The organism is Magnetococcales bacterium (assembly GCA_015228935.1).
GTDB lineage: Bacteria > Pseudomonadota > Magnetococcia > Magnetococcales > DC0425bin3 > HA3dbin3.
Map to the genome: position 1 here is coordinate 57,672 of JADGCO010000004.1, position 45,175 is coordinate 102,846.

40 protein-coding genes and 1 tRNA gene (1 of these 41 running past the window's edge) are annotated in these 45,175 nt (G+C 55.0%); 10 read left to right on the forward strand and 31 right to left on the reverse strand.

From position 1 onward, the window contains the following. The 5 genes in view from HQL65_02465 to HQL65_02485 are tightly spaced (at most 12 nt apart) and all read right to left on the reverse strand, a layout consistent with a single transcriptional unit that may run on beyond the window. Nucleotides 1–408 carry the beginning of an acetylxylan esterase gene (locus HQL65_02465; protein MBF0135076.1) on the reverse strand. It extends 1,092 nt beyond the left edge of the window, so 408 of the gene's 1,500 nt are visible here — the first part of the coding sequence; it begins with the start codon at nt 406–408; its stop codon lies beyond the left edge, outside the window. Further along, complete coding sequence (locus HQL65_02470; GenBank protein ID MBF0135077.1) at nt 405–1,121, reverse strand: acylneuraminate cytidylyltransferase family protein; 717 nt, start codon at nt 1,119–1,121, stop codon at nt 405–407. Before HQL65_02470 ends, HQL65_02465 begins: the two co-directional genes overlap by 4 nt. Before the next feature lies 1 nt (nt 1,122). After that, nucleotides 1,123–1,824 carry a WbqC family protein gene (locus HQL65_02475; GenBank protein ID MBF0135078.1) on the reverse strand — a complete coding sequence of 234 codons (702 nt, stop codon included), beginning with the start codon at nt 1,822–1,824 and terminating at the stop codon, nt 1,123–1,125. Continuing rightward, nucleotides 1,821–2,738: a hypothetical protein gene (locus HQL65_02480; GenBank protein MBF0135079.1), complete on the reverse strand. Its 918-nt coding sequence runs from the start codon at nt 2,736–2,738 to the stop codon at nt 1,821–1,823. The genes HQL65_02475 and HQL65_02480 overlap by 4 nt, the downstream gene beginning before the upstream one ends. Before the next feature lie 12 nt (nt 2,739–2,750). After that, nucleotides 2,751–3,440 (reverse strand): acetyltransferase, encoded by a 690-nt coding sequence (locus HQL65_02485; protein MBF0135080.1) that lies wholly within the window; start codon nt 3,438–3,440, stop codon nt 2,751–2,753. Between the two features lie 324 nt (nt 3,441–3,764). On the opposite strand from HQL65_02485, the gene HQL65_02490 reads away from it, so the two are divergent. The 3 genes from HQL65_02490 (at nt 3,765) to HQL65_02500 (ending at nt 7,961) form a co-directional block, all read left to right on the forward strand. Further along, complete coding sequence (locus HQL65_02490; protein ID MBF0135081.1) at nt 3,765–4,289, forward strand: DUF3124 domain-containing protein; 525 nt, start codon at nt 3,765–3,767, stop codon at nt 4,287–4,289. 233 nt (nt 4,290–4,522) lie between these two features. Beyond that, complete coding sequence (locus HQL65_02495; GenBank protein MBF0135082.1) at nt 4,523–5,590, forward strand: ABC transporter substrate-binding protein; 1,068 nt, start codon at nt 4,523–4,525, stop codon at nt 5,588–5,590. A 49-nt stretch (nt 5,591–5,639) separates the two neighbouring features. Beyond that, nucleotides 5,640–7,961: a diguanylate cyclase gene (locus HQL65_02500; GenBank protein ID MBF0135083.1), complete on the forward strand. Its 2,322-nt coding sequence runs from the start codon at nt 5,640–5,642 to the stop codon at nt 7,959–7,961. A 190-nt stretch (nt 7,962–8,151) separates the two neighbouring features. On the opposite strand, the gene tcmP is transcribed toward HQL65_02500, so the two are convergent. The 4 genes from tcmP to HQL65_02520 all read right to left on the reverse strand — a co-directional run bounded on the left by tcmP (nt 8,152) and on the right by HQL65_02520 (nt 13,073). Continuing rightward, nucleotides 8,152–9,408: a three-Cys-motif partner protein TcmP gene (gene tcmP / locus HQL65_02505; protein ID MBF0135084.1), complete on the reverse strand. Its 1,257-nt coding sequence runs from the start codon at nt 9,406–9,408 to the stop codon at nt 8,152–8,154. 9 nt (nt 9,409–9,417) lie between these two features. Further along, complete coding sequence (locus tag HQL65_02510; protein ID MBF0135085.1) at nt 9,418–10,215, reverse strand: phage Gp37/Gp68 family protein; 798 nt, start codon at nt 10,213–10,215, stop codon at nt 9,418–9,420. Between the two features lie 184 nt (nt 10,216–10,399). Further along, nucleotides 10,400–12,079 carry an energy-dependent translational throttle protein EttA gene (gene ettA / locus HQL65_02515; protein MBF0135086.1) on the reverse strand — a complete coding sequence of 560 codons (1,680 nt, stop codon included), beginning with the start codon at nt 12,077–12,079 and terminating at the stop codon, nt 10,400–10,402. Between the two features lie 70 nt (nt 12,080–12,149). After that, on the reverse strand, nt 12,150–13,073 hold the full coding sequence (locus tag HQL65_02520; protein MBF0135087.1) for a branched-chain amino acid transaminase: 924 nt from the start codon (nt 13,071–13,073) through the stop codon (nt 12,150–12,152). Nucleotides 13,074–13,187: 114 nt separating this feature from the next. Here HQL65_02520 and HQL65_02525 point away from each other — a divergent pair, with 114 nt between their 5' ends. Next, complete coding sequence (locus tag HQL65_02525) at nt 13,188–13,526, forward strand: UPF0175 family protein (GenBank protein MBF0135088.1); 339 nt, start codon at nt 13,188–13,190, stop codon at nt 13,524–13,526. Here HQL65_02525 and HQL65_02530 read toward each other — a convergent pair. The 7 genes from HQL65_02530 to HQL65_02560 all read right to left on the reverse strand — a co-directional run bounded on the left by HQL65_02530 (nt 13,483) and on the right by HQL65_02560 (nt 17,575). After that, nucleotides 13,483–13,860 carry a hypothetical protein gene (locus HQL65_02530; protein MBF0135089.1) on the reverse strand — a complete coding sequence of 126 codons (378 nt, stop codon included), beginning with the start codon at nt 13,858–13,860 and terminating at the stop codon, nt 13,483–13,485. The genes HQL65_02525 and HQL65_02530 overlap by 44 nt on opposite strands. Continuing rightward, entirely contained in the window at nt 13,860–14,153 is a 294-nt protein-coding gene (locus HQL65_02535) for a hypothetical protein (protein MBF0135090.1), read from the reverse strand. Before HQL65_02535 ends, HQL65_02530 begins: the two co-directional genes overlap by 1 nt. 125 nt (nt 14,154–14,278) lie before the next feature. Further along, on the reverse strand, nt 14,279–14,713 hold the full coding sequence (locus HQL65_02540) for a DUF86 domain-containing protein (GenBank protein ID MBF0135091.1): 435 nt from the start codon (nt 14,711–14,713) through the stop codon (nt 14,279–14,281). Further along, on the reverse strand, nt 14,703–15,098 hold the full coding sequence (locus tag HQL65_02545; GenBank protein MBF0135092.1) for a nucleotidyltransferase domain-containing protein: 396 nt from the start codon (nt 15,096–15,098) through the stop codon (nt 14,703–14,705). Before HQL65_02545 ends, HQL65_02540 begins: the two co-directional genes overlap by 11 nt. A gap of 67 nt (nt 15,099–15,165) precedes the next feature. Next, entirely contained in the window at nt 15,166–15,471 is a 306-nt protein-coding gene (locus tag HQL65_02550; protein ID MBF0135093.1) for a CDGSH iron-sulfur domain-containing protein, read from the reverse strand. 40 nt (nt 15,472–15,511) lie between these two features. Next, complete coding sequence (pgi, locus tag HQL65_02555) at nt 15,512–17,149, reverse strand: glucose-6-phosphate isomerase (protein MBF0135094.1); 1,638 nt, start codon at nt 17,147–17,149, stop codon at nt 15,512–15,514. 114 nt (nt 17,150–17,263) lie between these two features. Continuing rightward, complete coding sequence (locus tag HQL65_02560) at nt 17,264–17,575, reverse strand: MTH1187 family thiamine-binding protein (GenBank protein ID MBF0135095.1); 312 nt, start codon at nt 17,573–17,575, stop codon at nt 17,264–17,266. A gap of 206 nt (nt 17,576–17,781) precedes the next feature. On the opposite strand from HQL65_02560, the gene HQL65_02565 reads away from it, so the two are divergent. Beyond that, nucleotides 17,782–17,857 (forward strand) — tRNA-Glu (locus HQL65_02565). 497 nt (nt 17,858–18,354) lie between these two features. Here HQL65_02565 and HQL65_02570 read toward each other — a convergent pair. From HQL65_02570 to HQL65_02610, 9 genes are all read right to left on the reverse strand, one after another. Continuing rightward, nucleotides 18,355–19,236, reverse strand: a complete 882-nt coding sequence (locus HQL65_02570) for a complex I NDUFA9 subunit family protein (protein MBF0135096.1) — start codon at nt 19,234–19,236, stop codon at nt 18,355–18,357. A 117-nt stretch (nt 19,237–19,353) separates the two neighbouring features. Further along, nucleotides 19,354–19,911, reverse strand: a complete 558-nt coding sequence (locus HQL65_02575) for a hypothetical protein (GenBank protein ID MBF0135097.1) — start codon at nt 19,909–19,911, stop codon at nt 19,354–19,356. Nucleotides 19,912–20,252: 341 nt separating this feature from the next. Next, entirely contained in the window at nt 20,253–20,771 is a 519-nt protein-coding gene (locus tag HQL65_02580) for a hypothetical protein (protein MBF0135098.1), read from the reverse strand. Nucleotides 20,772–20,813: 42 nt separating this feature from the next. Further along, a complete protein-coding gene (locus HQL65_02585) occupies nt 20,814–22,652 on the reverse strand; it encodes a glycosyltransferase family 39 protein (GenBank protein MBF0135099.1) in 1,839 nt (612 codons plus the stop codon). Between the two features lie 119 nt (nt 22,653–22,771). Further along, complete coding sequence (locus HQL65_02590; GenBank protein MBF0135100.1) at nt 22,772–24,196, reverse strand: DUF4340 domain-containing protein; 1,425 nt, start codon at nt 24,194–24,196, stop codon at nt 22,772–22,774. A 39-nt stretch (nt 24,197–24,235) separates the two neighbouring features. Next, nucleotides 24,236–25,582, reverse strand: a complete 1,347-nt coding sequence (locus HQL65_02595) for a GldG family protein (GenBank protein ID MBF0135101.1) — start codon at nt 25,580–25,582, stop codon at nt 24,236–24,238. A gap of 22 nt (nt 25,583–25,604) precedes the next feature. After that, a complete protein-coding gene (locus HQL65_02600) occupies nt 25,605–26,384 on the reverse strand; it encodes an ABC transporter permease subunit (GenBank protein MBF0135102.1) in 780 nt (259 codons plus the stop codon). After that, complete coding sequence (locus HQL65_02605; GenBank protein ID MBF0135103.1) at nt 26,381–27,337, reverse strand: ABC transporter ATP-binding protein; 957 nt, start codon at nt 27,335–27,337, stop codon at nt 26,381–26,383. The genes HQL65_02600 and HQL65_02605 overlap by 4 nt, the downstream gene beginning before the upstream one ends. Nucleotides 27,338–27,555: 218 nt before the next feature. Next, a complete protein-coding gene (locus HQL65_02610; protein ID MBF0135104.1) occupies nt 27,556–27,864 on the reverse strand; it encodes a hypothetical protein in 309 nt (102 codons plus the stop codon). Between the two features lie 67 nt (nt 27,865–27,931). Here HQL65_02610 and glnA point away from each other — a divergent pair, with 67 nt between their 5' ends. From glnA to HQL65_02625, 3 genes are all read left to right on the forward strand, one after another. Next, the gene (gene glnA, locus HQL65_02615) at nt 27,932–29,353 is read left to right on the forward strand and encodes a type I glutamate--ammonia ligase (GenBank protein MBF0135105.1); all 1,422 of its coding nucleotides are present in this window, start codon (nt 27,932–27,934) and stop codon (nt 29,351–29,353) included. Nucleotides 29,354–29,579: 226 nt separating this feature from the next. Then, nucleotides 29,580–29,804 (forward strand): AbrB/MazE/SpoVT family DNA-binding domain-containing protein, encoded by a 225-nt coding sequence (locus HQL65_02620; protein ID MBF0135106.1) that lies wholly within the window; start codon nt 29,580–29,582, stop codon nt 29,802–29,804. Nucleotides 29,805–29,807: 3 nt separating this feature from the next. After that, a complete protein-coding gene (locus HQL65_02625; protein ID MBF0135107.1) occupies nt 29,808–30,200 on the forward strand; it encodes a type II toxin-antitoxin system death-on-curing family toxin in 393 nt (130 codons plus the stop codon). Between the two features lie 185 nt (nt 30,201–30,385). Here the strand turns inward: HQL65_02625 and HQL65_02630 are convergent, their stop codons facing one another. The 5 genes from HQL65_02630 to HQL65_02650 all read right to left on the reverse strand — a co-directional run bounded on the left by HQL65_02630 (nt 30,386) and on the right by HQL65_02650 (nt 40,204). After that, on the reverse strand, nt 30,386–32,212 hold the full coding sequence (locus HQL65_02630) for a tetratricopeptide repeat protein (protein MBF0135108.1): 1,827 nt from the start codon (nt 32,210–32,212) through the stop codon (nt 30,386–30,388). 406 nt (nt 32,213–32,618) lie between these two features. Next, the gene (locus HQL65_02635; protein ID MBF0135109.1) at nt 32,619–32,897 is read right to left on the reverse strand and encodes a hypothetical protein; all 279 of its coding nucleotides are present in this window, start codon (nt 32,895–32,897) and stop codon (nt 32,619–32,621) included. A gap of 74 nt (nt 32,898–32,971) precedes the next feature. Beyond that, nucleotides 32,972–33,391 carry a PilZ domain-containing protein gene (locus HQL65_02640; GenBank protein ID MBF0135110.1) on the reverse strand — a complete coding sequence of 140 codons (420 nt, stop codon included), beginning with the start codon at nt 33,389–33,391 and terminating at the stop codon, nt 32,972–32,974. A gap of 102 nt (nt 33,392–33,493) precedes the next feature. Next, nucleotides 33,494–36,202: an aminopeptidase N gene (gene pepN, locus HQL65_02645; GenBank protein MBF0135111.1), complete on the reverse strand. Its 2,709-nt coding sequence runs from the start codon at nt 36,200–36,202 to the stop codon at nt 33,494–33,496. A gap of 42 nt (nt 36,203–36,244) precedes the next feature. Then, the gene (locus tag HQL65_02650) at nt 36,245–40,204 is read right to left on the reverse strand and encodes a DUF3683 domain-containing protein (GenBank protein MBF0135112.1); all 3,960 of its coding nucleotides are present in this window, start codon (nt 40,202–40,204) and stop codon (nt 36,245–36,247) included. Between the two features lie 140 nt (nt 40,205–40,344). Here HQL65_02650 and HQL65_02655 point away from each other — a divergent pair, with 140 nt between their 5' ends. Continuing rightward, a complete protein-coding gene (locus tag HQL65_02655; protein MBF0135113.1) occupies nt 40,345–41,364 on the forward strand; it encodes an Rpn family recombination-promoting nuclease/putative transposase in 1,020 nt (339 codons plus the stop codon). Nucleotides 41,365–41,392: 28 nt separating this feature from the next. On the opposite strand, the gene HQL65_02660 is transcribed toward HQL65_02655, so the two are convergent. After that, complete coding sequence (locus tag HQL65_02660; GenBank protein ID MBF0135114.1) at nt 41,393–43,456, reverse strand: thioredoxin domain-containing protein; 2,064 nt, start codon at nt 43,454–43,456, stop codon at nt 41,393–41,395. A gap of 182 nt (nt 43,457–43,638) precedes the next feature. Here HQL65_02660 and HQL65_02665 point away from each other — a divergent pair. Beyond that, on the forward strand, nt 43,639–45,175 hold a 1,537-nt coding region (locus HQL65_02665), incomplete at its 3' end, for a toll/interleukin-1 receptor domain-containing protein (GenBank protein MBF0135115.1).

Genomic DNA, 45,175 nt, shown 5'->3' on the forward strand with positions numbered 1-45,175 from the left:
CGGGGTATGGGTCGAGGCCTCGGCTTGATCATCGGTTTTATCCGATGCGCAGAACCGGGACCAGGAGAGACGCAAGGCTGCCTGGGCATAGGCTGCAAAATGGTCGGCGCTGGGACTGAGCGTTCCGACGGGTGGCGTGGCACCGGGTCGTTGCGGAGAGGGCCAGGGTCCCAGAATGGGGGTCAATTTTTGCCGCAGACGCAACAGCCGCGCCGCGACCAGGGGACGCTGCCGCAGGATGTACAAAATTTTGCGTAACGAAAAAAACCCCTCGCGCCAGATGGGAGCGGAATCTTGAAGCGCGACCGGGGATAGAGACACAGAAACCTGCTGGCTGGAAAGAGGTGCAGAAGAGGGTGTCACGGCGGGGGTTTGCCGGTCACGAGGAGGGGCAGGGGAGGGTATCACGGCGGCTTGCCGCCCTCAAGAATTTGCCGCCCGAGATAAATGGCCTCGGCCATGGCCCAGTCGTCGGCATCGTCGATATCGACCGACTGAACCCGGGGCATGGGATAGCCCAAAAAATCATCATCCCGCCCGGCTCCCTGGATATCAAGAATGCGGCGGGCCGGAAAAAAGGTGAATGACCCGGCCTCGTGATATTTTTTGCCCAAATCCTGGGAACGAACCTTGAACATGCCGGGTTGGTTTGGGGTCAGGCGATTCCCTTCACCGAGAATATAGGCCCACTCGACAGGGACGGCATAGGGGGTGATGCCCAGCACCGACAGGGTGGGGTTGGCCTCCTGCAAGGCCGATGCCCCCCGCAAATCCGCCGCCGCCACCAAAGGCGAGCAGGGGTTCAACAGACATACCTGGGTAAAATGCCGCCCCCGTTCCTGCCATGTCTCCAGGACATGTTTGAGTACCGGCATCAGGGGGGTATGATCATCGGCCAGTTCCACGGGCCGGGGAAAAGCCACGGCATGTCCCAGAGAGGCCACGACCTCCATGATCCGGGTGCTTTCCGTGGAGACGTGAATGACGTCGAAGATGCCCGACTCCCGGGCCGCCCGCAGGGCATGACCGATCATGGGTAGGCCACAGAAGGGGCGAATGTTCTTGTCCGGCAACCGTTTGCTGCCGCCCCGGGCCGGAATGATGGCGATGCGTGCAGTCATGTCAGGAAATTTTGCATCCTTTCCGAATGAGTTCCAGACTTTCCGGTCCACAATTGCAGAGCAGATCCACAACCGACATGTAGGGAATGAACTCCCCAAAGGGTTGCGCATACTGTGGATGCTCGAAGGCAAAGTAACCGACCGGAATTCCCCGGTCAGCAAAGGCCGTGGAATTGTCGAGATACTCTTTGGAGCCAGGCGGCGACACATAGCGGGTCGCTCCCAGATGGGTGCAGATTCCGGCCAGGAGTTCCGCCTTGCTCCCTGTGGTTTCCAGGGTACTTGCATACAGCAACGGTGTCGTGATGCCCAATCGGTCGCGCAGCCATTGAATCAGTTCCATGGTCAGGGCGGCCAAGCGGGCATGGCCTTTTTCAAGAATATCGATCAATCCGGGAACATAATCCTGGAAGTAGGGGGTTTTGCCATAAGCAGTACGCAGGGAGCGGGCATGCGTCACGATAAAATCCCGCCCGGTGTCGATGGCGACATCCTGGATGCGTTGCTCGCGCAGTCCCTTGCTCAGGACAGGTACCGTCAACCATTGGGCACCATCCGCCGTCTTGATGCGGTTGCGTTGTTGCCAGGAGCGCCGGTCGTATTGTACGGAGTCCAGCAGGACAAACTGATCCACCTGATCCATCAGCCCGAAATATCCGGCCCATGGCAGGTAGGTGGGTTGCATGATGGCGAGGGTGGTCACGCTTCGACTGCCAGTCCGGCACCCCAGGTGCCATAGGCGTTGCCATTGTAGATCATGAACTTGCGTCCCTTGTGTTGGGCGATGACCGCATATTCGATCATTTCGGAATCCCAGCCATCCGGGGAGACGGTGATGCCGACAAAATCGTCATTGCGGATCCAGTTGATGCCGTCCTCGGACTCCGCATAAGCCAGACGGTAGGCTTTTCCTTTGGCCGCAAACCACATTTTGTAGACACCATCTTCCAGCAACACGAAGGGGCGGGCCAGGGCGTTTTCGTTTTCATCACGAAAATCGATGCACACCGTTCCATCCCGTTGCCAGTCGATACCGTCATGCGACGTGGCATGCTGGAGATTGTAGCGGGGCAGATCCCGATGTCGCCAGGCTGTGCCTGCCACATACCACATTCGCCACAGGCCATGGTCGTAGATCACAAACGGGGCCGTGTTGATATAGGGATTGATGTGATTGCGATCCAGGACCGGAGCTTCGGAATATTTCTTGAATGTCGCGCCGTTGTCTTCGCTGAGAGCCAGTCCGGCATAGAGATCCATGCGCGTGGTGCCACCCGGCTTGAAGCCGACATAGTACATGTATTTGCGTTTGCCGTGATTGACCAGGCAGTTGGGTACCACGCCATTGTCATCGAAGGTGCCCAAATGCCCTGGAAAGATCACCGGTTCCCTGGCCCAATCGACCACCTTGCCATCCTGTTCCAGATCGATGATGGCCCAGGCGACATGGGTTTGATTCTTGTCGTTGCGGCCCCCGAAATAGACCTTGAAACATCCCCCTTCGACGGGAATGGGATCGATGGTGGGAGCCATGATATGGGTACGATTCCACCAGAGTTCGGTCCGGGGTTCGAGGATCAGCCCTTTTTTTTCCCATTTAATTTTTTTCGTGAACATCGGCATCCTCCCTCAACCCTTGACGGTATCCGCATCGGTCAGACCGAACAGTTGGTAGGTATCGGTTTTTTCCGCCTTGGTGCGTTCCGGTGCAAACAGTTGCCGTGGTTTGGTATTGCGCATGATCAAGGATCCGGCTCCGACCATATTTTCCGGGGCGACCACGATCCGGTCCCGAACTGTCGCATTGACACCGAGATAGGTGTAGGCCCCCACCCGGGAATAACCGGAAACCACCGCCTGTCCGGCGACAAAACAGTGATCCTCGATGACGGCATTATGGCCGATATCGCACCCGCACCAGAGGATGACATCGTTGCCGATGCTCGTGAAGGGTTGCACCGTGCAATGGTCAAAGATGAACACATTGTCCCCGATGGTGGAGTTGGACCAGATTTGCACGCTCGGGTGGACATAGGAAACCAGCGTATACCCCTTGGCCTTGGCTTCGTGATACACCCTGGCCCGGGTTTTGTTGAGTTTTGACTGGCCCACGGCGACATACATTTTATACTGATCCGGCGGGTGGGTCGTCGTCAAACTTTCAAACTCCACGACCGGGCGGTCAAAAAGGGTATGTTCCTGCCGATGCGCCGCATGCACCGCAAAGGCCACGACCTCGTAGGAGCTGGCTTCATTGAAGTAGGTAAAGGCGATTTTGGCAAAATCCGCCGTTCCGAATAGAATGATTTTCTCTTTCATGACATTCCTGCCCGGAAAAACTCTGAAATGGTGGCACCGGCACCGCCGACCAACCCGGCTTGAGCACGGCTCGATTGACCCCAGAGGATGGCGTCTATCCAGTCAAGGTGTCAACGGATCATGGCAGGCTTGTCATTTCGAGCCTGGATTGCGCAATCTGAAATCCTGCCTGCTTCAGATGGCAATGTGATCTGTGAACGGCCTTGGCCATGCGCATGTTTTTTCTCAATTGATCATATCCCCATAATTGGTATAAGTTACCCTTGCTTGTTCTTGTTTGTTTTTGTTATTTCCAACCGTGATCGCCGGCAGGGGGAGGATTTCATGAAATATGCTCGTTTCATCTGGATTGCCGTTTTCCATGTTGTCCTCCTGATCTCTTTTCCGGTGGCAGCCAGTGAGAATATCACGCCGCCCCTGTTAAAAAATCAAGCGGTTTACGCTCCTGTCTATTCGCATGTGTTGCACGGCAATCTGGGACGCGACGGCAAACCCGAAGAGATGCTGCTTTCTTCCATGTTGAGTGTCAGAAATACCGACCCATCTTATGGCATGACTATTATCAAGGTTGATTATTATGACACCCATGGTCAGATTATTCGTCGGTACATCACCAAGCCTGTCACGATTCCAGCCATGGGTTCCACCGATTTTTTTGTGGAAAACAGGGACCGTTCCGGTGGAACCGGAGCCAATTTTGTTGTCGAATGGGAAGCTGCCCAACCCATAAACCAGCCTATCGTGGAATCCGTTCAGGTATATTTCTGGGGAACCCAGGCCCAGGCCTTTGTCAGTCGTGGACAACCCATCCACCTGCATGTCAAACCCGAGGTTCAACCTGCAAAATAAAATACATATATGGGTCGAAGGAGTTTTTTTATTGCCACATCTGTTGTTGGCAAGTCACCAGATTGCCTGTTTCTGTAATGGTATCGGTTTTTGTTTACACCCTTGACGAATAGGAATGGTGCATGAATCTGGGTCGTTGGCGGCTGCCATGGATATCTGCCAGAGTGTTGTTGGCGGTGTGTGGTGTGGTGATGGGTATTTGTCCTGTCCTGGCGGGAGAGATCAAGGTTGGTATGTCCTCGGCTTTCAGCGGCCTGGCAGCAGCCATGGGCGAGGGGATGAGACAAGGGGTGGAAAGCCATTTCAGGAAAATCAGCTCGGACGGTGGTGTCCATGGCCAGACCGTGCGGTTGATTGCCCTGGATGATGGCTACGAACCCGAACGCACGGCTCCCAATGTGCGACGCCTGATCGAAGAAGAAAAGGTCATTGCTCTCATCGGCAATGGGGGAACACCAACTGCCGTGGTGACCGTTCCCATCGTGCAGCAGATGAGGACACTGTTATTCGGGGCCTACACCGGCGCAAGCCTGTTGCGCAAAAAACCCCCGGAACGTTACGTCGTCAATTATCGCGCCAGCTACCGGGAAGAGACGGCGGCCATGGTCACCGGCCTGCTCAATCGCGGCATCAAACCGGAAGAGATTGCCTTTTTCACCCAAAATGACAGTTTCGGGGATGACGGTTATCGAGGGGGGATCGAAACCCTCCAGGCCATGGGCTTTTCTGCTGCCGAAAAATTGCCGCATGGACGTTATACCCGCAACACGATCAACGTGGAAGAAGGGTTGAGTACCATCCTTGCCGGCAAGGTGGACCCCAAAGCCATTATCCTGGTAGGTTCCTACAAACCCTGTGCCGCCTTTATTCGCCTCGCCCGCCGTGATCTGCCCAACACCCTGTTTCTCAATGTCTCGTTTGTGGGCAGCGAACCCTTGGCACGGGAGCTGGGTGCCGAAGCCGAGGGCGTGATCGTGACGCAGGTGGTTCCGCCTCTCGACAGCGATCTGCCCCTTTTGCACGAATTTCGGCAGGTCATGAAGGATATGGGCATGAATTCCAGTCTGATCGCCCTGGAAGGATACCTGGTTGCGCGTCTCTTTACCCTGGGGTTAACCAAAGCCGGGCCTGATCCAACCCACGAAAGTCTGGTCGATGCCCTGGAAAACCTTGGCACGGTCGATCTGGGCCTGGATACTCCCCTGCATCTGAGTCGTGAAGAACATCAGGCAAGCCATCGCATCTGGCCCACTGTTTATCGCCAGGGGCGCTTTGTGACCCTGGATTGGAAAAACTTGTGAACACAAATGCGACAAAGGCATCCATGATGCTTTTCAGGGGAACGTGAATATGGCATTCGGTTTGAAATTAAGCATTCGCAACATGGTGTTGGGCTTGGCCATGGCCTCTGTGCTTTTCATCCTGTTGCTCTCCACTGTCGCCTTGCTCTCCAACCATCGGCTGGTGAAATATCACGAAGAATTGGTGGAAAGTGCCTTTCCGGTCAGCGAAGCTGTGCGAAGCGTGTTGGAAATCGTCATGCGGCTCAAGGATCGGCAACACGAAATGATGAATGTCATCTCGGTCGCCGAGTTGATGGCCATCACCTCGCGCACCCCCCTGGAACAACGCTATGACCAGGAGCGCCAGCGCCTGGAGGGCATTCTGGTGCGCTTTCCCGCAACCAGGGAAAATCTGACCGAACTGGATCGCAACTTTGTTGACCTGCTCAAGGCGGACAGCCGCTTGACAGAACAACGTCGGCAGTGGCTGCTTCTCTCTGCACGCTTGAAGGATGGTTTTCATAAGTTGGAGCGGGAAGCAGATAAAATTGTCCTCATGGCAGATGCATTGGCAGGCAAGACGCGGCTCGAAGAGTATCGTCGCATCAGACGCATCCGATCCCTGCTGGAACAAGAGGCAACGGAAACAACCTGGCTTCCTTTGGTTCGCGAGCAGTTCAAGACAACTTCGGCACATGTCCAGAATGCCACGGCCAATGTGCGTCAGGGAAGTCTTGCCCTGGTTCTGCTCAGCCGCCAGTTGACGATGGAAAGGCGTCGGGATCTGCTGATCAGCATTCGCGCCAATGGCATTGAACAAGCCATGGGAACCATTCGTGACGCCCTTTCCCGGTTGAAAGATCAGATCGATGCGGGATCGGAACTGCATCCTCTGACCCTGGAGCTGGAGTCTTCTGTTCTGAAAATTCCATCACTTCTGACCGAGGGGGAAAACTCCCTTTATCAGTTGTTACAGGCCTCGTTTGTCGCTGATGATCTGTTGCGCGACTTGCGTGTCCAATTGAATCAGGCTGCGGTCCAGGTCATGCTGAATGTGGAACAACTCTCTTCTCCTGCCGGGTTGCTGCGGGGTGAAATTGCCGCCGATACCCAAGCCGTGGTTACCGCCAACCGCTGGATGATGCTCTCAATCAGTGTCCTGGCACCGCTGACCATGACTGCGGCGATTTTTCTCTTCCTGCGCTGGCTGATGCAACGTACCCGCCGGATTGTGCATTCACTGCAAGTTTGTTCCGAAGGAAATTATTCAAGTCGTGTTCCCCTGGAGGGAACCCGCGACGAACTGGACAATATTGCAGTGATGGTCAATTCCCTTGCGCAAACCTTGCAGCGTTTGGAGTCTTCCGATCAGCATGCTCTCATGTCCCGTCTCGCTCTCAATGCCTTGCTTGAAACTTCCCTGACGCCTTTGACGCTACAAGACTACCTTAAAACAGCCCTGCAAATCATTCTGAACATTCCCTGGATCAAGGCCTGGAACAACAAGGCAGCCATCTTTCTTGTGGATCAAGAAACAGGCGTCATGCAATTGACCGTATCTGTTGGACTTTCATCAGAAGAGGTGCAGATTTGTTCCCAGGTGAAAGCGGACCATTGCCTGTGTGGCATCGTCCTGGCCAAGGGCACGATGGAATTTGGCAACAACAAGGATGCCCGCTGCCTGATTCGTCATCCCGGAGTGGACGACCACAGCCAGTATTGCATGCCCATTCTCTCCCGGGGAAAGGTGTTGGGAGTTTTGACCCTTCAGGTGGATAAGGCCCCGTCCCAGGATGCGGAAATCGAGGCCTTGCTGACCAGTATCGTCCACTCCCTGGCAGAGGTGATCGAACGCAAACGGGTGGAAGAACGCCTTGAACATATGGCGCATCACGATCTTTTAACCGGCTTGCCCAACCGCTCCCTGTATCATGAACACCTGGATCGGGTCTTGTCCAGGGCAGCCCGCACCCGGACCATTGCGGCGGTCATGCTTCTGGATCTGGATCGTTTCAAACAGGTCAATGACTCCCTGGGGCATGCCGCCGGAGATGCCTTGCTGGTGGAAGTAACCAATCGGATTCAGGGAACCTTGCGGGCATCGGATCTCCTGGCCCGTTTTGGCGGGGACGAGTTTGCCGTGGTTCTTGAAGATGTTGCCACAATCCAAAACGTCACCCTCGTGGCAGAAAAAATTCTGCTTTGTCTTGGCAAACCGTTTGATATCCAAAATACGGAATGCTCGATTGGGGTGAGTATCGGCATCAGCCTGTATCCCGAACACGGTGAAAAGGCAGAAACCCTCATGTCCCATGCCGACAAGGCCATGTACGCCGTCAAGACGAGTGGACGCAATAATTTTCAGTTTGCTCACGCTTCTCACAATTGATGAACACTGACGCCACCCTCGAAAGTCTCAGTTTAGATTCCACATCAGCAATGGCTGCCGTGTCACTCAATCTGCCTCCCGCTCCCAATTCGCCAAAACCGGAATCGTTGATGTCAGGGTTTATGCAACTAGACAATTATGGATGTTTGTAAATTAATATCATCAGAAATCGAGATTTTTACAGAAAATTTTAATCGTAAGTTAGCGGCAAACGTAGCTGTGGATTACGAATGATCGTATCTTCAGGTTTCATGGCACTGGTTTTTTTACGTATTTCTCCATTTGGACCAATGATCAGAATATCTTTTTCTCGTAAGGAAGGCTGGAATGCTTCCTTGAGCATAGTCACTGTTGCCGGAGTTCCGTTAAAATTGTTTTCCAAAAACTTACTGAATAAGATACCTTCTTTTCCGACGCAATCGTAGATGTGTTTGGGTAGATCATCGGAAAGCTGTTTGACACTTATAGTCCTATCATCCTCATCGAATTGAAAAACACGTTGTCCTGTCAAGGCAACATCATATTTTGAGTCATAGACAAACATCTTCAACCCAGGTCCTCCATAATGCAAAAAACGACCAGATTTTTCCCAATGCAAACCCATCATGACATCTTTGGCACGATAATGCTTTGAGAGATGGATCCAACAATAGGCACGAGTAGAGTCAGCAGATCGTATGAGAAATGGGGTATAAAATGATGCTCCAGACTCCTGGAAAATGCCTGGAATCAATCTTTCCTGAATCTTGTGACGCCATTGACTATCTGATTTCAATCTCTTTAGCTCATCTTCAGTTGGAAGATAACGTTCAATACCGATATTTCGAATCGTTTTCTCCAGATTCGGACTATAATAATCAATCATGGCATCCACGGCAAACGTCATGATCACTTCAGAGGATATAAATATACTAAAAATATTTCTTAGCATTTGCATGGTAACATTTTTATAACCATACTGATCCAGAATAAATATTACTTTACTAAATTTCTCTTTGTTTATTTTAGAAATCAACTCAATAAATATATCCTCAAAATTTTTATTGTGAAGATGTATATTCTCAGAATAAGGAACATTGCCCTCGCACAACATGCGAGATAGGCATTTAAATCCATTTAAGTCTTTTTCGATAAAATGAAAAGTTGGCAAAACTGTGAGCGGAATTTGTCTGGTTGCGTTAATTTCGTTTTCGGCTTGGCGAATCGCTCGCAGAATAATCAGAGGCGACCCTTCATGTCTTTCCTTGCTGACCGGATTTTTATATACCCCACCACCAGCAAAACCATCGACCACGGCGATTCGCAGTTTATCGATACGTGGATTCCTAGCTACGACATGAACATATTGGACAAGGTAATCCCGCAGGATTTCATGTTTGATCAGGGAATGTGTTTCAATATCTGGAGGGTTATCAAAATCCCAGTCATATCCACCTTTGGCGGGCATGGTCTTTCTCTAAATGGCATCAGATGATATGGAAGTTGTTCTATGTGCATCCGGGTATTCATGCACCAGATTGCCTTGAAACAGATTTCCGTTATCTTTTTTGGAACGATGCATGCCGTCCTGACCAAAGGTACCCCATTGTTTGAAAAAGAACGACACTCCGGCTTTTTTGCACTGTTGGTAGATTTTTTCTACCCATTTTGGTTGCATGGGTCTGGCTCGTGCCCCACTTTCACCTCCGGCGATGACCCAATCCAGTCCGTTCGGTCCAATCCATGGACCGAGATCCACGGCTCCTACCAGAGGTTCGCATGACACAAAACGAACTTTTGCCGGTGTATCAAGTAGATAAGGCAAACGGTGCATGGCACACTCCTGGTTTTCGGCTGTTGTCCCAAGCCAAACATGAGCCGGCCAGTCATTATTCCATGGCACCATTTTTGGAACACACTCCGGCCTTTTGGTTACCAAAAGCCAATCAAGCCATGGTGTATTGGCAATCAGACTCCATAGTCGCTCGCGCAATGGATCCAGATCTTTTCGCTCTTCAAATACGTCTGCCATTGAGGAACAAAAAACTTTCTGTCTCTCTTGTTGACGTTCTGCACTCTGATTCCACCGCAAAGGCTCTCGCCAATGTTGGTCTCCAAAGAAACGCCTCTCAGCATCATGTCCCCAAATACGCATTCCCATCCTGGCGGCCCAAATCTGGGCATAGCAATGGTCGCAGCCCGTGGAAACTTTTTCGCAACCCCACCAGGGATTGAAAGTGTGGTGCGTCCAGTCGATTTTTGAGTTTTTTCCCATGAGCCGAACATTTATTTCCGTATCTGTTTGACAAGCCACCAGATGGCCAGCCCGGTCAACAGGACGTTGACCACAATGCCCACCACCCAGAAAGCCGGACTGGCTGTCATCTTTCGATTCCTTGGCTGTTCATAACGCTGAAATCAAGCCGGGAAGCCGGACTGGCCGGCTTCCTGACAATGGCTCAGCGGGTCAATTTTTTGTAGCGGACCCGATGGGGTTGATCGGCGGCCTGTCCCAGGCGTTTGTGACGATCCGCTTCATAATCCTGATAGTTGCCCTGGAAAAAGACCACGCTGGAGTCCCCTTCGAAGGCCAGGATATGGGTGGCGACCCGGTCCAGGAACCAGCGGTCATGGGAAACGATGACTGCGCTGCCGGGAAACTCCAGCAGGGCCTCTTCCAGGGCGCGCAGGGTTTCCACATCCAGGTCATTGGTTGGTTCGTCCAGGAGCAGCAGGTTGCCGCCACCCTTGATCAGGCGAGCCAGATGGACCCGGTTGCGTTCGCCGCCGGAGAGGACTTTGACTTTTTTCTGTTGATCGGCACCTTTGAAGTTGAACCAGGAGACATAGGCACGTGAGTTGACCTCCCGGTCTCCCAAGGGCACCATGTCCGCGCCGTCGGAAATGACATCCCAGACATTTTTTTCTGGATCGAGGGCTGCGCGACTTTGATCGACATAGGTCAGTTTGACGGTTTCGCCCAGGGTCAGGGATCCGGTATCGGGTTGTTCTTCGCCGGTGAGCATGCGCAGGAAGGTGGTCTTGCCCACACCGTTGCCGCCGACGACCCCCAACAGACCACCCCGTGGCAGAATGAAGGAAAGATTGTCGATCAAAGCGCGATCGCCAAAGCCTTTGCCCACCCCTTTGGCCTCGATGACCACATCGCCCAGACGGGGACCGGCGGGAATGAAAAGCGAGGTTGTCTCACGGCGTATTTCCCGATGCTGGGCAGCAAGCTCTTCATAGGCGGACATGCGGGCCTTGCTTTTGGCCTGGCGGGCCTTGGGGGAGGAGCGTACCCACTCCAGTTCGTGTTGCAGCCGTTTGGTCAGGGCTTCGTCTTCGCGCTTTTCCAGGGCGAGGCGTTGCTCTTTTTGTTCGAGCCAGGAGGAGTAGTTGCCTTCCCAGGGGATGCCACGACCCCGATCCAGTTCCAGGATCCAGCCGGCGACATTGTCGAGAAAATACCGGTCGTGGGTCACGGCCACCACCGTGCCGGGATATTGTTCCAGGAAACGTTCCATCCAGGAGACCGATTCGGCATCCAGATGGTTGGTCGGTTCGTCCAGGAGCAAAAGATCCGGGGCGCTGAGGAGCAGCCGACAGAGGGCGATGCGGCGCTTTTCCCCGCCCGAAAGATGTTTGACTTCGGCATCCCAGGGGGGGAGTCGCAGGGCATCGGCGGCAATTTCGAGCTTGCGGTCGAGGTCCCACCCTTCCACCCGGTCGATGGCTTCTTGCAGCTCGGCCTGTTCGGTGACCAGGGCATTCATCTCGTCGTCGGTGGTCACGTCACCGAATTTCATGGAGACTTCGTTGAAGCGGTCGAGGAGTTTTTTGACATCAGCCACCCCCTCCTCGACGTTACCTCTTACGCCTTTGGCGGGATCGAGTTCCGGTTCCTGGGAGAGAAACCCGACCCGGATTCCCGGGGCTGGTTTGGCTTCGCCGTTGAATTCATGATCGATTCCGGCCATTACCCGCAGCAGGGAGGATTTGCCGGCACCATTCAATCCCAGCACGCCGATTTTGGCACCCGGCAGAAAGGCCAGGGTGATGTTTTCCAGAATGATGCGCTTGGGTGGCACAACCTTGGTCAGCCTGTGCATGGTAAAAATGTATTGGTGCGTTGCCATGATGTCGATCTCTCCACAATATTCTTTTTCAACCAACCTGAGCAGACCCGGATCAGCCGGCTTGCCGACCTCAATAGACCTGGGTCAACCAGTCCAGATGGGACGGGTCACGGCCATGCACCACATCGAAGAAGCGTTTTTGGATCGCCTTGGTCACGGGTCCGGCCTTGCCGATGCCGATTTGTCGATTGTCGAGTTCCCGGATCGGGGTGACTTCGGCGGCGGTGCCCGTGAAAAACGCCTCGTCGGCGAGCAGGAGTTCATCGCGGGGAAAGCGTTGTTCCTGGACGACATAGCCCATTTCCCGGGCCAGGGTCATGACGGCGTCGCGGGTGATCCCTTCCAGGGCCGAGTCGAGGGGGGGGGTTTTCAGGATGCCTTTGCGCAACATGAAGACATTTTCCCCGGAGCCTTCGGCCACATATCCTTCGGTATCGAGCAGCAGGGCTTCGTCGAAGCCGGCGGTCAGGGCTTCGGTTTTGGCCAGGATGGAGTTCGAGTAGTTGCCAACGGCCTTGGCGCGGGTCATGGTGACATTGGGATGGTGGCGCGTATAGGAGGATGTTTTGATACGGATGCCATTTTCCATACCTTCTTCACCGAGGTAGGCACCCCATTCCCAGCAGGCCACGGCCACCCGGACCTTGCAGGGTTTGGGATTGATCCCCAGGCTGTCGGCACCCAGATAGACCAGGGGGCGCAGATACCCGGCTTTCATGCCATTCTGACGCAACACTTCCAGGCAGGCGTGGATGATCTCTCCCTTGGAGAAGGGAATTTTTATGTTGAGAATGTGGGCCGATCCGAACAATCGGTCGATATGTTCGGTCAGGCGAAAGACGGCGGATCCCGAGCCGGTATCTGTCTGGTAGCAGCGAATTCCTTCGAAGACGCCAAAGCCGTAATGAAGGGTATGGGTTAAAATATGGACCTTGGCCTCCCGCCATTCAACCAGGGTGCCGTCCATCCAGATTTTACCGTCACGATCCTGCATGGATTGGCTCATGTTGCATACCCTCCTTTGATTTGGTGCCGGGATTGGAACGGTTCCCCGGCATGACCGAAAATAAACCGTCATTCTCCCGCCTTGTTTCCCGAAAGTAAAGGCATGAAAACACTTTCAAAAGCGCTTTACTGTCAAGGCCGGTGCGGCAGGTTTGTTTCTGTTCCCGAATTCTCGTTTTCAGTTCTGCGACGATCACCTGACGAGTTTGTGCGTGAAATGAAACTGGCGGCGGCAATACACTGGTATCAGAAGGGTACCGTTTCCCAGGAGCGGGCTGCCGAACTGGCAGGGATGAATCGGCGGGATTTTATTCGAGCATTGGCGCAGGAAAAAGTGGAAGTATTCACCCTGACGGAAGAAAGTCTTACCAGAGAGCTGGAGTCAGGGAATCTTCATCCTACGCAGACAAACCAGGCGAATCCAGAGTCAATTCCGATATGATTGAAGTCCATGGCGATGTCAAGCGGTCCTGCCTGTCCTTGATGATCAATCCGGCCTGACTCAGGATTCCGACATCGGTATGAACATTTTTGTAATCCCGATGAAGTTTTTGGGAGAGGCTTCTGATGCTGGACGGGCCTTCCCTGTGCAACATGACCAGAAGACGCAATCGAACCGGAGTCAATGTTTCAAAAAGGGTTATCATGTCAGCAAAATAGAGCCGTTCGACCGGTTCTTCCGGTGCATCTCCCCGTTCAGCCCGTTTCCAGGCTGTGACAAATTCCTGGGCGATTTGCCGATGATCAGCAACACCGATCTTGACCTGTCTTTTCATCAGCCATCTCCTCTTGCCACATCCACATCCGTCAAAAAATCTGCCACAAGATTTTCAACTGTCGAGAATCGATAAGGCTCTTCCCTGGATCCGATGTGTCGATGGTCGCCCTTGCCGGTTTCATTGTCATATCGTACAAGGCCGGTTCCATCCGCCAACCCATAATGGAGGCTGTATTTCAATCCATGCGGACGGTCAACCGTTTTCACGGGTAACTGCCAAAGCTTCATTTCCTGGATCGCACCATCCGGAAATACAAATTTTTGATGATGCAGAAGTCTGGCCTTTGACATATGGTCAATATACCATAGGGTTGCTCTCTCAAGTCCAGAAATTTTTTTTCTGTCACCTTTTCCCAAAGACCGGAAAGGCCTTGTCATCCATATTGAAATCTATCAAAGGAATCGGCTTGATGGTTCTAAAATTGCTTCCATCGGTTTTGGCCATCCCGTTGCAAAAGATGTTGGGCATAGTCCAGTAATTCATCCAAATGTCGGGTGATGATGGTCACGATGATGGGCAGATGCAGGGTTTGATAATCGTGGACAGCAATGTTGCGAAATCCCACCATGAGTTTCAGTTGCTTGGCCAGATTCACATCGATCCAACCGCCCCCGGCCAGCAGATCGAAAACATGGCGTGCCCCTTGGGGAACACCCAACCGTTCCCGGAGAATGAGGTGCTGGCCCATATCCAGAGCCGCTTCACAAGCACGTTGAATATTGAGAATGGCGGCATCCTGGCGGGTATGGTCAGAGGCAAAGGTGTCCGGTTCCTTGTGGTACTCCTCCCGGGCACGGGCCACACACCGTTCAATGGTGGCCGCCTTGTTGATCAAAACGTCATCGACCATGAATGGAACCTTCCTGCCGGATGATTTCCAGAAGCGGGGCACGGGCTTCGTCCAAGGCGGTTTTTTCGCTGAGGATAAAACTTTCGTACAGGGGTGCCCGATGATCCCTGGTCCAAAGCCGCCTGCCAGTCATCATGATCTGATATTGCAAGACAGTGGTGGCGGTGCGCAAATCCACCAGATCGACGGGACAACCAGCCATGTCAACCAGTTCGTCCGCAAGGGTCCAGAGGCCAACAGGGTCGATCTTGTCCGCCAGCAAAATCGCCAGGTCCAGATCGCTTTCCGGCCCTGCCTTGTCCGCAGCATGGCTGCCAAACAGATAGATTGCCAACAGACCGGGCAGGCGGTCACGCAGGCAGGTGGCCAGCAAATCCAGATTCATCCCACACGCTCCCGAACGGTTAACCTGCCGGATCAGGCAGACAGAGAGAGCAGGCAACTTCGTTCGATCAGGTTTCACCGTCGATGCAGGACCCGTGACCATGACTCGCATCACACCAGGGCAGATTGCGGCTTTTGCCGCATCCGCAGACGGCAATCTGGCCGGTGGTTTTGGCGGTAAATTTCAGGGGAAGCGAGGCATCTTGTTCCAGCTTGTGGCGGCCCGAACAAAAGGGGGGGGTGTTCGAGCGGCCACACTGGCAGATGGTCAAATTCTGCCCCTCATCGACCGGGACCCTGTAGGGTCCTCCCTTGTGATACATGGTCTGGTCCGGACCGGCAGGCGTGGTCGCAGTCGAATCTTCCCGGGGCATGACGATTTTCCTTCGCAGAGAGTGCCTGACAAATTCAGGATTATTTCAACTCCTTGTAATAGTTGATCAGACCATTGGTCGAGGCATCATGGCTGGTCACCTTGCCGGCGGCGGTCAATTCCGGAAGAATTTGTTTGGCGAGTTGTTTGCCCAGCTCGACGCCCCATTGATCGTAGGAGTTGATGTTCCAGATGATGCCCTGGACATGGATGGTGTGTTCATAGAGGGCGATCAGCATGCCCAACGTTCTGGGCGTGATGCGACGCACCAGAATGGAGTTGGTGGGCCGGTTGCCATCGAACACCTTGTGGGCGGTCAGGAATTCCAACTCGGCACCGGAGAGCTTTTGGGCCTGCAATTCGGCTCGGGCCTCGGCAGCGGTTTTGCCCTTCATCAAGGCTTCGGTCTGGGCAAAAAAGTTGGAAAGCAGCAATTGATGGTGATCGCCGATGGGATTGTGACTCTGGGCCGCAGCAATGAAATCCGCCGGGATCAGACGGGTACTCTGATGAACCAGTTGATAGAAGGAGTGCTGGCCATTGGTTCCCGGTTCTCCGAAGAGAATCGGCCCGGTCTTCCAGGAGACCCTGGCCCCGTCCCGGGTGACATATTTGCCGTTCGACTCCATGTCCGACTGTTGGAGGAAGGCGGGCAGGCGGTGCAGATACTGGTCATAGGGAAGGACCGCAAAGCTTTCGGCACCCAAAAAATTATGATTCCAGATGCCGATCAGGGCTTTGATGACGGGCATGTTCTGCCCGAGGGGGGCAGTCCGGAAATGTTCATCCATGGCATGTCCGCCGGCCAGAAGCTCGTAAAATCCATCAAAACCAATGGCAATGGCAATGGGCAGACCGATGGCGGACCAGAGGCTGTAACGACCGCCGACCCAGTCCCAGAATTCAAACATGTTTTTGACATCGATGCCGAATTTGGCCACTTCCTTGCCGTTGGTGGAGAGCGCCACAAAATGTTTGCTCACGGCTTTTTCACCCAGCCGTTCCACAAGCCAGGCCCGGGCCGAAAGAGCATTGGCGATGGTTTCCTGGGTGGTGAAGGTCTTGGATGCGACGATGAAGAGCGTGGTTTCCGGGTCGAGTTTCTTGACTGTTTCGGCAATGTGGGTGCCATCCACATTGGAGACAAAGTGGAGATTCAACCCTTTCTGGATATAGGGTTTCAGGGCCTCGCACACCATGACCGGTCCGAGATCCGAACCACCGATACCAATATTGACCACATCGCGGATGGACTTGCCGGTATCCCCTTTCCAGGCACCACTGCGCACGGCTTGGGCAAAGTCGCGCATATGATCGAGGACCCGCCGGACCCCGGGCATCACATCTTCGCCATCCACGCGAATGGGGCGGTCGGAGAGGTTGCGCAGTGCCACATGCAACACGGCGCGTTTTTCCGTATTGTTGATTTTCTCCCCGGCAAACATGCGATCCCGCCATGATTCCACATCGCACTCCCGCGCCAGTTGCAGGAGCAGGTTCATGCTGTCCTGGGTGACCCGGTTTTTGGAGTAGTCAAACAGCATATCTTCGAGCCTGAGGGAAAATTTGCCAAAACGGTCCAGATCCCTGGCAAAGAGGTCGCGCAGGTGTTGATCGGCAATTTGATCCCGATGGGTCGTCAGGGCTTTCCAGGCAGCAAGATCGGTGAGCGCGGGCATGTTTCAATCCATGGTTCGAGTGTGCGGGAATGACATCATCAATGCCAACATGTACATCACAACAGGGTAGCACACATCCGCAAGGGTTCCAAGATGGTGCAAGATCCGATTCCGTCAACTCTTGATTTTGCGACCCAGATGCGTTTCGACACTCTGGATTTTGCTGGTGAGGCGACCCTCCCTGCCGGCCCGGTGATCGGCCCGCATGGATATGGCGATGCGCTGACAATCCTGCCGCATGCGTTCGTAGCACTCCCTGGCAACAGCCATGACCTGATCCCACTCCCCTTCAACACAGGTTCCCATGGGTCCCATCTTGTAGGGCAGACCACTGCGATCAATGATTTCCAGAGAACGGGCAACATAGGCGCTGACACTCTCGCCCTTGTCTAATGGGGTCATGGAAAATTCCAGCAATACGCTCATGGGGTCTCTCCTGGGTTGGGGCATCCTGATCCGCCGATCATATCCAAAAAAAATGGATCTCTCCATCTTTATCCATTGCCAAGGTCTCTCCGGCACACTATTGTGTGCGCCAGTTGGGGCTTGGAGCGGCGAGAAAGTGATGTTCGTGGCCGGTTGCCAAGCCGAAACTGTGTCCTGCTTCGTCATTTCATGGCAACGCAGGGTGTGTCCCGTTCGTCTAGTGGCCTAGGACATCGGCCTTTCACGCCGGCAACACGGGTTCGATTCCCGTACGGGACGCCAAACACCAGTCCAACACAATCCAGGTAAATCCAAAACCCCATGAATTTTCACACTTCATGGGGTTTTTTGCGTCAGCTTTATTGTCCTGGTCACTCTGCAAGATGGTCTGTATGCGGATTTTGGGCTTGCCAGACAAAGACTCATCCACAGGCAAAATCAGGGCCACACGAGGGAAGGAAGAAACCTGCATGGGCCGATTCATGATTTCTTCTGACATATCATATTGAAAATATTGACGATAATAATCAATCACCCACGCCCGGCCTGTTGTGACGCCTGCCGTTGACGCTTTGTTCCCAGACCATTCACAAGATATCCACAGAGTTATCCACAGACGGTTGGGGACAATCCAAACCCTGCCTAAAATTTAATCAATTCATGAAAAGTATATTGTTTTACAATATTTTGTGATAGTTCTTCATAAGTTGTCCACAGCCTGTTCCACAGAAACTGGGGAAAAGATGCGCTGTCGGGCTGCGGATTCACTGGTTCCAGTGTCAAAGGTAGGTGCGGATTCCCTCGCGAAAATTGCGCGGTTCGATCTTGAAAGTTTTGACCATGGTGTCAATGTCACAGATATTGTCTTCGCGGAGCATGAGCAACTGGTCGGAGGTCAGGGGCGGGCGGGGCAGGAGCCGTTCCATGACGGCGGCTTCCAGACGCAACAGCGGCATGGGCAGATAAAATTTCAGGCGATTTTTTCCCATGGTCGCGGCGATGGCTTCCATGATCTCGATGAAGGTGAGGCGTTCAGGTCCACCCAATTCAAAGGTTTGTCCAATGGTTTCCGGATCGTTCATGGCTGTCACCACGCAGTGGACAACGTCTTCGACCCAGATGGGTTGCATACGGGAACGACCATCGCCCAGGATTGGCATGAAGGGTGTGTAGCGCATGATGCGGGCAAATTGATTGACGAAATTGTCGCGTGCGCCAAAAATGACCGAGGGGCGGAATATGGTATGGGGCAGGTTGCTGCGGCGCAGATACTCTTCAGCTTCCCATTTGGTGCGATGGTAGAGGCTGGCGGCCTGGGGTCGTGTGCCCAGGGAACTCATGTGGATGATTCTTTGCACCCCGCGTCGTTTGGCCACATCAACGACATTTTGGGTTCCCACCTGGTGAATATTGGCAAAGGTCTGGGTGCCTGTTTCCACCAGGATGCCTACCAGATGGATCACGGTATCCACACCTTCCATGGCTCCATCCAGGGTGGCGACATCCGCGACGGATCCCCGGAAAAATTGCAGGGATTTTGTGGTGGGATCCTGTCGGGCGGGTGGCTTGCGGGACAATCCCCGCACCGGGTGTCCTTCATCCAGCAAGCGCCGCACCAGGGAATTTCCCACCAGACCCGTACAACCGGTAACCAGTATCATGACCACCCTCCACCTCAAACGGTTGCAGTTTCCCGGTCAGATTAACCGATTTTGGTGGCAACGTGTACCTTGTTTTGTCCTGATTGTGGATTGTGACCTGTACGAGGCATTTATTTGTTATGAGGTACCCTGGGAGCTGGACGCAACAGCACGTTCATGCAGAAGATGTTCGCGCCAATCCATGAATTGGGCGACCTGTCTTTGGAACCAGCCAATCTTGACAAACCTCCACTCTTCATAACCCATGGCCCGCAACATTTCGTTGTGGCAGAGGGTATCCAGAATTCTCAGAATGGGCGGCTCATCGGCCTCGATATCCAGGCGGACAGCCGTCAGGGCAATGACAGCGTCATCGGTCGGGGTTGCTGCAATGATGCGTTTTTCCAGGTCAATGAACCGCCGGGCCAGGTCGAAATGGAGACGGGCCATTTTTGCGGTTTCTCCCACACGATCCGCAACGGTCACAATGGTCACCAGGGCCGATGTCCACAACGCAATCCGGTTTCCCCCTGCTCCCTGGAGAACTGCCAGGAAAGTTGCCGACCCAAAAATGACAGAAATGGCATTGGTGAGACTGTTCCACCGGTCGAAAAACATTCTGCGCCGATTGTGGTACCGAATGGAGCGCCGTACCCCGAAAAGCAGGTTGTGAATCTTGGTCTCTGGAGATTCCATTGCGTGTCTCCTTATTTTTTCTCGCCCTTGTCCTTGTCTTTTGGAGGCGGCGGCGGAAAAGTGTCCGATCCAGAATCTTTTATGGTCCCAAAAATGCCGATTATAGCCTCAGGATTGCTGACAGCGGATGTCCAATCCAGAATACCAATGGAACCCCGAGTCTTTTCGGGTGTGTGTTTCCCCTTCTTATCGTCCGACACGACAAACTTTCCTATAGTTCATTATGGCGAAAGAAAGGCAACGTTCATTGCATGGACCAACCACTAACGGACAAACCACATGATCGATTCTAGGCACTTATTGAAAAAATGTCAAGACATTTCATGGTGGATCATGGCGGGTTACGGCGGATCATGCGGCGCGGTATGAAACATTCTGAAATAATTATCCAGATACCAGTCAACAATTTGTTCTGAACCGCGTGCATAGTCTTCACGAATTTGGGCCAGTGCCCGGGAAAAACGTTCGACCTCGGCCTCTGGCAGGATGCCATCCTGATGTTTTTGCCGGGCGGTAGCGAGCATCTGGTCCAACTCCTGGTAGAGGGGACCACGCGGATCCAAAACGGTGTAGAGTTCTTCAACAGCCTGAAAAACTGTCTGAAAATGTTCCGGGGGAGGAGGCTCCCGGACCGGGGCGGGGGTCGGGGCAGGGGTTGCCTGGGGCGGTGGGGCGATGACCTTCTTTTTCTTGACCGGGCGGACACCATTGACGACAAAATCGCGAATATCAACCCAGGTTTCCGGGGCGGTCGGCAGACCGAAGTCGATGGGGGTTGCGCGATGCTTTTCCTTGCGCACGCCCTTGAGGGCATAGTCCTGAAAATCGATCCACAGTCCACCAGCCGTGACGCCGTCCATGTTTGCCTCCCGCAACAAAGATTGGCCGCTTGCTCATGAACCTTATCGAACTCCTGAAGAAAATCCTTGATGGATATTTTTTGGACCAGACACGGTTTTTTGGCAGATTCCCTGGTTTTCGGCATTGATCCGCCATATTTTTTCATGAATGCTTTCCTGCTGGGATGCAACGCACACTTCGTCATTGTTTTTTGGTTCCACGGACAGAATCAGGCTTGTGGATATACCCATGGTCCGGACCGATCCAAACTGTTGCACCTTCACCCGATGCAGGTTTTTCTTGACTGGCGCGATGCCGCTGTATTGAGCGTAATCCACCCAAAGCTGTATCACGCAGTGATACGGGGATTGGAGTATCATGAAATCCGCTTCCAGGGCGTTGCGGGTTGCCTCGATCTTTGGATTCAGGAATGGGAGGATCAATTCGGGAAATGGACAGACAAAAACCTTGAAAGGTTTTCCGACACCGGCCCTGGGAACCTGTTTTGGATCGTTGTCGATGGCGGAGATCAAATAATCGACAGCCGGTTTATGGCTTAACAGCCAGTGGTCCAGGGTAAACTTGTTGTAGGCTCCCCGAAAACCACCGATCAGGGTATTGTAGAATGAGTATTCCAGGGGATGCACAACCCACATTCTGGCAACCTGCGTGAAAAGTGCCAATACAACAACCGATACGCTGAGCATGGCCAGTTTACGCTTGCCGCGTTGCCGCAACCAGCGCATGGCAGATACAAAAAGCAGGGACTGAAGGGCCGCCATGGGTGGCAGCAGAAAGAGAAAATGACGGATACCATTGTAAATATTTGGTTTCATGATGACGACGAACAACAGCGGAACCAGCAATCCGGCCAGCATGGCTGCCTGACCCGTCATTTCCCTGACCGACCGGTCTTGTCGAACAGGGAACAATCGGTACAACCCGACGGGAACTGCCGCCAGCAACAGGATCAGGGAGACTTCCGGCAATACAATCCCGAAATTGATGGGCAGATAACTGAGCGGCAAGTCGGAGGATACGTGTTTTTCCCCGAATATGAATACGGTAAAAGAAATTGGAAAATGGGTTGCATTGGTGATTGAACGAAAGATGGTCTGAAAAGGGTTCAACAAGGCAGCCGGCCAGATCAGAATGCAGGAAAGAAAGGAAGACAGAACCAGAAGAAAGAGAGCAAACATGTTCCCGAACAGGTGATTAAACAGGTTATTGAACATGTCCTTGAACAGGAGGGTGCCTGATCCTGTTTTGATGGAATCTTTGGAGAGGAGCCACTGTTTGTAAATCAGCAGGAGCGGCAGGTAAATAAATAACATGCCACCCATGACCCGCAATCCGATGGTTGTGCCGACGACCATGCCGGCCTGGATGGCGAGTGGACGCGGGATGGAGGGGTAGGCATCCGTCATGCGGACCAGGAAATAGAGAGACCAGATATACCCCACTGCAAAAGGCATATCTTTTGGATTCATGAACGCATGCCCAAAATAGGATGGTGTCAGGAGCAACAAGACCGCCGCCCAGAATCCTGCCGGTGCCCCGCCGATGAAACGGGTCAGACGCCAGCAGCCCACCACACCCAGCAACCCCAGGAAAGGCAGCACCAGACGCGCCGTCCGGTATGAATCCAGACCCAGCAGACGTTCCGTGATGGCAGACAGAAAATAGGCATGTCCACCGTAAAAATTTGTTAAAAAATCAGGGTTTGTGGCATGGCGGTCCCGGAAAAACGAGGTAAAGAAAGCCAGAATATGATGACCCTGCTGCCAATGTTCAGGCTCATCCCAACTGATACCGAAATCCGTGGCAATCGTGAACATCAAAACCGAAGAACATACAAAAAATATTCCTGCAAGCCAATCATGGCGTCGGTCCATTTGCATGTTGATTCAGCCTCGAAATATGACGTTTGCAAGATATGAGTACAGAATGAAATGCCCACATTGACTTCCACAACCGGAAGTCAATGTGGGCAGGAGCAGTCCCGAAGGAGGAGAGGCGATCACTGTTTGGGCAGCGAGTCCACCTTGGCTGGCGAGTCCACCTTGGCCGGCGATTCAGCCTTTTTCTCCGGGAACAATACTTTCAGGGCATCATCCAGGGCAGTGGTCTGCAAAGGGGTCAGACGCAAAAGAACAGGACGATTCGGAGAGGCCACCAGATAACTGTCATTTGATTTTTTGAAGGCGTAGGGCAGCGATGCGCCCTTGTTGACCACGGTGATGGTCAAATCGGCTGGATCAAGAGGGGCAAGAGGAACAGCCTCCAGGGCTTCCCGAAGCAAAACCTCTTCGACCGACAACCAAGCCGGGGATGGCCACTCGCCGGCCATTTCCGGATTTTTTTGGTGCGGGGACTTTTTGTCCGTTTCCGTGGCTTTTTTGTCCGTGATCCCCTTTTTGTCTGCTTCAGAGATTTTATTGTCTGAGGCGACTTTTTTCTCGGCTTCCAGGCGTTGACCGTTGCGGTCCAGAATCAGGTGCTGCAACTCGCCACCGGGCGGCAAGGGCCGGAGATCCACGAGCGCCAGGAGTGACTTGTCCAGATGGGTTGCCGTGGTGGCATCCAAAACCATGATGTCGGGATCACCCGGACGTTTGGCTTGCAGAGACCCTTCCGCACGCCAGATGACCAGGGTGAGCGGCTCCCCCTTGGCTGGTTGCAAGGTCAATTGCCAATCCGGCTTTTCCGGAGGTGACCCGGCAACAAAATTGACCGCCCGGGCATGGCGCAAATCATCCAGCCAGGTGCGCACCAAGGCACCCGAAGCCCGATCCACAAACGGTTTTTCACTCTGCCATTGACCGGTATCATCCTGTTTCAAAATGATCTGGTTGCCATCCTTGCCGGCCAGGGTGACCCCCTTGATGGGGTTCTGGTCCAGGGCAACCCCCAACCCCTTGGGGCGCAAGTCCGACAGCTTCTGGGTCAGACCGGAAATCTCGTGGTTGGGAATCATCACCACCGGTCCCGAAGTACCCAAACGCAGATAACGATTGCCGCTGGTGGGAGATTCATTGCCCAGTTGCAGAATGGTCGGGTCGCCCTGGGCCGGATGGAGCGTCAGGGTTGCATCCGGTTCCGCCAGACCGAAATCGGCCATTTGTTCAGGTTTGACTGCGATTTGTTGCTTGAAATGGCGTCCCAGGATGGCCAGCAAGCGGGTGACGGCCTCCTGATCGGTCAGCATGGGACCGGGTGTCGTGATCTCCCATTTGTCGGTCTTTTTTTCCAGGGTGATGGCCGCTTCCCCCTTTGCGTGCAGAGTGGCTTTGGTCACCTTGTCCGGGGTCAGGGTGGAAATGGCGCGTGACCGTTCCTCAATGGCCTTGTTCTCCGCCTCCTTGCGATCCGCCAGCCACAGCCCGAGACCACCAGCCGACAGGATGGCCAACAGGAGCAGATTGATCATCCAACCTCTGAACATGATGCCTCCTCATGTATGGCTTGCCATATCTTCATTTTTTCATCTCTTTTTGCGTCTGGTCCAGATTGTGATGCCGGTCCCGGCCAGAAGCAGGGGAATGCCAAACACGATACCCAGAAACAGGTATTGGGTCGCATGTCCGGGGATGGCCAATCCGGAGTCGGTGTTCTTTTTGGGCTTGATGGCAATGAAGCTCTCGTCTTCGGCCAACCAGCGCACAATGTTCAGGAACAGGGTGTCGTTGCCGGAATACTGGATGTAGGCATTGCTGGCAAAATCGGAATCGCCGATGGCCACCAGACGGAAATCCTTCTCCTGGACGGCCACCCCCATCCAGATGGGACCTTTCAAATCCTTGTCCGGTTCAAACTCCACCTTTTCGGAGGTGATGTCGCCGGTTTTCAGCCAGCCGCGATCCGCTCCGGCCAGCAGTCGGGTCCGGACCGGTCCATTGGGGGTGTTGGCCGGATCCATGCTGATGCCACAGGCTTCGGCCAGAAGCGCGGGCATGGTCATCCCCTTGGTGATGCTGTGGCTGGGGTCGTATTGGGTGATGACGGGCGTGGTCGGACCACCCCCCAACAGGCGGGAAATGGGGTCCAGAACAATGCCATCCTGGAAAAGAATGTTCTGTTTCATGAGATAATTTTCCAGGCCGGTCTGGGTGCGCGGATCGCGCATGACCAGAATTCTGCCCTTGCCGGCGGTCAGCCATTTTTCCAGGCGTTCCACCTCCATGGGGAGCAGGGGTTTGCGGGGACCGGCCATCACGACGACCGTGGTGTCCGCCGGCACGGCCTCCACATTGACCAGGTTCAGCTCCTCGATCTGATACCCTTCGCCACGCAGGATTTGCTCGATGCCCAGATAGGAGGCCCGATCCTCTCCCTTGAGGGCATGTTCCCCGTGCCCGGTCAGGAAACGCACGGTTTTGACCGTGCCTTTCTGGAGACGGATCAGGGCATTGGTGACGGCTTCCTCGGTGATTTCGGTGATTTTTTCGGTCTTGTTGTTCGACCGCAGCAGAATGGTGCCGTTGGTGGCGATCCCTTCCTTGCGGGTCAGGGCCGGATTGCTGTTCGGATCGATGTACTCGATGGTCAATTTGGCGTTGATCGTCCGGTATTTTTCCAACAGCTCGGCAATGTCGTGCCGGCGCTCCTTCTCTTCCTGGATGAACACCAGGGCTGCCAGACCCTTGTCGAAGGTCTGGATTGCCTTGACCGATTGTTCGGCGAGGGTATGGCGTTGATTTTTAGTCAAATCCCACTGTTTTGGATAGCGGTTGGTGGCGTAGGCGGCCATGACGAACAGAACGGTCAGCAACAGGCCGGTGATCAGGTTCTGGGTGCGCAGGTTCAAACGGGTTGAACGATTCATTTTCATGGTTGGTTCCCTCCTCGTCAGATCAGAATCCTTCGACCCGTTGTGCCATCAGGCGTTGCCGGGCAAACGTCAAACCGGCAATCGAGACGATGACAAAATAGGCCAGATCGGCGGTACTGACGATGCCCTGGAGAAATTTTTCATAGTGATCGATCAGGGAAGCGTAGCCCAGGATGGAGATGGTGCCTCCGGCACCGGGATCCGAAAGCCAGCCGACGATCCACAGAAACAGCAGGGCACCAAAGGTCAGCACGGCAGCCACGACGGGATTGTCCGTGGCACTGGATGCCCCCACGCCGATGGCCCCGAAGGTGGCTGTCACCATGAACAGGCCGAGCATGGCCGCAAAAAACTGTCCCGGATCGGGATGGCCATAGATGAAGAGCGTGGCCGGCAGCAGACCGATCAGCAGGACCGTCACGCCCAGGAAGAGGAGCAGACCCAGATATTTGCCCAGCACGATCTGCATGGGCGACAGGGGCGAGGTGGCCAGGGCGGGCCAGGTTCCCCGGCGTTTTTCATCGGCGATCAGGCGCATGCTGATCAGGGGAATGATGAGCAGCAGCAGGACGCTGGCATTGCCGAGCAGGGGCGTCACGGTAAACTCGGCCAGGGGCAGGCCTCCCCCCCCCATACCCTGCCCGTAGGCCTGAAATTGCAGTTGCCTGAGCAGGTATTGCTGCACCAGGGTGCCAAACATGTAGGCACATATGGCAAACAGGACCGCCAGAAGGGTCCAGGCCAGAGGCGAAAGAAACATGGCGCGCCATTCGCGCACGGCAATGGTCCAGATCGCTTTCATGGGCTTACCTCTGCTGCTGTGTTGGGACTCGAATCGGCCTGGGTCAGTTGGATGAAAATATCTTCCAGGGAGTGGGAATCAGGGGTCAGTTCACGCAAATCCCAGTTGTTGGCCACGGAGCGTTTGACCAGTTCGGGTATGGGATCGGCCTGTTCGGCAGGAGAGAGGTGCCAGAGTCCATCCGCAAAAGTGGCCGTGGCGATGCCCGGAATGGCCAGAATATTTTTTTCATCCGGGGGATTGCCCCAGCGCACGGCCAATCGGGATTTGTTTTGACTGCGTTGTTCCAGTCCGGCCAGGGTATCTTCGACGACAATCCTGCCCCGATGGATCAGGGCCACCCGGTCGCAGGTCATCTGAACTTCCGGCAGGATGTGGGTGGAGAGCAGCACCGAGTGTTCCCCGCCCAGGGTGCGGATCAGATGGCGGATTTCCCGGATCTGGAGCGGATCCAGGCCGGCGGTGGGTTCATCGAGAATCACGACATCCGGGGAGTGGACAATCGCCTGGGCGATGCCGGCCCGCTGGCGATAGCCCTTGGAGAGGTGGGCCAGCAGACGGTCGGCCATGTCGGTCAGGCCGCAGTGGGTCATGGCCCGTTCCACGGCGCTCTTGCGCTGACTGGTGGCGACCCCGCGCAGGGTTGCCAGATATCCCAGGTATTCCCGCACCGTCATGTCATCATAAATGGGGGGGCTTTCCGGCAAAAACCCGATTCTGGCACGGGCGGCTTCGGGTTTTTCCAGGGCATCCAGGCCGGCGATGCGAATGCTCCCTTCGGTGGGGGCCAACAGGCCCACCAGGATGCGCATGGTGGTCGTCTTGCCGGCACCATTGGGACCCAGAAATCCCATCACTTCGCCACGTTTGACGTTCAGGCTGATCTGGTCCAGGACCCGATTCAGGCCGTAGTAACGGGTCAGTTCTAATATTTCAATCATGTTTTCCGACATTTGCGGCTCCTTCCGTCGCCATCCGTTTCTTCCGTGTTCCCGCTCGCTGGTTCATTTACAATTGCGTCCACGGAATTCAAGAGGAGAGGGGATCAGCGTACTGGTTGCAACATTGGATTGATGGCAAGTGAATAAAAAAGAGTCATGCGTGTGGTGAATTTTTCATCATTCAGCCTGGGAACTGATTAAAAAATATGCAAACCCTCCTCAACCCCTGGTCACTCTCCGGGCATTGTCCTGTTGGAAATTCCGGAAAATCCTGCCTTGACGGTTCGTTGGCTCTGGTTGGCATGCACGTTGCGATTTGGCAGGCGACCGGATTTAACCTGTTCCAGGTTTTTTTGTCCAGGTTCCTTTCTGCGGAGAAGAGCCGCATGATATGAAAAGAGGCCGGTCGTATTCAAGTCACTTTGCAGACAAGCGCTGCATCTTTTATCCAGGCCGGGATTGTCAGCCTGAATGTCCTGAATGTCCAGGGGTAAAGCCAAAGGCGGTGTGGCCTTGCCATGGGCAATTCCCGACTGCAACTGTTGTTACCGGGAGTGGCCGGTGATTATTGCATAACCCCAAGCGTGTGGAAGGAGTGATTGATCGATGGCTGATCAGGAGCAGGTTCGCAAGGTCCTTGAGATGATGAAGGGCAACGAGGTGGAGTTCGTGGATTTCCGGTTCACGGATTTCAAGGGAAAATGGCAGCACATCACGGCCCCGGCGGGTCGGGTCGGGGAAGAGGTGTTCGAGTCTGGTTTTGGTTTTGACGGGTCGTCCATTGCCGGCTGGTGTGCCATTCACCAATCCGACATGGTGTTTTTGCCGGATGCCGCCACGGCCCAGTTGGATCCTTTTACCGAGGCTCCCACCCTGATATTGATTTGCGACGTTGTTGATCCCTTCACGGGTGAAGGGTATACCCGCGATCCACGGGCGGTGGTCAAGCGGGCGCAATCCTACCTCCAGTATACCGGCATTGGGGATACCATCTACTGCGGGCCGGAAGTCGAATTTTTCATGTTCGATTCGGTGCGGTTTGGTTCCGGCATCAACCATTGTTCGCACTTTATCGACTCCATCGAGGGGGCCTGGAATACGAATACGGACTATGAAGAGGGCAACCGGGGTCACCGGCCTTTGGTCAAGGGGGGCTATTTCCCGGTTGCGCCCGTGGACTCCATGCAGGACATTCGTTCCGAAATGTCCACGGTCATGGAAGAGATGGGTCTGACCATCGAATTCCATCATCATGAAGTGGCAACGGCGGGTCAGTGTGAAATCGACATGCGATTTGGACCCATGTTGCAGATGGCCGACAGCGTGCAGATTTACAAATATGTCGTCCACAACGTGGCGCATCAGCATGGGCGGACGGTCACTTTCATGCCCAAGCCTTTGTCGGGCGACAATGGTTCCGGCATGCACACCCACATGTCCATCTGGAAGGATGGCAAGCCGCTGTTTTTTGGCAACCAGTATGCAGATTTGTCGGAGATGGCCCTGCATTTCATCGGCGGCATCAAAAAGCACGCCAAATCCCTGAATGCCTTCACCAATCCTTCGACGAACTCCTACAAGCGGTTGATTCCGGGTTTTGAGGCCCCGGTTTTGTTGGCCCATTCGGCCCGCAACCGTTCGGCGAGCATTCGGATTCCCGCCACCAACAGCCCCAAGGGCAAGCGTTGCGAAATTCGTTTTCCGGATCCCTGTGCCAATCCCTACCTGGCCTTTTCCGCCCTGTTGATGGCCGGCCTGGATGGCATTGAAAACCGGCTTGATCCCGGCAGCCCCATTGACAAGAATCTCTATGACTTGCCCCCCGAGGAGTTGAAAAACATTCCCACGGTGTGTGGATCCTTGCGTGAGGCCCTGGCGGAACTGAGTGCCAACCGGGAGTTTCTCAAAAAAGGGGATGTGTTCAGCGACGATTTGATCGATGCCTGGATCGATCTGAAGATGGAAGAGGTCTACAGAATCGAACACACGCCGCATCCGTTGGAGTTCGAGATGTACTACTCCGTCTGATCCCAGTCGGTTTGGGTTTTTTGGTCGTGCCGAGACAACCGCCCGGAATTTCCGGGCGGTTTTGTTTTGTTACGGATACTCTTGTTTCTATTGTCTCTTCTAACCGCTTTGTGACGTTTTTTTGGAATCACAGTCTCAATTGAGATCCATGCGCATTGAGAATTGCTGGAAAAGAGTGGAGATGCGTTCTTACGTTCGTTATAATCAGGCCAGAGGAGGGCTTTGAATGACGATGTTGCGTTTGACATCCATCGGCAATTCCACCGGTGTCGTGCTTCCCAAGGAGATTCTTGCCAGACTCCGGGTCGAGAAGGGCGATGCCCTGTACGTGCTGGAAACCAGGGGAGGTATCGAACTGACTCCCTATGATCCGGAATTTGCCTGGCAGATGGACCTGGCCGAGGAGATCATGCGCGAGGAACGTGACGTTCTGCGCAAGCTGGCCGAATGACCGATGGATGCGCCCGTCTGGATCGGCAAAGATGTGGTACTCGCCATCCACAAGCGCCAGTTGGTGGAACATGGTGGCAGCGGGGGACTGCGTGACGAAGGCCTGCTGGAATCCGCCCTGGCCCGCCCGGTCAACCGGCAGGCCTACGGCGATCCACCCCCGACGCTGGCGGAACTGGCCGCAAGCTATGCTTTCGGCATGGCCCGCAACCATCCGTTCGTGGATGGCAACAAGCGCGTCGCTTATGTGGTTTGTCTGCTGTTTCTGCGCATGAATGGCAAGCAGTTGGTTGCGCCGGGCGCGGAGAAATACCGTGCTTTCCTCTCCCTGGCTCAGGGTACCATGGGAGAGGAGGAGTTGGCATCATGGTTTCAGGAGCATCTCGCAGATTGCTGACCTGGATCAGGCCCCGATCAACGGGTCACTATGGTGTTGCACGTGAAACAGGTCTGGAATGGATATTCTACCGGGGCAGGAGTTTTTTGATTTCTTCTAATATTGGCACAATATTAGTTTTTGGCTCACATCCACACTCCTGTAACCTCTTATTGTAATTATTCACATTCTTCCTCATCACCGACTCATAAGCCTTCGGTAATTTCAAAAAAAAACGGTGCCAGCGTCGTCACCGCTTCCTCAGCAGCTTCCAGTGCCGCATCACGCCGGCCAAGGGCACTCAATCTGTTGGACAGGTTGTTGAGCGACATGGCCAAATCCGGCAAAAAGGCGTCAGGACGACGCGCAGACAATTCACGCCGTATCTGGACCGCTTCCTCAATCGCTGCAAACGACGCCTCGCGCTCGCCAAGGTTGGCCAGGGAAACCGACAGGTTATTGGCCGCCAGTGCTTGCCTGGACAGGAAATTTTCGTTGGTTTTGTCTTTCGAAACCAACGCTCTGCAACGATCCAATAAATTCTGCCGCAACTTGGCCGCAAAGGCATCCAGGCCAAGGCTGTTGAGGGGCAACTCTTCGTCAATACTCCACAGCATATCCAGGGAAATGTTCGGATTTTCAATCAAGATGCCGAGCCAGGCGAGGGGTTCCTGATGCCCGACATAGATGAAGTCCTGGCCACAGCGAACCAGGGAGGAGATACATTTATTGGCAGCCACGGAAAAGGCACGTTGCACGGCTGCCAGACTATCCGCATGGTCACCACCACCCAGGGCCAGCAGGATCAACGCTTCGCCGATGATGTCCGGGCGCAAGCCATCCACGCTATTTTGTGGTCCCGGCAAGGCCTGGTGCAACAGGTCGGCCAGGGTTCTGGGATTCCCCACCGAGGGCAGACCCAAGGCCTCACTTTCCGTTTGCGCTAACTTGCGAACCGTAACGATGTCCAAACCACCACACAAGGTCACAAATGCCGCCAAATGGTTGAGAAGGATTCCCTGCTCCTGATCATGCGCAAAACCGGCAATGCGGTTCGTCTCCCGCTTGGCCAGACGCAGCGCTAACGCATCCCGGGTGGCAGGCAGGTCTTCATGTTCCGCCAACAACTGCCCGGCCATCATGGCAAAGAGCGGCTCCCCCCGCCATTCCGGTGCCTCGGGAGGCAGCTGCAATGGCATAGGCTCCGACACACCAGATTGATGCAGCATCAAAGACAATATTTCTTCCCCCTTGGCAGGGGAAAGCATTTCCAAACGTACCGGTTCTGGCGGATCCAACAAGCCCTGCACATCCGTATCCTTCCAACTGCCAGAACCCAGCAAGGTTTGCCACCAGCCGGATCCCTCTTCGACCACCCGCTCCAACAACAAGATCCGCAACGGAATTTGTTTCCCAGTCACCGGACGTTGCTTCTGGTGCGACACCAACTGTTTCAACCATCGATGAATGGTTGCCGCCTGGGGTGCGGCATAATCAATCACGGCCAGCGTCGGACAGGACCACCCGCTCTCTGCCTGCTGGACCACCAACGTCTCCAAAGACTCACTCGGCAAAAACCCGGCATGCCATCCCCACTGTTCCACCAACTGGCCCAACTCCATGGCCAGCCGGGTCTTGCCGCGCCCGGCACCACCAATCAAGGCACGTACCGAAACCGGTTTTTCCCCATCCAGCCAGCCATATAAATCCCTCAACTCCCCCTCTCGCCCGATCAGAGGCAAAAATCGCGCCCGGGGATCCAAACGTTGCACGCCCTGGGTATTTTCCAGGGTGGCAAAGGGGGAGAGGGGGAGTTTATTTCCAAAAAAATCCCACTTTTTTTTGAGTGGTTTGAATAATTCAATAATCTTGTCAACAGATTCAATTACTTCTCCGGGATCAACAACAACTCCCTGAAATTTGGAAATATCCCACAGTTCGCTTCGCCCAGCAAAAAAATCCTCAACAGATTGGATCGGCGGCATCACCACCGGTACAATCATGAGATTTTTCAACTGTTGCTGCCTGGTCATCAGGATGGACGCTTCATCGGCAACCCAGACAGATCCTTTTGTCTCGACAGATCCTTTTGCCTCCCCGGAAAGAAGCAAAACGGCCCCGTGGCAGTCATGGAGAGAGGCTTTGATCTGATCGACAAAATTCTCCCCAATCCGAAGGTCATCCCGGTCCAGGAATGCGACAAACCCGTTTTCTGCCAGGCGTTTTTTCAACTCATCGCCGAGTTGCCCAGAGAGTGTGGAACGGGTGCAATAGCTGATGAAAATTTTGGGTATGAATGAATATTTAAGCATTTTATGCATTGCCTGCCGGGTTTTTGCCGGAAAAACATGTCAAGTTTATTCTTACAAAACCCCGACCATCGCCGAACCAAGTGCCTGACAAGTGAAAAAAGCCCGTCAAGGCTGGAAAATTGAAAAATCAGTGCGTGAAAAGCTCTTCCGGTGATTGGGCATCCCAGGTGCGTAAGGTCCAACCCTCCAATTCCTCCAGGGTGGCATGGACCAGTTTTTCCTCAATCCAACCTGGGACTCCAGAACTGAATTTTTTTTCAAAAAGGTACCGAAGAATTATGATTGCCTGCTCTTTTTTTCCTTCTTTTTTACCTTCTTCTATACCTTTCTTTCTACCATCATCTATCCCTTTTTGCCAGGAATCCTGGATCAGTTTTTGTTTGTACTCATCCAAACCGTGGAACATGGTTTTGACCTCCAATAAATCTTCCGGCACGGGGGCCAGGTTTGTTTTGTTTTGAAGCCGGAGAGAACTACCGGTCATGATGTGGGAGGAAGCAAGAATTCATCCTGGCCTTCGTCATGGAGTTCACTGGCACTCTCTTCGATGACGATGGGAGGTTTGGTTTCCTCTTCGGCATCGGGTTCGTCGAAGTGCAGACCCAGGCCCTGGGGAGTCACCCGGGCCACAATGCACGGAAAAACCATGTTATACTGGTGTTCCCCCTCCTGGACGGTCACGGCGGCGACCCCGCTTTCGCCCTGCGTGATTCCCTCCAGGGAAGCCTCTGTGTATAAAAAAGCCCCGCTCAGACTGACATCCTTGGTATAACCGATGATGGTCACGCCCCCATCCGTGCGCAAGGTCAGATCCGTGATGAAACGAATCCGCTCGTTGAGACGGGATGGCTCACTCTCGGCAGAAGGTGAACCTGGTTGGGTGTGAACGGATGTGCCCATGTTGGATCCAAAAATTCCTTATCGATGTTGAAACGAACCCTGACAGACAGCCCCGCGACGATTTTCCCACGACTCACCCCGTTGCGCAACAAAAATGCCAGGTCAGGCCAGGATTTTACCGACCATCTCGCCGACATCGCGGGAAAGAGTCGCCTGTTCGGCAATCTGTTGCAACACCTCCCGCATGCGTTCCGAGCGCCCGGGTTCAAAAAATCGCCAACGATTGAATGGCGTCAGCAAACGGGCCGCAATCTGCGAATTGCTCCGGTCCAGGCGCATGATCCACTCTCCGAGAAAACGGTAACCCTGCCCCGAAGGGTGATGGAAACAATAAGGATTGCCATTCGCAAATCCCCCGATCAGGGCACGAACCCGGTTGGGATTGTTTGGGTTGAATACCGGATGGCGCGTCAGGGCCAACACCCGCTCAAATGTCTCAGCCAAAGGTGCCGAAGCCTGCAAAGTCAGCCATTTGTTGGTGACCAGAAAATCATCCCGCCACTGCTGATAGAAATCATCTAGAACTGCCTCGGCCTGCGTGGCTCCAGCCTGAACCAGCACGTTCAGGGCTGCCATCCGGTCGGTCATGTTGTGGCTGGCGTGGTACTGTTGCTCACAAAGCCGGTACCATTCGGGCTGGTCGGCAGCCGCCAGGGTGGCAAGGGCCATGTTTTTCAGGGCGCGCCGACCGGCTGCCAGTGGCGACTCATCGTGATGACCGTTCGCCCCGGTCGTTTCTGCGGCCAAGCCATCCGCCCCGGTCGTTTCTACGACCATGCGTTGATACAGCCGCAATAAATCCGGTGCCAGATGCTCCGCCAGATCCCGCCGCAAAAATTCCCGGACCGCATGCACCACATCCGGATTGGCCTGCTCCATCCGATCCAACACATATTTTTCCCCTGGCAAGGTCAGGGCCAGGGCACGCATGGCGGGATCCAGACCTGGATCGTTCAGGGTGGCCAGAAAAGCCGCTCGCAACGCCCCATCACCGACCAAAGAGGGCCGACTCTCCTGCCGGTATTGACCGATCCAGCGAAACAACCACCGCTCCAGAAGCTCCTGACCGGCATCCCAGCGATTGAAGGGGTCGGTATCCCTGGCCCACAAGAATGCCAGTTCCGCATCGGTGCGGGCCATCTCCAGACGCACAGGAGCCGAAAATCCCCGCAAAATCGACACCACCGGGCGTTGCTCCAGACCCGCTTGACCGACAAAATGAAACGCCTGCCGTGCTTCCCGCAACTCCAGAACCATCTCAAGGGGGGCTGGGGCGGAATGATTGTCTTGCAGGGGCAAATGTTCTCCCGTTGTCCCCAATAAAGCCACACGCACGGGAATATGCAGGGGTTTCTTGTCGGGTTGCCCCGGCGTGGGTGCGGTCTCCTGGCTCAGGGTCAGGGTGGTCATGCCAGTGGTGACTGAATATTCCATGGCCGCACGCACGATAGGGGTGCCGGCCTGCCGGTACCAGAGCCGAAACTGGCTGAAATCCCGCTGTGATGCCTCCTCCATGGCCCGGACAAAATCATCCACCGTCACCGCCTGCCCGTCATGCCGGGCAAAATAAAGATCCATGCCCCGCCGAAAATCCGCCTCCCCCAAAAGGGTGTGGAGCATGCGCACCACCTCGGCCCCTTTATTGTAGATGGTCGTCGTGTAAAAATTATTGATTTCGATATAGGTGTCGGGTTGTACCGGATGGGCGGTCGGGCCGCTGTCCTCGGCAAACTGCACGGTGCGCAACAGACGGACATCCTTGATCCTCTGCACCCCCCGGGAAAGAATATCCGCAGAAAACTCCTGGTCACGAAAAACCGTCAACCCCTCTTTCAAACTCAACTGAAACCAGTCCCGGCAGGTGATGCGGTTGCCGGTCCAGTTGTGAAAATATTCGTGAGCGATAACGCTTTCGATGGCCTGGAAATCCTCATCGGTGGCCGTGGAGGGTTTGGCCAGGACATACTGGGAGTTGAATATGTTCAACCCCTTGTTTTCCATCGCGCCCATATTGAAATCATTGACCGCCACAATCATGTAGACATCCAGGTCATATTCGCGACCAAAACGGATTTCATCCCAGGCCATGGCCTTTTTCAAGGCAGAAAGGGCGTGATCGCAGCGGTCGGCATTTTCGGCTTCGGTGTAGAAGTGCAGGGCAACCCGCCGCCCGGAACGGGTGGTAAACTCCCCGGAAATTTGCGCCAGATCCCCCGCCACCATGGCAAACAGATACGATGGTTTGGGAAAGGGATCCTCCCAGGTGGCATAATGGCGCTCCCCTTCCAGCAGACCCTGGGCAATCCGGTTGCCGTTGGCCAGCAACACCGGATAACCCCGGCAAGGGGCCACCAGGGTCACCGTAAAACGTGCCAATACATCCGGACGGTCCAGATACCAGGTAATCTTGCGAAACCCTTCGGCCTCGCATTGGGTGCAAAACCGGCCATTGGAAAGATACAACCCCTCCAAAGAGGTGTTTCGGGCCGGATGGATACGGTTTTCCACCTCCAGGATGAACCGGTCCGGTACCTGGCGCAGGAGCAGATTGCCAGCGGCATCGATCATCCAGCTCCCCGCCGCCGGTTCCCGTCCATCCAGACGCAAGGCGACCATCTCCAACTCCTGGCCATCCAGAAGCAGATCCGGCGTCGGCGTCGCCACCGGATTGCGGCGGATGGCCAACCTGGCCTGCACCAGAACCGGGTCAACATCCAGATGCACGGTCAGATGAACCTGCTCGACGAGAAATGGCGGCGGGCCATACTCCGTGAGACGGGTCACCCGGGAAGCGGAAGAGGCATGGATCATGAGACAACATCCTGAAAAAGTGTATGAAAAACTGTTTCACCCTCAAAGAAGGACCCGTTCAATACCACCTTGGCGAACCTGTTGGACAAAGGTTTCACGCCACTGAGGACCCAACTGCCGTCTGGCCAGTTCCACGGCCAGAAATTCCACCTGAAGCGGCAGGGAGGCAGTATACCGGGAAAGGCCTTGCAGACAAGAGGGGCAGGTGGTCAACAGCAGGGCTGCCGGTCCTGATTGGCCTGCCGCTGCCCGGTAAGCGAGGTCTTGTGGTACCGATTTGCCATCCGGGATCGGAGCGACGATGGCTTCGGCCAGGGAGCGTTGCAAACTTTCCTGCTTGCCATATCGGGTCTGGGTGGCCACATCGGGTCGATGCACGGCAAAGGTTCCGGCCTCGCCGCAACACCGTTCCGAGGCAAAGCATTTTTCCCCCAACAAACCTTCCACCACCCTGGGTCCAGAGAGCAGACGGGTGGGTGAATGACAGGGATCATGAAACAATAATGGAATTCCTGCCGGTTTTCCGGCGGATGGCACGTTGAGCGACCACCCTTTTTCCAGCAAATATTCATGACAATCCATGAGGCGGCAACCGGGAAAGATCCGGTCAAACTCGTAGGTGTGCAATTGGGTCAGACAGGTGCCGCAGGAGAGCAGGACTTCCTTGATCGACAAATAGTTCAGGGCATTGGCCAGGCGGTGGAACAACACCCGGTTGCCGGTGCTGATCCGCCGGCCCAGAAGCGGATTGCCGGCGGCATTCTGGGGAAATCCGCAGCAGGTATAACGGGGCGGCAACACCACCTGGACACCATGATGAAACAGCAACGCCAGGACAGCCAGGGAAATGTCACTGAACAGACGTTCGCAGCCACAACCCGGAAAATAGAAGACCGCCGGGGAACGCTCATCCATCCGGGCCGGGTTGCGCAGCAGGGGGATGGCTTCCGAATCGTCGATGCCCAACCAATGCCGCAGGGGGTAGCGCGGCAGGCGGTCAGGCAGCGGGGTGCTGAGCAGATGCGTCACCCGGGCTGCGAGATGCGGAGGATTGATCGTGGCCGGGGGCAATTCCCTGGCCCGGGCGGGTTGCAACCGTTGCCATGAACGATATGCCAGACGCTGACTGGCATATCCCCATTTCAAAAAGGTTTGCCGGGTCCAATAAATACTCTTGGCATCGGTCAGGGTCAAAAATTTCAAGGCCAGGGATCCGGCCAGGGAGTTGCGTTTGCGATTCTGGTGCTGGAGTACCTCCCGCATGCGAATGGTCACCCGGCCAAAATCGATATGAACCGGACAGGGCACCCGGCACCGATGACAGATCGTGCAATGATCGGCCAGATCGTTCAGGGCATCGAAGTGGTGGATGGAGATGCCCCGTCTGGTTTGTTCTTCATAGAGAAACGCCTCGATGATCAGGCCGGTGGCCAGGATTTTGTTGCGAGGCGAAAAGAGCAGCAGGGCACGCGGCACATGGGTGGTGCAGACCGGTTTGCATTTGCCGCAGCGCAGGCAGTTGCGCACATCGTCATTCAAGGCTCCCAGGTCACTTTCACGCAGAATCAGGGCTTCCTGCTGCACGAGTCGCAGCGACGGGGTATAGGCCTGCTCCAGACCACCGCCGGCCAGCAGCTTGCCGCGATTGAAATGGCCCTGTGGATCGACCCGGGCCTTGTAGCGGGCGAACGCAGCAATTTTATCCGGATCCATGTATTTGAATTTGGTCAAACCGATGCCATGTTCGCCGGAAATTACCCCTCCCAGCTCCCGGGCGAGAACCATGATGCGATCCACGATCCGGTCGGCCTCACCGAGCATGGCATAATCGTTGGAGTTGACCGGAATGTTGGTATGGACATTACCATCCCCGGCGTGCATGTGCAGGGCCACGAAGAGACGGCTGGAACGGCCCCCTGCATGGATGGCATCCAGTTCCTGGCGCACGGCGCTCCAGAACTCGCCGCTGAATACATGTTTCAGGGGGCGTTCCACCTCCCGGCGGTAGGAAATCGACAGTTCCTTGCGCAACAACAATTGGATCACAAGTTCATGGGAGCGGGGACGATCCGGGGGAAACAGTCTGGCGGGAAGAGCCGGATCATCGGCGGGACGGTCCAGCCCATCCAGGCAGGCCTGCCAACGTTGTCGGACTTCCTCCAGAATATCGATGGCCGCCTTGATCTGGCCGGCGAGGATGGCGTGGCTTTCCGTATTGTTTTCCAGGCGGGTCGGCAGGAGACGCGCCAAGCGGTCCCCTTCCAGAAACAGCACGACGGCCTGGACGATATGCAGCTTGTTCTGGATGGATTGTTCGATGTTGATGCGTTCGATTCCCCGGCTGTATTCTGCCAGGCGTTCCAGGGGGATGACCACGTCTTCGTTGATTTTGAAGGCGTTGGTATGGGCGGCGATGGCGGCCACCCGTGACCGGTCGGCCCAGAATCCTGCCCGATCCTCGGGGCTGCTGGCGATGAAGCCGGCCCCTTCCCGGTCCATGGCCAGTTGCACGATGTGGGCTGCTGCGGCATCGACCTGTTCGGCATCCTCTCCGGCCAGGTCGGCCAGGAGCAGCATTTTGGGGCGGACACCACGCGGGGCCTTGGGGGTGTAGCCAACGGCCCGGACATAGCGTTCGTCAAGGTGTTCCAGACCGGCGCAGACCACGTCGGGATGTCTGTCCAGATAGTTTTTGACTTCGACGATGGCATGGACGGCCACGCCGAGATCGGTGCCATAAAATTCCAGACAGACAGTACGTTTTTGGGCCGGCATGCGGTGCAAGACAAAGGTGGCATCGGTGACGATGCCGTCACACCCTTCTTTCTGGACGCCCGGCAATCCACCCAGATATTTATTGGTGACATCCTTGCCCAGGCCGGGTTTGCGGATTTCCGAGGCTTGGAGGGTCAGGATTTCGGCTTCGCCGGTCTCTGTCGTGCCGTCATCGGCGAGGCGCACCAGGCGGAACCTGGCTTGCGGCTGGTCATGAATCCGGCGCAGGTTGTGATCGAGACGGGTCACCCGCAGCCAGTTGCCATCCGGCATCACCATGCGCCAGGAGAGGAGGTTGTCCAGGGTGGTGCCCCACAACACGGCTTTTTTGCCGCCGGCATTCATGGCAATGTTGCCGCCGATGGTGGAGGCTTGTTGCGATGTGGGATCGACGGCAAACACGTATCCGGCGGCTTCGGCGGCCATGGCCACCTGGCGGGTCACAGCCCCGGCCCCGACCGTCACGGTTGCAACCTTTTCCTGCCGACCCTCCAGATGCACGTGCATCACCGGTCCGATCCGGTCGAGTTTTTCCGTATTGATGACGGCTGTCTTGGCATGCAGGGGAATGCCGGAGCCGGAATATCCGGTACCTCCGCCCCGGGGAATGATGGTCAGGCCAAGTTCGATGCAGCCGCGCACCAGGGGAAGGATTTCCTCTTCCCGGTCCGGCAGCAGCACCACGGCGGGGTATTCCACGCGCCAGTCGGTGGCATCGGTCACATGCGCCACCCGGCCCAGGCCGCTGAAATCAATATTGTCCCGGCGGGTGATGGGGGGACCCAGGCGGTGCAGTGTCTCTTTGCGAAAGCGTTGCAGATCGGCAAAACCATCGGCAAAGGTTTTGACGGCCAGCCAGCTTTGGCGGGCCAGTTGTTCGACGAGGGGATTGCCACCGGCCCTGGCCTCGATTTGCCGCAGGCGGGTTCGCAAGGCTTCCAGCAGATTTTCCAGACGCCTGGGATTGGCTCCCAGATCATCTTGCAGGTAGGGGTTGCGGGAGACGACCCAGAGATCCCCCAGGACCTCAAACAACATGTGTGCCGAACGACCGGTATTTCTTTTGGAGCGGAGCTTGTCGAGATGTTCCCACATTTTTTCGCCCAGGAGACGAATGACCACCTCCCGGTCGGAAAACGAGGTGTAATTGTAGGGAATCTCGCGAATTTTCATCGACACGCCTTTGTTGCGGTCCGGCCCGATCCAGACCGGTCCGACATTTGACATGGAAAAATTTCCAGAATACCCCTGACTGCCAAAAAATTTATATAATGTGGAGAAGAAGGAATTCCATTCCGGCTTGCAGGCATGGTATATCTGACCGTACCCACTTTCATGGTAAACCAAGAGACAGCATGGATCCAGCCATGACCGACCACGACTCCATCTATCACCGCATTTTTTCTCATCCCATCATGATGGTTGACCTTTTGCGGCATTTTTTGCCACTGGAAATTCTGATTGAACTGGATCTGTCCCGGTTGGAGCGCAAAAATGTCAAGTTTCATGCCGAGACCGGAGAACACCGGACCTCGGACATCATCTGGAAAATTCCCACCCGCTCTGGTGCCAATCTCTACATTTTTTTGATCCTGGAGTTTCAATCCAAAGTTGCCTGGTGGATGTCGGTGCGTTTTCAGGTTTATTCCGGCCTCTTGTATCAGCAGTTGATCCAGGAGGAAAAACTGCAAGCCGGTGACCTGTTGCCTCCCATACTGCCTGTCGTCATCCACAATGGTCCGCGCCCCTGGCGTGCCCCGACAAGCACAAATCAGTTGATCGGCCTACCGGAAGATTCGATTTTGTGGAAATATCAGCCCACCATGCAATATATTCTTCTGGACGAGAGGCAATTTTCGGAAGAACAATTAAAAAAATATCACTCCCTGACAGCCATGCTGTTTCGTCTGGAGCAGGTTCCTGATCCAGAAAAAATCACCAAAATCGTTGATGAACTGGTTGCCTGGTTCAAGACTTATCCAGATTTCCAACCCCTGCAAAATTTGTTTGTTGAATTGCTGCGGAGGGAGTTGGCAAGATATCAAGATAAAACAAGGATAGTTCATATGCCGGAAGATTTATTGGAGATAAAAGCTATGTTTCACGGTCTTCAGGAGTACAAACAAAAACTGATTCGGGATTCCAAGCGGGAGGGTATAAAAGAGGGTAAGAAAAAAGGTAAAAAGGAGGGAAAAAAAGAAGGTATTTTAAAAGGTCGCCGCAATGAAGTCAGTATGATTCTTCGTTCTCTGTTACAAAAAAAATTCGGTCCTGAAATTCCTGGTTGGATTGAAGAAAAACTGGTTCACGCCACCTTGGAGGAACTGGAGGGGTGGACTTTACGCACCTTGGATGCCAAAGCCCCGGAGGATCTTTTCATTCACTGATCTGGTTGATTGTTTGCGATTTGGCGGGTCATGAGGTCGAAGAGTATTTCGGTTCCAGAAGCGCAATCAACCCGGCGGGCAGGGTGACTGGTTGCTGACACTGACAATGGCTGCAAACATAGGCTTTCGGGGCATCATCCGGCGGGATGGTGGCCAGATGCAGCGTTTTTGGCAAAGGGGCAGTGGTTGGTTGCCAACGGCGCACCATTCCCGGGAGGGCATGGCGGGCAGCCGCTGTCAGCAGGGCCTGGGTGCGGGGATCTTCCCAGGCTCCCACAATTTCCACGATCACGGCCTGTTCGGGTGCCAGCGCCCAGGCCCGTGACAACTCTGCGCCACCGGCGGGTTGGCGGGCGAGATAGAGCGCCAGGTTGTTGCGGATGCGGGTGCAGCGTTCCTGCCAGGCTTCTCGCCCGGTCAACAGGGCCAGACGGGACAAGCCGACCAGGGCGGCAGCATTGGGCGAGGGGAGGACACCATCATCCAGCTCCATGCGGGATGGCAGGGGCGTGGTGGTTTCCACGGGGGTCATGACCCAGGGCAGATCCGGATGGGTGGCAAAGCGCGCTTCGAGGGTTTCGGCCAGAGATTCGGCGGCTGTCAGCCAGCGTGGGGCGTAATCCGCTTCATAGAGATCCAGGACTCCCTGGAGCAGGTAGGCATGATCTTCCAGGAAGCAGGCTTCGTTCATCACGCCTTGCCGGCGACAGTGGACCAGGTGGCCTTGTTGCCAGGGGACCTGCAACAGGTGTTCGGCCAGGTTGCGGGCCTGTTGGAGGAGGTCTGGATCGGCCAGCAGGGTGCCACCCAGGGCCAGGGCTGACAGGAGCAGGCCATTCCAGGAGGTCAGCACCTTGTCATCCCGGGCGGGGGGCGGGCGTTGGCTCCGGAGTTGGAACAGTCTGTGGCGCAGGGGGGCCAGGGTATGTTCCACGGTATCGAGTTGGGTGATATCCGTGCCGAGGCGCAGGGTAAAGCGACCTTCTGCCAGGCCGCGTGGCTGGGTCAGGTAGTGGGTGATGATGGATTGGGCGTCCTGGGCACCGAGTTCCGCGACCAGCTCTTCCGGGAGCCAAGTGTAGTAATAACCTTCGACCGATTGGTTATTTTCGTTAGCGCTGTCGGCATCCAGGGAGGATATGTAGCCGCCGTCCGGCAGGCGAAAATCCCGCACCATGGCCTGCAAGATACCGCGTGCCACATGGGCATGGCGGGCGTAGCCCCAGGCCTGCCAGGCTTCCAGGTAGAGACGGGCCAGCAGGGCATTGTCATACAGCATGATTTCAAAGTGGGGCACCAGCCATTGGCGGTCCACGGCGTAGCGGTGAAAGGCTCCGCCCAGTTGATCGCGGATGCCACCTGCTGCCATTTGATCCAGGGTTTGCAGCAGTTGTTCCTGCAACTCCTGGTCTTGTTGCTGGACGGCTTGCCGGAGCAGGAACGAGAGGATCACCGGTTGGGGAAATTTGGGTTGGATGCCCAGGCCACCAAAAACGGGGTCCATCCGGTCTTGCCAATACTCCAGGGTCTCTTGTTGCCAGGCACCGGATGGCAGATGGGGGTGGGAATTCGGGCCGAATCGGGGCAGGGGCAGGCTTTGTTCCAGGTGGTGCAGCATGTTTTGTTGTTCCTGCTGCAAGGCGGTCCGGTCGTTGGCCCACCGTTCGGCCAGCCATTCAAGCACCTGGGTAAAACCGGGGCGTCCCGCACGCGGTTCAGGCGGAAAATAGGTCCCGCCGTGGAGGGGTTGCAGGTCCGGGGTCAAGAACATGTTGAGGGGCCAGCCACCCTGTCCGGTCAGGGCCACGAGCCGTTCCATGAAATGGGCATCCACATCCGGGCGTTCTTCGCGGTCCACCTTGATGCTGACATAGGAGCGATTGAGAATTTCTCCCACTTTGGCCTGGGTGAAACTTTCCCGCTCCATGACGTGGCACCAGTGGCAGGCGGCATAGCCGATGGAGACCAGGATCAGTTTTTGTTCTCTGCGGGCTTTTTCGAGGGCTTCATCTCCCCAGGGAAACCAGTCCACCGGATTGTGGGCATGTTGGAGCAGGTAGGGACTGGCGGCGTTGCCCAGGCGATTGGTCATGCAGGGGTCTCGATTGCTGGTACGGGCTGGCAGGAAAAAGGGGCTTTTGTAAACCTGTAACATATTCCCGGTAAAAATCAAGTATTCAATCCATAAAAAATCTTGTCATTCGGGGGAGTTTTTGGCAGGATGAGGGAGGTGGTTTTGTTCGTGCCAACATGGATCGGCTCGTGATACTCCCCATGCTCCCGTCATACACGCCAAAATATTCATTCATTCCCAAAATATTCATCAGCTATTGCACCCGTTCCAATCTTTCCGTGCAACTTGGCGATTTGCTGAAAAAATCCCTGGAAGAAAAAGGGTTTGACACATTTCTGGACCGGTATGACATTCCGGTTGGGGAGAGTTTTGTCGATCAGATCGATGCCGCCATTCACGATTGCCACGGGGCGGTTTTGCTGCTTTCCGGGGAGGCAAAGGGATCTGTCGATGCAAAAGGGTCTGTCTGGGTTGCCGATGAAGCGGCCATCCTGTTGGCCAGAAAGCAACGGCTTGAAAAAATAATCATGGTTCCGGCCTTGATGCCGCCGATCCAATCTGTCGAGGATTTTTTTGGCGAGCGAAGCCGTCTCTGGAAAATGTCTGATCTTCAGGGTCTGTTGGTCGATCCGGAGCGGATGGCGGAAACTGTTGCGGCAATCATTGAAAAGTTGGAGCCACTCAAGAAAATACAGGATTTTTTTGAAAAAAAACTGCCCCTTTCCCCCTTCAAGACCTTGCAAAATGCCCAGGGTGTGCAACGTCTGAAGCCCCAGGCGCGGTTTTTGCCGCTAATCGGTCGGGAAGGGAAGTTGCAGGATTTGTATGGCTGGTTGAATGGGGAAAAACCGATCACGGTGCGGGTCTTGACTGGGGGTGCCGGGCGCGGCAAGACCCGTCTGGCCCTGGAGTTGGGCCAAGTGGTGGAAGAGTCGGGATGGCATACCGGATTTTTGCAGGGTGAGTCTTTGGCGGAATTGGTGCGGCAAAATGAAAACGGGTGGTCCCGGCCAACCCTGGCCGTGATTGATTATGCTGCCCAACATGCCCGGATTATTCAGCAGTGGCTGACCCGTCTGGCTTCATTCCGGATGGAAACACCGGTGACGAAAAAATTGATTCCATTGCGGATTTTGTTGTTGGAGCGGGTAGCCGAGGAGGGGTCTGGCTGGTGGCAAACCTTGTTGGGTTCTGGCAGTTGGGGAGATGAGGATGTGCAGGACTTGTTTGATCCACTCCGACCGATACCATTGGCAATGCTTTCTTCCGCCAAGGGAGATGAAATTTTAATCCGGATGCTGCAACAATCTGGTGTCCAACACCCCACGGCACCGCAACTGCCTCCCGAGGCCCCGGAGTGGCGTGGGGAGCCGCTGTTTGCCATGATGGCCGGGCAGTTGCTGGCAGAGCAGGAGGACCTGCCCAGGACCCGCACGGAGTTGGCGATTCGTCTTGCCCAACGGGAGATGAAGCGGATTGCCGGTTTTGCGCAGGACAAAGGGCAGGGGATTCTTCTCAACCATTTGGCGGCGTTCGTGACCGTGTGTGGTGGTGTGGACAGCGATACTGCTTTCCGGTTAGCGCAAACGGAGAAAGATGCCTTGAATCTGCCCCTGGCAGGGGATCCCTGGACTTTGGCCGACCTGTTGCACCAGGCCTTGCCGGGACCACAAAACGGCGTGGATGGCTTGCGCCCGGACATCATCGGCGAAGCTTTTTTCCTGCTTGCCTTGGGTG

Coding starts and splice junctions, on each gene's coding strand:
- HQL65_02500 (MBF0135083.1), top strand. CDS start 5,640: ATGGCATTCGGTTTGAAATTAAGCATTCGCAACATGGTGTTGGGCTTG.
- HQL65_02540 (MBF0135091.1), bottom strand. CDS start 14,713: ATGGTCGATGACGTTTTGATCAACAAGGCGGCCACCATTGAACGGTGT.
- HQL65_02630 (MBF0135108.1), bottom strand. CDS start 32,212: ATGACCAGGCAGCAACAGTTGAAAAATCTCATGATTGTACCGGTGGTG.
- HQL65_02595 (MBF0135101.1), bottom strand. CDS start 25,582: ATGAAAATGAATCGTTCAACCCGTTTGAACCTGCGCACCCAGAACCTG.
- HQL65_02650 (MBF0135112.1), bottom strand. CDS start 40,204: ATGTCAAATGTCGGACCGGTCTGGATCGGGCCGGACCGCAACAAAGGC.
- tcmP (MBF0135084.1), bottom strand. CDS start 9,408: ATGCCCGCCAAAGGTGGATATGACTGGGATTTTGATAACCCTCCAGAT.
- ettA (MBF0135086.1), bottom strand. CDS start 12,079: ATGGCAACGCACCAATACATTTTTACCATGCACAGGCTGACCAAGGTT.
- HQL65_02625 (MBF0135107.1), top strand. CDS start 29,808: ATGGATGCGCCCGTCTGGATCGGCAAAGATGTGGTACTCGCCATCCAC.
- HQL65_02485 (MBF0135080.1), bottom strand. CDS start 3,440: ATGAAAGAGAAAATCATTCTATTCGGAACGGCGGATTTTGCCAAAATC.
- HQL65_02525 (MBF0135088.1), top strand. CDS start 13,188: ATGAAAACACTTTCAAAAGCGCTTTACTGTCAAGGCCGGTGCGGCAGG.
- HQL65_02480 (MBF0135079.1), bottom strand. CDS start 2,738: ATGTTCACGAAAAAAATTAAATGGGAAAAAAAAGGGCTGATCCTCGAA.
- HQL65_02600 (MBF0135102.1), bottom strand. CDS start 26,384: ATGAAAGCGATCTGGACCATTGCCGTGCGCGAATGGCGCGCCATGTTT.
- HQL65_02530 (MBF0135089.1), bottom strand. CDS start 13,860: ATGAAAAGACAGGTCAAGATCGGTGTTGCTGATCATCGGCAAATCGCC.
- HQL65_02660 (MBF0135114.1), bottom strand. CDS start 43,456: ATGACCAATCGCCTGGGCAACGCCGCCAGTCCCTACCTGCTCCAACAT.
- HQL65_02490 (MBF0135081.1), top strand. CDS start 3,765: ATGAAATATGCTCGTTTCATCTGGATTGCCGTTTTCCATGTTGTCCTC.
- HQL65_02470 (MBF0135077.1), bottom strand. CDS start 1,121: ATGACTGCACGCATCGCCATCATTCCGGCCCGGGGCGGCAGCAAACGG.
- HQL65_02535 (MBF0135090.1), bottom strand. CDS start 14,153: ATGTCAAAGGCCAGACTTCTGCATCATCAAAAATTTGTATTTCCGGAT.
- HQL65_02545 (MBF0135092.1), bottom strand. CDS start 15,098: ATGAATCTGGATTTGCTGGCCACCTGCCTGCGTGACCGCCTGCCCGGT.
- HQL65_02580 (MBF0135098.1), bottom strand. CDS start 20,771: ATGGACGGCGTCACGGCTGGTGGACTGTGGATCGATTTTCAGGACTAT.
- HQL65_02520 (MBF0135087.1), bottom strand. CDS start 13,073: ATGCAGGATCGTGACGGTAAAATCTGGATGGACGGCACCCTGGTTGAA.
- pgi (MBF0135094.1), bottom strand. CDS start 17,149: ATGCCCGCGCTCACCGATCTTGCTGCCTGGAAAGCCCTGACGACCCAT.
- HQL65_02570 (MBF0135096.1), bottom strand. CDS start 19,236: ATGATACTGGTTACCGGTTGTACGGGTCTGGTGGGAAATTCCCTGGTG.
- HQL65_02550 (MBF0135093.1), bottom strand. CDS start 15,471: ATGCCCCGGGAAGATTCGACTGCGACCACGCCTGCCGGTCCGGACCAG.
- pepN (MBF0135111.1), bottom strand. CDS start 36,202: ATGATCCATGCCTCTTCCGCTTCCCGGGTGACCCGTCTCACGGAGTAT.
- HQL65_02635 (MBF0135109.1), bottom strand. CDS start 32,897: ATGTTCCACGGTTTGGATGAGTACAAACAAAAACTGATCCAGGATTCC.
- glnA (MBF0135105.1), top strand. CDS start 27,932: ATGGCTGATCAGGAGCAGGTTCGCAAGGTCCTTGAGATGATGAAGGGC.
- HQL65_02585 (MBF0135099.1), bottom strand. CDS start 22,652: ATGCAAATGGACCGACGCCATGATTGGCTTGCAGGAATATTTTTTGTA.
- HQL65_02510 (MBF0135085.1), bottom strand. CDS start 10,215: ATGGGAAAAAACTCAAAAATCGACTGGACGCACCACACTTTCAATCCC.
- HQL65_02590 (MBF0135100.1), bottom strand. CDS start 24,196: ATGTTCAGAGGTTGGATGATCAATCTGCTCCTGTTGGCCATCCTGTCG.
- HQL65_02620 (MBF0135106.1), top strand. CDS start 29,580: ATGACGATGTTGCGTTTGACATCCATCGGCAATTCCACCGGTGTCGTG.
- HQL65_02640 (MBF0135110.1), bottom strand. CDS start 33,391: ATGGGCACATCCGTTCACACCCAACCAGGTTCACCTTCTGCCGAGAGT.
- HQL65_02605 (MBF0135103.1), bottom strand. CDS start 27,337: ATGTCGGAAAACATGATTGAAATATTAGAACTGACCCGTTACTACGGC.
- HQL65_02655 (MBF0135113.1), top strand. CDS start 40,345: ATGACCGACCACGACTCCATCTATCACCGCATTTTTTCTCATCCCATC.
- HQL65_02560 (MBF0135095.1), bottom strand. CDS start 17,575: ATGAGCGTATTGCTGGAATTTTCCATGACCCCATTAGACAAGGGCGAG.
- HQL65_02575 (MBF0135097.1), bottom strand. CDS start 19,911: ATGGAATCTCCAGAGACCAAGATTCACAACCTGCTTTTCGGGGTACGG.
- HQL65_02495 (MBF0135082.1), top strand. CDS start 4,523: ATGTCCTCGGCTTTCAGCGGCCTGGCAGCAGCCATGGGCGAGGGGATG.